Source organism: Enterobacter sp. GER_MD16_1505_Eko_090, from assembly GCF_003331015.1.
GTDB lineage: Bacteria > Pseudomonadota > Gammaproteobacteria > Enterobacterales > Enterobacteriaceae > Enterobacter > Enterobacter roggenkampii.
Genome location: NZ_PUQF01000023.1, coordinates 1 through 57,671, shown reverse-complemented (window position 1 = coordinate 57,671; position 57,671 = coordinate 1). Strand labels below are relative to the sequence as shown.

General features: G+C 56.7%; 51 protein-coding genes (1 of these 51 running past the window's edge). 31 read left to right on the top strand and 20 right to left on the bottom strand.

Annotated features, from left to right (window positions below):
* The 3 genes from C6A40_RS21355 to ghrB form a co-directional block, all read left to right on the top strand.
* On the top strand, window positions 1-625 hold the 3' portion of the coding sequence (locus C6A40_RS21355; protein ID WP_045337091.1) for a sugar kinase. It extends 314 nt beyond the left edge of the window; only the last 625 of its 939 coding nucleotides appear in the window; its start codon lies beyond the left edge, outside the window; it ends in the stop codon at window positions 623-625.
* Between the two features lie 116 nt (window positions 626-741).
* Window positions 742-2,022 carry an MFS transporter gene (locus C6A40_RS21350; RefSeq protein WP_114191390.1) on the top strand — a complete coding sequence of 427 codons (1,281 nt, stop codon included), beginning with the start codon at window positions 742-744 and terminating at the stop codon, window positions 2,020-2,022.
* Between the two features lie 27 nt (window positions 2,023-2,049).
* The gene (ghrB, locus tag C6A40_RS21345; protein ID WP_023345234.1) at window positions 2,050-3,024 is read left to right on the top strand and encodes a glyoxylate/hydroxypyruvate reductase GhrB; all 975 of its coding nucleotides are present in this window, start codon (window positions 2,050-2,052) and stop codon (window positions 3,022-3,024) included.
* Between the two features lie 58 nt (window positions 3,025-3,082).
* Here the strand turns inward: ghrB and cspE are convergent, their stop codons facing one another.
* Window positions 3,083-3,295, bottom strand: coding sequence for a transcription antiterminator/RNA stability regulator CspE (gene cspE / locus C6A40_RS21340; RefSeq protein WP_003860775.1), 213 nt, complete (start codon window positions 3,293-3,295; stop codon window positions 3,083-3,085).
* A 247-nt stretch (window positions 3,296-3,542) separates the two neighbouring features.
* Window positions 3,543-4,253, bottom strand: a complete 711-nt coding sequence (locus C6A40_RS21335) for a DUF3053 domain-containing protein (protein ID WP_008502756.1) — start codon at window positions 4,251-4,253, stop codon at window positions 3,543-3,545.
* Window positions 4,254-4,584: 331 nt separating this feature from the next.
* Between C6A40_RS21335 and C6A40_RS21330 the strand changes: the two genes are divergently transcribed.
* Entirely contained in the window at window positions 4,585-4,872 is a 288-nt protein-coding gene (locus C6A40_RS21330; RefSeq protein ID WP_008502755.1) for an HTH-type transcriptional regulator, read from the top strand.
* A gap of 39 nt (window positions 4,873-4,911) precedes the next feature.
* Here C6A40_RS21330 and C6A40_RS21325 read toward each other — a convergent pair whose 3' ends face one another.
* The 4 genes from C6A40_RS21325 to C6A40_RS21310 all read right to left on the bottom strand — a co-directional run bounded on the left by C6A40_RS21325 (window position 4,912) and on the right by C6A40_RS21310 (window position 10,218).
* Entirely contained in the window at window positions 4,912-6,531 is a 1,620-nt protein-coding gene (locus tag C6A40_RS21325) for an ABC-F family ATP-binding cassette domain-containing protein (protein WP_045337093.1), read from the bottom strand.
* A gap of 230 nt (window positions 6,532-6,761) precedes the next feature.
* A complete protein-coding gene (glyS, locus tag C6A40_RS21320; protein ID WP_045337095.1) occupies window positions 6,762-8,831 on the bottom strand; it encodes a glycine--tRNA ligase subunit beta in 2,070 nt (689 codons plus the stop codon).
* Between the two features lie 9 nt (window positions 8,832-8,840).
* A complete protein-coding gene (glyQ, locus tag C6A40_RS21315; protein ID WP_003860141.1) occupies window positions 8,841-9,752 on the bottom strand; it encodes a glycine--tRNA ligase subunit alpha in 912 nt (303 codons plus the stop codon).
* A gap of 160 nt (window positions 9,753-9,912) precedes the next feature.
* The gene (locus tag C6A40_RS21310; RefSeq protein WP_008502752.1) at window positions 9,913-10,218 is read right to left on the bottom strand and encodes a YsaB family lipoprotein; all 306 of its coding nucleotides are present in this window, start codon (window positions 10,216-10,218) and stop codon (window positions 9,913-9,915) included.
* Window positions 10,219-10,400: 182 nt separating this feature from the next.
* Between C6A40_RS21310 and C6A40_RS21305 the strand changes: the two genes are divergently transcribed.
* A complete protein-coding gene (locus C6A40_RS21305; RefSeq protein WP_008502751.1) occupies window positions 10,401-11,396 on the top strand; it encodes an acyltransferase in 996 nt (331 codons plus the stop codon).
* Here C6A40_RS21305 and C6A40_RS21300 read toward each other — a convergent pair.
* The 4 genes from C6A40_RS21300 to xylA form a co-directional block, all read right to left on the bottom strand.
* Entirely contained in the window at window positions 11,389-12,309 is a 921-nt protein-coding gene (locus tag C6A40_RS21300; RefSeq protein ID WP_045337097.1) for a GlxA family transcriptional regulator, read from the bottom strand. The genes C6A40_RS21305 and C6A40_RS21300 overlap by 8 nt on opposite strands.
* The gene (locus tag C6A40_RS21295; RefSeq protein ID WP_045337098.1) at window positions 12,309-12,848 is read right to left on the bottom strand and encodes an isochorismatase family protein; all 540 of its coding nucleotides are present in this window, start codon (window positions 12,846-12,848) and stop codon (window positions 12,309-12,311) included. The genes C6A40_RS21300 and C6A40_RS21295 overlap by 1 nt, the downstream gene beginning before the upstream one ends.
* Before the next feature lie 103 nt (window positions 12,849-12,951).
* Window positions 12,952-14,406, bottom strand: a complete 1,455-nt coding sequence (gene xylB, locus C6A40_RS21290; protein WP_045337099.1) for a xylulokinase — start codon at window positions 14,404-14,406, stop codon at window positions 12,952-12,954.
* A 67-nt stretch (window positions 14,407-14,473) separates the two neighbouring features.
* Window positions 14,474-15,796 carry a xylose isomerase gene (gene xylA, locus C6A40_RS21285; RefSeq protein WP_102135166.1) on the bottom strand — a complete coding sequence of 441 codons (1,323 nt, stop codon included), beginning with the start codon at window positions 15,794-15,796 and terminating at the stop codon, window positions 14,474-14,476.
* Window positions 15,797-16,167: 371 nt separating this feature from the next.
* On the opposite strand from xylA, the gene xylF reads away from it, so the two are divergent.
* The 4 genes from xylF (at window position 16,168) to xylR (ending at window position 21,145) form a co-directional block, all read left to right on the top strand.
* Window positions 16,168-17,160: a D-xylose ABC transporter substrate-binding protein gene (gene xylF, locus C6A40_RS21275; protein ID WP_008502746.1), complete on the top strand. Its 993-nt coding sequence runs from the start codon at window positions 16,168-16,170 to the stop codon at window positions 17,158-17,160.
* A 72-nt stretch (window positions 17,161-17,232) separates the two neighbouring features.
* Window positions 17,233-18,774, top strand: a complete 1,542-nt coding sequence (locus C6A40_RS21270) for a xylose ABC transporter ATP-binding protein (protein ID WP_045337100.1) — start codon at window positions 17,233-17,235, stop codon at window positions 18,772-18,774.
* Window positions 18,752-19,933, top strand: coding sequence for a xylose ABC transporter permease XylH (gene xylH, locus C6A40_RS21265; protein WP_008502744.1), 1,182 nt, complete (start codon window positions 18,752-18,754; stop codon window positions 19,931-19,933). Before C6A40_RS21270 ends, xylH begins: the two co-directional genes overlap by 23 nt.
* Window positions 19,934-19,966: 33 nt before the next feature.
* Entirely contained in the window at window positions 19,967-21,145 is a 1,179-nt protein-coding gene (gene xylR / locus C6A40_RS21260) for a D-xylose utilization transcriptional activator XylR (protein ID WP_021242460.1), read from the top strand.
* Window positions 21,146-21,184: 39 nt separating this feature from the next.
* Here xylR and C6A40_RS21255 read toward each other — a convergent pair whose 3' ends face one another.
* A complete protein-coding gene (locus tag C6A40_RS21255) occupies window positions 21,185-22,009 on the bottom strand; it encodes a protein bax (protein ID WP_021242459.1) in 825 nt (274 codons plus the stop codon).
* Window positions 22,010-22,323: 314 nt separating this feature from the next.
* On the opposite strand from C6A40_RS21255, the gene C6A40_RS21245 reads away from it, so the two are divergent.
* The 5 genes from C6A40_RS21245 (at window position 22,324) to C6A40_RS21225 (ending at window position 29,119) form a co-directional block, all read left to right on the top strand.
* On the top strand, window positions 22,324-24,354 hold the full coding sequence (locus C6A40_RS21245; protein WP_023326451.1) for an alpha-amylase: 2,031 nt from the start codon (window positions 22,324-22,326) through the stop codon (window positions 24,352-24,354).
* Window positions 24,355-24,537: 183 nt separating this feature from the next.
* Window positions 24,538-25,794 carry a valine--pyruvate transaminase gene (gene avtA / locus C6A40_RS21240; RefSeq protein ID WP_023326450.1) on the top strand — a complete coding sequence of 419 codons (1,257 nt, stop codon included), beginning with the start codon at window positions 24,538-24,540 and terminating at the stop codon, window positions 25,792-25,794.
* 317 nt (window positions 25,795-26,111) lie between these two features.
* Window positions 26,112-26,444 (top strand): hypothetical protein, encoded by a 333-nt coding sequence (locus C6A40_RS25040; RefSeq protein ID WP_161958637.1) that lies wholly within the window; start codon window positions 26,112-26,114, stop codon window positions 26,442-26,444.
* 29 nt (window positions 26,445-26,473) lie between these two features.
* Window positions 26,474-27,310, top strand: a complete 837-nt coding sequence (locus C6A40_RS21230; RefSeq protein ID WP_227463280.1) for a collagen-like triple helix repeat-containing protein — start codon at window positions 26,474-26,476, stop codon at window positions 27,308-27,310.
* Between the two features lie 90 nt (window positions 27,311-27,400).
* Window positions 27,401-29,119, top strand: coding sequence for a ShlB/FhaC/HecB family hemolysin secretion/activation protein (locus C6A40_RS21225; protein WP_023326448.1), 1,719 nt, complete (start codon window positions 27,401-27,403; stop codon window positions 29,117-29,119).
* Here C6A40_RS21225 and C6A40_RS21220 read toward each other — a convergent pair.
* A complete protein-coding gene (locus C6A40_RS21220; protein WP_045337102.1) occupies window positions 29,103-29,558 on the bottom strand; it encodes a 4Fe-4S dicluster domain-containing protein in 456 nt (151 codons plus the stop codon). The two genes, C6A40_RS21225 and C6A40_RS21220, sit on opposite strands and share 17 nt — an antisense overlap.
* 3 nt (window positions 29,559-29,561) lie before the next feature.
* On the bottom strand, window positions 29,562-30,380 hold the full coding sequence (gene yiaJ, locus C6A40_RS21215; RefSeq protein WP_021242452.1) for an IclR family transcriptional regulator YiaJ: 819 nt from the start codon (window positions 30,378-30,380) through the stop codon (window positions 29,562-29,564).
* 224 nt (window positions 30,381-30,604) lie between these two features.
* Between yiaJ and yiaK the strand changes: the two genes are divergently transcribed.
* The 8 genes from yiaK to araD all read left to right on the top strand — a co-directional run bounded on the left by yiaK (window position 30,605) and on the right by araD (window position 38,325).
* Window positions 30,605-31,603 (top strand): 3-dehydro-L-gulonate 2-dehydrogenase, encoded by a 999-nt coding sequence (gene yiaK / locus C6A40_RS21210; RefSeq protein ID WP_025910535.1) that lies wholly within the window; start codon window positions 30,605-30,607, stop codon window positions 31,601-31,603.
* A 10-nt stretch (window positions 31,604-31,613) separates the two neighbouring features.
* On the top strand, window positions 31,614-32,081 hold the full coding sequence (locus tag C6A40_RS21205) for a YhcH/YjgK/YiaL family protein (protein WP_045337104.1): 468 nt from the start codon (window positions 31,614-31,616) through the stop codon (window positions 32,079-32,081).
* Window positions 32,082-32,232: 151 nt separating this feature from the next.
* Window positions 32,233-33,159 carry a DUF4862 family protein gene (locus C6A40_RS21200; protein ID WP_045337106.1) on the top strand — a complete coding sequence of 309 codons (927 nt, stop codon included), beginning with the start codon at window positions 32,233-32,235 and terminating at the stop codon, window positions 33,157-33,159.
* A 43-nt stretch (window positions 33,160-33,202) separates the two neighbouring features.
* On the top strand, window positions 33,203-34,522 hold the full coding sequence (locus C6A40_RS21195; RefSeq protein WP_021242448.1) for an MFS transporter: 1,320 nt from the start codon (window positions 33,203-33,205) through the stop codon (window positions 34,520-34,522).
* A 95-nt stretch (window positions 34,523-34,617) separates the two neighbouring features.
* On the top strand, window positions 34,618-36,123 hold the full coding sequence (locus C6A40_RS21190; protein ID WP_032676066.1) for an FGGY-family carbohydrate kinase: 1,506 nt from the start codon (window positions 34,618-34,620) through the stop codon (window positions 36,121-36,123).
* Window positions 36,120-36,773 (top strand): 3-keto-L-gulonate-6-phosphate decarboxylase UlaD, encoded by a 654-nt coding sequence (gene ulaD / locus C6A40_RS21185; RefSeq protein ID WP_045337108.1) that lies wholly within the window; start codon window positions 36,120-36,122, stop codon window positions 36,771-36,773. Before C6A40_RS21190 ends, ulaD begins: the two co-directional genes overlap by 4 nt.
* Window positions 36,774-36,775: 2 nt before the next feature.
* The gene (locus C6A40_RS21180; protein ID WP_021242445.1) at window positions 36,776-37,636 is read left to right on the top strand and encodes an L-ribulose-5-phosphate 3-epimerase; all 861 of its coding nucleotides are present in this window, start codon (window positions 36,776-36,778) and stop codon (window positions 37,634-37,636) included.
* On the top strand, window positions 37,630-38,325 hold the full coding sequence (gene araD, locus C6A40_RS21175) for an L-ribulose-5-phosphate 4-epimerase (protein ID WP_021242444.1): 696 nt from the start codon (window positions 37,630-37,632) through the stop codon (window positions 38,323-38,325). The genes C6A40_RS21180 and araD overlap by 7 nt, the downstream gene beginning before the upstream one ends.
* 87 nt (window positions 38,326-38,412) lie before the next feature.
* On the opposite strand, the gene C6A40_RS21170 is transcribed toward araD, so the two are convergent.
* Window positions 38,413-39,153 (bottom strand): MipA/OmpV family protein, encoded by a 741-nt coding sequence (locus tag C6A40_RS21170; protein ID WP_045337110.1) that lies wholly within the window; start codon window positions 39,151-39,153, stop codon window positions 38,413-38,415.
* 120 nt (window positions 39,154-39,273) lie between these two features.
* Between C6A40_RS21170 and C6A40_RS21165 the strand changes: the two genes are divergently transcribed.
* Window positions 39,274-40,236, top strand: coding sequence for a LysR family transcriptional regulator (locus tag C6A40_RS21165; protein ID WP_008502735.1), 963 nt, complete (start codon window positions 39,274-39,276; stop codon window positions 40,234-40,236).
* Here C6A40_RS21165 and aldB read toward each other — a convergent pair.
* The 6 genes from aldB to C6A40_RS21135 form a co-directional block, all read right to left on the bottom strand.
* Window positions 40,233-41,771: an aldehyde dehydrogenase AldB gene (gene aldB / locus C6A40_RS21160; RefSeq protein ID WP_023345218.1), complete on the bottom strand. Its 1,539-nt coding sequence runs from the start codon at window positions 41,769-41,771 to the stop codon at window positions 40,233-40,235. The two genes, C6A40_RS21165 and aldB, sit on opposite strands and share 4 nt — an antisense overlap.
* Window positions 41,772-41,857: 86 nt before the next feature.
* Entirely contained in the window at window positions 41,858-43,705 is a 1,848-nt protein-coding gene (gene selB, locus C6A40_RS21155) for a selenocysteine-specific translation elongation factor (RefSeq protein ID WP_032664679.1), read from the bottom strand.
* The gene (selA, locus tag C6A40_RS21150; RefSeq protein ID WP_045337114.1) at window positions 43,702-45,087 is read right to left on the bottom strand and encodes an L-seryl-tRNA(Sec) selenium transferase; all 1,386 of its coding nucleotides are present in this window, start codon (window positions 45,085-45,087) and stop codon (window positions 43,702-43,704) included. The genes selB and selA overlap by 4 nt, the downstream gene beginning before the upstream one ends.
* A gap of 103 nt (window positions 45,088-45,190) precedes the next feature.
* Window positions 45,191-45,799 carry a glutathione S-transferase gene (locus C6A40_RS21145; RefSeq protein WP_045337116.1) on the bottom strand — a complete coding sequence of 203 codons (609 nt, stop codon included), beginning with the start codon at window positions 45,797-45,799 and terminating at the stop codon, window positions 45,191-45,193.
* 90 nt (window positions 45,800-45,889) lie between these two features.
* Window positions 45,890-47,026 carry an HlyD family secretion protein gene (locus tag C6A40_RS21140; protein ID WP_021242439.1) on the bottom strand — a complete coding sequence of 379 codons (1,137 nt, stop codon included), beginning with the start codon at window positions 47,024-47,026 and terminating at the stop codon, window positions 45,890-45,892.
* 2 nt (window positions 47,027-47,028) lie between these two features.
* Window positions 47,029-47,385 carry a DUF3302 domain-containing protein gene (locus C6A40_RS21135; RefSeq protein WP_008502729.1) on the bottom strand — a complete coding sequence of 119 codons (357 nt, stop codon included), beginning with the start codon at window positions 47,383-47,385 and terminating at the stop codon, window positions 47,029-47,031.
* 658 nt (window positions 47,386-48,043) lie between these two features.
* On the opposite strand from C6A40_RS21135, the gene C6A40_RS21130 reads away from it, so the two are divergent.
* The 8 genes from C6A40_RS21130 (at window position 48,044) to C6A40_RS21095 (ending at window position 57,661) form a co-directional block, all read left to right on the top strand.
* Window positions 48,044-49,951, top strand: a complete 1,908-nt coding sequence (locus C6A40_RS21130) for a PTS mannitol transporter subunit IICBA (RefSeq protein ID WP_045337118.1) — start codon at window positions 48,044-48,046, stop codon at window positions 49,949-49,951.
* A gap of 100 nt (window positions 49,952-50,051) precedes the next feature.
* Window positions 50,052-51,200 (top strand): mannitol-1-phosphate 5-dehydrogenase, encoded by a 1,149-nt coding sequence (gene mtlD / locus C6A40_RS21125; protein WP_023294816.1) that lies wholly within the window; start codon window positions 50,052-50,054, stop codon window positions 51,198-51,200.
* A complete protein-coding gene (gene mtlR, locus C6A40_RS21120; protein WP_008502725.1) occupies window positions 51,197-51,787 on the top strand; it encodes a mannitol operon repressor MtlR in 591 nt (196 codons plus the stop codon). Before mtlD ends, mtlR begins: the two co-directional genes overlap by 4 nt.
* A 58-nt stretch (window positions 51,788-51,845) precedes the next feature.
* The gene (locus tag C6A40_RS21115) at window positions 51,846-52,208 is read left to right on the top strand and encodes a YibL family ribosome-associated protein (RefSeq protein ID WP_008502724.1); all 363 of its coding nucleotides are present in this window, start codon (window positions 51,846-51,848) and stop codon (window positions 52,206-52,208) included.
* Window positions 52,209-52,479: 271 nt separating this feature from the next.
* Complete coding sequence (gene lldP / locus C6A40_RS21110) at window positions 52,480-54,135, top strand: L-lactate permease (protein WP_045337120.1); 1,656 nt, start codon at window positions 52,480-52,482, stop codon at window positions 54,133-54,135.
* The gene (gene lldR, locus C6A40_RS21105) at window positions 54,132-54,905 is read left to right on the top strand and encodes a transcriptional regulator LldR (RefSeq protein ID WP_045337122.1); all 774 of its coding nucleotides are present in this window, start codon (window positions 54,132-54,134) and stop codon (window positions 54,903-54,905) included. The genes lldP and lldR overlap by 4 nt, the downstream gene beginning before the upstream one ends.
* A complete protein-coding gene (lldD, locus tag C6A40_RS21100) occupies window positions 54,902-56,089 on the top strand; it encodes a quinone-dependent L-lactate dehydrogenase (RefSeq protein ID WP_008502721.1) in 1,188 nt (395 codons plus the stop codon). The genes lldR and lldD overlap by 4 nt, the downstream gene beginning before the upstream one ends.
* Before the next feature lie 180 nt (window positions 56,090-56,269).
* Window positions 56,270-57,661 carry an MFS transporter gene (locus tag C6A40_RS21095; protein WP_239991061.1) on the top strand — a complete coding sequence of 464 codons (1,392 nt, stop codon included), beginning with the start codon at window positions 56,270-56,272 and terminating at the stop codon, window positions 57,659-57,661.
* Window positions 57,662-57,671: the final 10 nt, after the last annotated feature.

Sequence of the window (57,671 nt, the reverse complement as noted above, 5' to 3'; positions counted from 1 at the left end):
CGTGGAGTATTTCCGCAAAGGCTCGGCTGCAAGCCACCTTTCTGTCGCGGATTACCACGCCGATTACTTTGCCTCCGCACGCCATCTGCACCTGAGCGGCGTAGCCGCGGCACTCTCTGCCAGCTCGTATGAGCTGCTGGATCATGCCGCGACCACCATGAAAGCCCAGGGGAAAACCCTATCGTTCGACCCCAACCTGCGTCCGGTGCTGTGGAAAAGCGAAGCGGAAATGGTGGAGAAACTGAACCGTCTGGCGTTCCGGGCGGACTGGGTTCTGCCAGGCCTGAAAGAAGGGATGATTCTGACCGGCGAAAGCACGCCGGAAGGCATCGCCGACTTCTACCTGAATAAAGGGGTAAAAGCGGTGGTGCTGAAGACCGGTGCCGATGGCGCGTGGTTTAAAACGGCCAACGGCGAGCAGGGCGCGGTCGCGGCAGTGAAGGTCGAGAACGTCGTCGACACCGTCGGCGCAGGTGACGGCTTTGCCGTGGGCGTGATTAGCGCCCTGCTGGAAGGTAAAACGCTGCCGCAGGCCGTCGCGCGAGGCAACAAGATTGGCTCGCTGGCCATTCAGGTGCAGGGCGACAGCGAAGGATTACCAACACGAGCACAGCTCGGCGTTTAAATTCCCTCTCCCTGTGGGAGAGGGCCAGGGTGAGGCAGCAAGCCGCACCAGATAATTAAGCCACCGTGTACCCTACAGACAACGGCGGTAACAACCTCAACAACAGAGGCAAGCCTATGAACAGTTCGACCAATGCAGTAAAACGCTGGTGGTACATCATGCCAATCGTGTTTATCACGTACAGCCTGGCGTACCTTGACCGTGCCAACTTCAGCTTCGCGTCCGCCGCAGGGATCACCGAGGACCTCGGGATCACCAAAGGGATCTCCTCCCTGCTGGGTGCCCTTTTCTTCCTGGGCTACTTCTTCTTCCAGATCCCCGGCGCGATCTATGCGGAACGCCGCAGCGTGCGTAAGCTGATCTTCATCTGTCTGATCCTTTGGGGCGCCTGCGCGTCGCTGACCGGCATGGTGAACAATATTCCTGCCCTGGCCGCCATTCGCTTTATCCTCGGCGTCGTTGAGGCGGCGGTTATGCCCGCGATGCTGATCTACATCAGCAACTGGTTTACCAAATCTGAGCGCTCGCGCTCGAATACCTTCCTGATCCTCGGTAACCCGGTCACGGTACTGTGGATGTCGGTGGTGTCCGGCTACCTGATCCAGGCCTTCGGCTGGCGCGAGATGTTTATCATTGAAGGGGTACCGGCAATTATCTGGGCCTTCTGCTGGTGGGTGCTGGTGAAAGATAAACCTGCCCAGGCGAAGTGGCTTTCCGAAGATGAAAAAGCAGCGCTGCAGGCGCAGCTGGACAAAGAACAGCAAGGTCTGAAGGCGGTGCGTAACTATGGTGAAGCCTTCCGCTCGCGTAACGTGATCCTGCTCTGCGCGCAGTACTTTACCTGGAGCATTGGTGTGTACGGCTTTGTGCTGTGGCTGCCGTCCATTATCCGCAGCGGCGGTGAAAACCTCGGTATGGTCGAAGTAGGCTGGCTGTCATCCGTACCGTATCTGGCGGCAACCATCGCGATGATTATCGTTTCCTGGGCGTCGGACAAGCTGCAGAACCGCAAGCTCTTTGTCTGGCCGCTGCTGCTGATTGCTGCCTTCGCCTTTATTGGCTCCTGGGCCGTGGGCGCAAACCACTTCTGGGTCTCTTATACGCTGCTGGTGGTTGCCGGTGCGGCCATGTACGCCCCTTACGGACCGTTCTTTGCCATCATCCCCGAGATGCTGCCGCGTAACGTGGCGGGGGGTGCGATGGCGCTGATTAACAGTATGGGTGCACTGGGTTCGTTCTGCGGCTCCTGGTTCGTCGGTTACCTGAACGGTGCCACCGGCAGCCCATCCGCATCGTACATCTTTATGGGGGTGGCGCTTTTCGCCTCGGTATGGCTTACTCTGATTGTTAAGCCTGCTAATAATCAACAACACCCTGTCGGCGCTCGCCACGCCTGAATCCTTAAAAAATCAACGGAGATTAGCATGAAGCCGTCCGTCATTTTGTATAAAACCCTGCCGGAAGATCTGCAGAAACGCCTTGAAGAGCACTTCACCGTCACGCAGGTGAAGAACCTGCGCCCGGAAACCGTGGCACAGCATGCCGACGCGTTCGCGAGCGCGGAAGGCCTGCTGGGTTCAAGCGAAAAAGTAGATGTCGCCCTGCTGGAGAAAATGCCGAAGCTTCGTGCTACCTCAACCGTTTCCGTGGGTTACGACAACTTCGACGTGGATGCGCTTAACGCCCGCAAAATCCTGCTGATGCATACCCCGCATGCTCTGACGGAAACCGTGGCCGATACGCTGATGGCGCTCATGCTCACCACGGCCCGTCGCGTGGTGGAAGTGGCTGAGCGCGTCAAAGCGGGCGAATGGACAAAAAGCATTGGTCCGGACTGGTTCGGCGTGGATGTTCACGGCAAAACGCTGGGCATTGTCGGTATGGGGCGTATCGGGCTGGCGCTGGCGCAGCGCGCCCATTTTGGTTTTAACATGCCGATTCTGTATAACGCGCGTCGCCATCACAGTGAAGCCGAAGAACGCTTCAACGCCCGTTACTGCGAGCTGGATGCCCTGCTGCAGGAAGCCGATTTTGTCTGCCTGGTGCTGCCGCTGACGGATGAAACCCGTCATCTGATCGGTAAAGAGGCGTTTGAAAAAATGAAGGCGTCCGCCATTTTCATCAACGCGGGTCGTGGCCCGGTGGTGGATGAGAAGGCGCTGATTGAGGCTCTGAAAAACGGTGAGATCCATGCAGCAGGTCTGGACGTGTTTGAGCAGGAGCCGCTGCCGGTGGACTCCCCGCTGCTGACAATGCCTAACGTGGTTGCCCTGCCCCACATCGGCTCAGCCACCCATGAGACGCGCTACAACATGGCGGCCACCGCGGTCGATAACCTTATTGCCGCCCTTAGCGGAAAGGTGGAGAGAAACTGCGTGAACCCGCAGGTGCAACGGTAGAAACGAAAAAACCCGCCAGAAGGCGGGTTTTTAAATTCTTTGCTACTGGGTTGGAAGCTTACAGGCTTACAACGTTACCAGCTGCTGGGCCTTTAGCGCCGCTTTCGATGGTGAAGGACACTTTCTGACCTTCGTCCAGAGATTTGTAGCCATCGTTCTGGATAGCAGAGAAGTGTACGAACACGTCTTTAGAGCCATCGTCAGGAGTGATGAAGCCGAAACCTTTATCAGCGTTGAACCATTTTACCAGACCAGTCATTTTAGCAGACATAGAAATTACCTTATTAACAAATATATTGTGCCTTCCGGCTTGATGGATTGCGTTACAGATTTTTAAGCGATGAAGGAAGGGTCACTACGAAGGGTATCTATGGATAACAATCTGGACTGCTTTACTAAACTGCTTTAGGTCTGTGTAACAAACCGACGGGAATAGTTATACCGATGTGGTAGAGGAATGACAAGCGTTATTTTCGCAACGCATAAAAAAACCCCGCCAGAAGCGGGGTTTTTTTGGTTTATTCTGTGGCAGCGACTGCGGCACTCCAGGCCTGGCTGAAGGCCTGATGCTGAGAGGCCAGCGGCCCAATCAGCGTATTGTACTGGCTTGCCTGCTGGGAGGTCGGGAACTGAATACCGTTGGCAACAAAGCTTACCTGCGTATTCTGCTGGGCGATAAAGTCACCCACCTGGACCAGCTGCTGCGTGAAGATTTGCGCGGCCGGAATCAACGGTTGCAGTGCTTCTGACGGTTTGGTCACCACTTTCTCATACACTTTGTCGAAGACCGGTTTGAGATCGTCGCCCTGCTTCAGCGCAGAACGTGACGCGTCAGCCTGCATTTTCGCATTCTGCAGCTGCTGGCTCAGCACGCCAAGCGCACCGTTGGACTGGCGCAATGGTTCACGCTGCGTCATGTAATCCTGTGGAACGCGGATGGCGTTCACGCTATCCACTACCGGGCGGATACCGGAATCCATCGCCTGGCTCACCTGCTGTGAATAACCATAAAGAATGGCGTAATCGGACACAAAGGGGCCAAACTGTTTTTTCTGATCCGCAGTCAGCGTTGGCAACCGCTCGCCGCTGCGCATCACTGTATTCTGCAGAAAATCGATAAACGCTTTGCGCTGATCGCCTTCTTTATCAAAACACCCACTCAGGCTAACAACCATCAACAACGCCGCAATAGGCGCAAACCAGCGAGAGCAGGACTTTCCTGTCGCCATTTTATTACTCCTTTCACCCAAAAAAGCGCACACCGGCACACGCGTGCCCGACGCTGACAAGGATAGTCCAGGTCAGCCTTGCAAGATACTCTTTTCATGCAAAACGGCTATTGCCGATTTATTTCTTACCATTTACAAAAAAATACCTGGCGAAGCCGACATATGACTAATCAGGGAATTAGCATAACTCTCCATATTGCTGAATCGGATACAGCGATCGTTACCGCACGATTAATCACACCCGTGACGATCCTGGGTTGGTATTAGGGACTATTCTTAACTGGCTCTCTGATGTTCTTGATCACGATGTGAGATTTAAGAGGAGTCCTCAATGGAATATAAAGATCCTGAGTTTGAGCTGCTGAGCAGCCTGGAACAGATCATTTTTAAAGATGTACCGCAGACGATTACCCTGCAACAAAAATCCAATCCCTTTACAGAATATGAGCAATTGCGCAAAGGGACAGGACTGAAAACCGAAGAATTCGCCAGAGCGATGGGTGTCAGCGTGGCTATGGTGCAGGAGTGGGAGTCAAAACGTGAGAAACCCACCCCAACCGAGTTACGGCTGATGCGCCTGATTCAGGCCAACCCTGCACTCAGCAAGCAGATCGCGTAGTGAAGATTGAATGCCCCCGCCTTTGCGGGGGCTTGTGTTTTACAGGCTATCACAACGCCACCCCGCCTCTTCCCACACCAGCTCATGCGTTAACGTTAAGCCGCTTAAAAACGCCTCATCGTGTGATACCACCAGCAGTGCCCCAGGGAAACCGGCCAGCGCCGCTTCAATGGCCTGGACTGAAGCCAGATCCAGATGGTTGGTCGGTTCATCCAGCAGCAGAAGCTGCGTGGCTTCCGCGCGCCACAGCACGCAGGCCAGGGCAGCCTTAAGACGCTCACCGCCGCTGAGCGCCGCCAATGGGAGCATCACTTTGTCAGCCCCCAGTTGAAGCTGCGCTAAACGGGTTCGCAATACCCCCTCTTCCAGAGGAGTATGACTCAAATTGAGATGCGTCATGACCGACTGCGAGAGATCGAGACGGGAGAGATGCTGGTCGAGATAAGCGCAGCTGACGGATACCTTACAGCCGCCCGAACGGGGGGCAACCTCGCCCAGAATGGTTTTTAACAGCGTCGATTTCCCGCAGCCGTTCGGTCCCTTTAACGCCACGCGCATCGGTCCGTCCATACGCCAGGCTATCGGTGGAACAGGCACATGCGCCAGCACCAGATCCTCCAGCACCAGTACCTGTTTGCCCTCCGGGACCTGACTCCCCCGCAGGGTGAACATCACCGGGTTATCGTCTTCAACGCGCTCACGCGCCCTGCTAACCGCGGCGTTCAGCGCTTCATTTTGCTCGCTGTGCTGTTTTTTCCAGGTGCCAATCCGCTCCTTTGCCGCGCCTTTATATTTGACCCGCTCGAACGATGCGATATTCAGGGTATCGACGGTGCGTAACGTCTTTGCCGACCGCCGCTGGCTGTCATCATGCTCTTTTTGCATGCGCGCGCGGGTGCGTTTGCGCTCGGTTGCCGCATGTTCCAGCGCCGCGCGGGCAGCCTGCTGTTCGGCATCGCGCTGGGCTTGATAATCCGCATAATTTCCGCCGTAGCTGCGCAGACCCGAGGCGCTCAGCTCAAGAATACGCGGCACCTGCTCCAGAAGTTCGCGGTCATGCGAGGCCACCAGCACGCCGCCCTGATACCGACTCAACTGGTCGTAGAACCACGCCCGGCCTTGTCGATCCAGATGGTTAGTCGGTTCGTCCAGCAGAAGAAAGTCCGCGCCCGCCGTAAACGCCCCGCACAGCAGGGCGCGGATGCGCTCGCCGCCGCTGAGTTCTATGGCGGGCTTATCAGGCTCAAACGGTGGGAGCGTCGCATTGATAAACGCTTCGCTCAGACGTTCGGCTATATCCCAGTGGCCGTCGAGTAACGCCAGATCGTCAGGCTGATAATCACCACTGTCAATGCGCTTACGCGCCGCAAAAATCGCGTCATACCCGAGAAGTTCAGCCAGCGTCGTCTGCGAAGAAATAACATGCTGCTGCGCCACCCAGGCATGCGAGCCAAAGCGTTCAATATGACCGGTAGCCGGTTCGTCCAGCCCCGCCAGCAAGCGCAGCAGACGCGTTTTTCCGCTGCCGTTGCGGCCAACCAGCGCGCACAGGGAGGGTTCCAGCGTGAGATTCAGCGGACCAAAAAGGGTATCGCCCGTCGGAAACTGACAGGTGACCTGATGCAAAATAAAAGAAGGGGACTGCGCAAAATGAGCCATAAGCACTCCTGAATGAAATCAAAACATCCCCTGCCGACGCGGTGGCGTTTTAGCAAGGATCGAAATTCATCAGTCGTGTTTGTTCATTTTTGGGGGGCACTCCAGCGCGAGAAAGTTAACGGGGGTAAGGATAGCGGTAATGGGTTGACCATTTCAAGGTTAAATTTTCAGCAACACACTATAAAAAAACCCGCCGAAGCGGGTTTTTAGCATTTGTCACAACGGGCGCATTACTGCAGCAGCGAAATATCCGCCACGCGCAGGAACAGCTCACGCAGTTTCTCGAGCATAGAGAGACGGTTAATACGCAGCTCTTTATCTTCTACGTTTACCATCACTTTCTCGAAGAAGGCGTCGATGACGTCACGCAGCTCGGCCAGCTCCACCAGCGCTTCCTGGTAGCGACCTTCCGCGAAGACCGGCTCGAGCTTGTCGCGCAGCACCACAACCTGCATCGCCAGGGCGATCTCTTCCGGCTCTTTCAGCGTCGCGGCGTTCACACGCTCGTTCAGCGTCTCGTCGGACTTCGCCAGGATGTTGGAGACACGCTTGTTGGCCGCCGCCAGAGCAGATGCCGCTTCCAGCGTACGGAAGTGGGAAACCGCCTTCATACGCGCATCGAAATCAGCCGGACGGGTCGGACGACGCGCCAGCACCGCCTGAATGGTGTCGACGGTGTAACCTTCATCCTGATACCAGGCGCGGAAACGACCGAGCATAAAGTCGATCACGTCATCCACAACGTTGGCGTTGGTCAGCTTGTCGCCGTACAGACGCACCGCTTCTTCGGTCAGGGTCTGCAGATCCAGGTTCAGGTTCTTCTCAACGATGATACGCAGCACGCCCAGCGCAGCACGACGCAGCGCAAACGGGTCTTTGTCGCCTTTCGGATGCTGGCCGATACCGAAGATACCCGCCAGGGTGTCCATCTTATCGGCAATTGCGACAGCACAAGCTACCGGGTTGGACGGCAGTTCATCACCCGCAAAGCGCGGCTGATACTGCTCGTTCAGGGCAACCGCCACGTCTTCCGCTTCGCCATCGTGACGCGCGTAGTGCATGCCCATCACGCCCTGGGTGTCGGTAAATTCGAACACCATGTTGGTCATCAGGTCACACTTGGAGAGCAGGCCTGCGCGGGTCGCGTGGTTAACGTCGGCACCGATTTCACGAGCGATCCAGCCGGACAGCTCCGCAATACGGTCGGTCTTGTCGCGCAGCGTACCCAGCTGCTGCTGGAACAGTACGGTCTGCAGGCGTGGAAGATGATCTTCCAGACGCTTTTTACGGTCGGTGTTGAAGAAGAACTCGGCATCCGCCAGACGTGGGCGCACGACCTTCTCGTTACCGGAGATAATCTGGCTCGGATCTTTCGATTCGATGTTCGCCACGAAAATGAAGTTTGGCAGCAGCTTGCCGTCGTTGGCATAGACCGGGAAGTACTTCTGGTCACCCTTCATGGTGTACACCAGCGCTTCAGCCGGAACGGCCAGGAATTTCTCTTCGAACTTCGCGGTCAGCACAACCGGCCATTCCACCAGCGAGGTCACTTCTTCCAGCAGGCTGTCGCTCAGATCGGCTTTACCGCCAATCTTACGCGCCGCGTCTTCCGCGTCCGCTTTGATTTTGGCTTTACGCTGTTCATAGTCAGCAATGACCTTGCCGCGCTCCAGCAGGATTTGCGGATACTCGTCGGCATTGTCGATGGTGAACTCAGGCTCGCCCATAAAGCGGTGGCCGCGAATCACGCGATCGGACGCCACGCCCAAAATGGTCGCCGGAATAACGGTGTCGCCCAGCAGCAGGGTCACGGTGTGAACCGGACGCACGAAGTGCACGTCGGACGCGCCCCAGCGCATCAGCTTAGGAATGGGCAGCTTCGCCAGAGACGTGGCAATCATGTCCGGCAGCAGCGCTTCCGCGCTTTCGCCTTTCACATGGGCACGATACAGCAGCCACTCACCTTTATCGGTGGTCAGACGCTCGGCCTGATCGACGGTGATGCCGCAGCCGCGTGCCCAGCCTTCCGCCGCTTTGCTCGGCTTGCCTTCCGCGTCAAACGCCTGGGCAATCGCCGGGCCACGTTTTTCGACTTCGCGATCCGGCTGAGACGCCGCCAGGTTTGCCACTTTCAGCGCCAGACGACGCGGAGCAGCAAACCACTCAATTTTACCGTGCGCCAGGCCAGCGTTATCCAGCTCGGCAGTCACGTTCGCAGCAAAAGATTCAGCCAGGCTGCGCAGGGCTTTTGGTGGCAGCTCTTCGGTGCCAATTTCCACCAGGAAAGTTTTCTCAGACATGGCCGCCTCTTATTTGTTTCGGTTGCACATCGGGAAGCCAAGGGCTTCACGGGACGCATAGTAAGCTTCTGCAACGGCTTTGGTCAGGGTACGAATACGCAGAATGTAGCGCTGACGTTCAGTCACGGAGATCGCTTTGCGGGCGTCCAGCAGGTTGAAGCTGTGGGCGGCCTTCAGAATACGCTCGTAGGCAGGCAGCGGCAGCGGAGTCTCCAGCGCCAGCAGCTGCTGCGCTTCTTTCTCATACTGCTCGAAGCAGGTGAACAGGAAGTCCACGTCCGCGTATTCGAAGTTATAAGTGGATTGTTCCACTTCGTTCTGATGGAACACGTCGCCGTAGGTGGTTTTACCCAGCGGGCCGTCGCTCCAGACCAGGTCGTAAACGCTGTCTACGCCCTGAATGTACATCGCCAGACGTTCCAGACCGTAGGTGATCTCACCGGTGATCGGCTTACATTCCAGACCGCCAACCTGCTGGAAGTAAGTGAACTGGGTCACTTCCATGCCGTTCAGCCACACTTCCCAACCCAGACCCCAGGCACCCAGCGTTGGGTTTTCCCAGTTATCTTCCACGAAACGAATGTCGTGAATGGTTGGATCCATACCCAGCTCTTTCAGCGACCCGAGGTACAGTTCCTGAATGTTGTCGGGTGATGGCTTAATCACCACCTGGAACTGATAGTAATGCTGCAGACGGTTCGGGTTCTCACCGTAACGACCATCGGTCGGACGACGGGAAGGCTGCACATATGCGGTCGCCATTGGCTCTGGCCCCAACGCGCGCAGGCTGGTCATCGGGTGTGAAGTGCCGGCGCCGACTTCCATGTCCAAAGGTTGAACAATGGTACAGCCCTGACGAGCCCAGTAATCCTGTAAGGTCAGGATCAGGCCCTGGAAGGTCTTGGTATCAAACTTTTGCATAGTATTTCGTGCTGGATACGTGTGGTTTTAAATGGAAGGGACCAGTATACCCGCTGGCTGCAAGATATACAGTACGAAACGGGGTTGTTTAGGGAAAATTGGGAAATAAGCATTCACGCCAGGGCGCTGCCGGCGTCTGGCTGTTGATTATGCGAGCAGGCTAGCGCATGGAGAGGTGTAAAAACTGGCCGTCCGCATCAAACGAGCAGACAAAGCCTTCTTTACGCGCCGTATAGCCCTTGAGCTCATAGCTGCCCTGAAAGCGCTCAAACCCAGTGACGTTGATTTTCTGCACGTCCGAGTTATAGCGGCGTGCGGCCTGGTCCTTGCAGAGTGACTCCATATTCAGTGAACGTTCCGGGCTCATTTTGCCCTGCTGGGCTTTTTGCACTGGTGATTCTTGTGGCGCACTGCATCCTGCCAGCATGAAAAGCAGAATGAGTGATGCCACACGCTTCATCATCATTTTTATTACCGTCCTGGTCAGTGGCTGTTATTTTTAGTATCAACACGTTTATAGATTATGGTCAGCCATTCTGCGAATCTCGCGGTCTCCCGGCAAGCCTGCGAATAAAACTCAGAATTTTCCAAACGAAGACTTTTGGACAATGGGAGTCACACTCACTTTACAGGGAATACGAGGAACTGATGCCGTCAAAAATTAACTGGATTGATAACCTGCGAGGAATAGCGTGTCTGATGGTGGTCATGATCCACACGACGACCTGGTACGTCACGAACGCCCACAGCATCAGCCCCGTTAACTGGGATATCGCCAATATTCTCAACTCTGCGTCGCGCGTCAGCGTGCCGCTGTTCTTTATGATTTCCGGCTTTCTCTTTTTTGGTGAACGCAGCGCGCAGCCGCGGCACTTCATCCGCATCGCGGCCTGCCTGGGGTTCTATAGCGCCGTTGCCCTGCTCTATATCACCCTGTTCACCTCCATTAACGCCGGGTTATCCCTCAAATATTTGCTGCAAAAACCGGTGTTCTACCACCTGTGGTTCTTCTTCGCCATTATCGTGATCTATCTGGTCTCTCCGCTCATTCAGGTGAAAAACGTCAGCGGGAAAATGCTTCTGGCCCTGATGGTGGTGATTGGCATTGTCGCCAACCCGAATACGGTCTCGCAGAAAATCGACGGATTTGAGTGGCTGCCGGTGAACCTCTATATCAACGGCGATACCTTCTATTACGTGCTTTACGGCATGCTGGGGCGCGCCATCGGGATGATGGACACGCAAAAACGCGGTCTGAACTGGCTCTGCGGGGCACTGTTTATCGCCGGCGTGGCGGTGATTTCACGCGGGACGCTGCATGAGCTTCAATGGCGCGGTAATTTTGCCGATACCTGGTATCTCTACTGCGGGCCGATGGTCTTTATCTGTGCCGTATCGCTGCTCACGCTCGTTAAAAACACCCTGAATGCGCGCCCCCTTCCCGTACTGAGCGTCATTTCACGACACTCTCTCGGGATTTACGGTTTTCACGCGCTGGTGATCCACGCGCTTCGGACAAGAGGGGTTGAACTAAAAACCTGGCCGGTGCTGGATATCATCTGGATTTTTGCCGCGACCCTGGCGATCAGCCTGCTGCTGTCGATGCTGCTGCAAAAAATAGACGTTCGCCGCTTCGTCAGCTAACGCTTCGCTGCCGGGCGCGATGGTACTGGCGCGGGGAGGAAAACCCTGCCGCCAGGGAAGCCTGCTCCACGCCGCGTCCCTGCAATAGCCACTGTTCCGCCACCGCCAGACGCAGCTGCTCCAGATAATCGCGGACGCTAATCCCTAAATGTGTCTGGAAAAGCCGGGTGAGATGGCGCGGGCTGACGTGCGCCAGCGCGGCGATATCAGGCAAGTTCCACGTTTTTTGCGGCTCGGCGGTGAGCGCATCCTGCGCCCGATGAATCGCCGGATGAAGATGATTGCGGTAGCGTAGCCACGGGGAGAGCTGGGGATCGTCACCAGAACGGCGGAACCAGACCACCATCTCGCGCGCCACATTCAGCGCCTTTTCGGGGCCGCACAGGCGGTTAATCATATGCAGCGCCAGGTCGATGCCCGACGTGATCCCCGCGCTGGTCCAGATGTTCTCGTCCTGCACAAAGATGCGGTTTTCTTTAATCGTCGCCGTAGGGGCCGCGGTGCGTAAACGGCTGATAACGTCATGGTGAGTTGTGCACTGTTTGTTATTCAGCAGGCCCGATTTCGCCGCCAGCAGCGCGCCAGAACAGACGCACATCACCGTGATATCCCGGCGCTGAATAATCGGCTGCAGGCGCATCAGCCAGTGCTGTATCCGTAACGCCTGCGGCGTCGAAAACTGAGAGCGGGAGTCGCTCACGCCAGGCAATACCAGCAGGCTCCCCTCTGGAAGACGTTCCGGCAGCGGCTGAATGCCGCTCATCGTCAGACCTATCGACGTCGGAACGTCAGGTTGCGGGCCAATGTAATGCAGACGAAACGCGTCGCCAGCCAGCACAAAGGTTTCTGCCGGGCCCGTCATATCTAATGACAGCACCCCGGGCAACATCACGAACCAGACGTCGATGGGCATTACAGTGACTCCAGCGTCTCCGCTACCGTTTTAATGTCGGCAAAACGCCCGGACAGTACCGTTTCGGTACGGTGGCGAATGTCCGCTGCGCTAAGGGTAATGCTCTTGTACGTCATGGGGAACGTCAGCGTTGCCTCGCTCACAAAGGTCACAGCATAACCCAGATCGGATGCCACCCGGGCGGTGGTTTCACAGCATTGCTCCGTGCGAATGCCGCAGATAATCACACTATTGATATCACGCTCGCGCAGCCAGCGATCGAGCCCGGTATCCGTGAAGGCATTATGGACGTGTTTCTGGAAAACCACATCCGGCTGATGACGCAAAAAGGCCATCGGTTTGACATAGCCGCTTTCCAGCGTAAATGGGCCGTCTTCATCCACATGAAAAATATCAACGACCGGAATACCGCGCGCCTGGCAGCCTTCAATCAGCCCCAGCATCGCCTGCTGAAACGCGGGAATGTCATCCTCCTGCCAGTAATTGCGGTGATGGAAGGACTGCTGAGTATCAATATTGATGAGTGCAATGCGTGACATGATGGTTCTCCTCGCCAGTGGGTGTGACACCATACTGGCAAGGAAAGGAAGGCACGCACAGACCAAAAAAGGACATCCTCGTGCCTCTCCCGGACAAGCGAATTTACGTCATCAGCGGCAGCAGCTGCTGGTAGATTTTGCGGAACACGTCGCGCCTTTCCGCGTACCGCGCATGGCGCGCCGCGTCAGGCAAATGTGCCTGTTCAAGCGTAAGCTGCGGCAGCAGTTGTGAAAGCGGTTTTTCCGGGTTCATAGCAATCTGCGCCAGACGCGCGGCGCCGAGCGCGGGGCCAACATCGCCACCGGTGCGGAAATCCAGCTGCAACCCGCTGATGTCCGACAGCATTTGTCGCCAGTAAGGGCTTCGCGCACCGCCGCCAATCAGGGTGACGCTTGCGGGTTTCAGGCCGCAGTCGTGAACCACGTCCATTCCGTCAGCCAGCGCATATCCGACGCCTTCGAGAACCGCACGCGCCAGTTCTGCCGGACCATGCTGATGGGTTAAGCCAAAGAACACCCCTTTCGCTTCAGGGTTGTTGTGTGGCGTACGCTCGCCGGACAGATACGGTAAAAACCAGACGGTACCGGCATTTTCATCCGCCTGCTGTGCTGCGGCAATCAACGCAGGAACATCGGCCATCCCGGTCAGCTTCGCCGCCCAGTCCAGGCAAGACGCTGCACTCAGCATCACCGACATCAAATGCCATTTTCCAGGCAGCGCATGACAGAAACTGTGCACCGCGCTTTCGGGATTGCTGCGATAGCCGTCGCTGACGGCAAAATAGACGCCAGAGGTTCCCAGCGACAGCATCGCCTGCCCTGCCTCAACCATGCCGACGCCCACGGCCCCTGCGGCATTGTCACCGCCCCCGGCAACCACCGGTACGGCAGGCATATTCCAGCGTTCCGCAACGTCTGGCAGCAGTGTGCCTGTTACCTCGCTACCTTCGAACAGCGCAGGCATGTGTTCACGGGTCAAATGGCAGGCATCCAGCATCGCCTCGCTCCAGTCGCGTTTCGCCACGTCGAGCCACATCGTGCCGGCGGCATCAGACATGTCGGAGGCAAAATCGCCCGTCATACAAAAACGCAGATAGTCTTTCGGCAGCAGGACTTTCGCCACCTGCCGGAAAATCTCCGGCTCGTGTCGCTGCACCCACAGAAGCTTAGGCGCGGTAAAGCCGGGCATCATCAGGTTGCCAGTGATCGCGCGGGAAGTGGGTACGCGTTCCTCAAGAAGCGCACACTCTTCTGCACAGCGGCCATCGTTCCAGAGAATGGCGGGTCGCAACACGCGATGCTGGCTATCGAGCAGCGTCGCGCCGTGCATTTGCCCGGCAATCCCCAGCGCTTTCACGTCACGCAGAGAATGCTGTTCACCTAACGCCTTGATTGCACGATCCGTTGCCTGCCACCACTGCTCCGGGTCCTGTTCCGACCACAGCGGATGCGGACGTGAAACCTGCAGCTTTTCAGTCTGCGTTGCTAACACGTCGCCCTGCTCGCTTAACAGGATGGCTTTCACACCCGATGTGCCCAGATCGATCCCGATATACATATAGTGGATTCCTTAAGTGAAAATGCCCGGTGGCGCTGCGCTTACCGGGCCTACAAGCTGGATGCCGTTATTTATCGAACAGGTAGTGATTGACCAGATTTTCCAGCAGCTCCTGGTGTCCGCTCTGGTGCTGCGGCGCCAGCTGATGGTGTTCAGCGTACTTCGCGATTTCCGCAAGCGATAACTGACCTTTCAAAATTTGCTGGCCCAGCTCACTGTTCCAGCCGCTGTAACGCTTCGCCACGCGTTTATCGAGCTCGCCGTCTTCAATCATACGTCCCGCCACCTTCAGCGCCAGCGCCATGGTGTCCATCGCGCCAATGTGGCCGTAGAACAGATCGTATTTGTCGGTGCTCTGGCGACGCACCTTGGCGTCAAAGTTCAGGCCGCCGGTAGTGAAGCCGCCCGCTTTGACGATCTCGTACATCACCAGCGCATTCTCTTCCACGCTGTTCGGGAACTGGTCGGTATCCCAGCCCAGCTGCGGGTCGCCGCGGTTCGCATCGACCGAGCCGAAGATACCCAGCGCAATCGCCGACGCGATCTCGTGGTGGAAAGAGTGGCCCGCCAGCGTGGCGTGGTTGGCCTCAATGTTCACTTTGATCTCTTTTTCCAGACCGAACTGCTTCAGGAAGCCATACACCGTCGCCACGTCGTAGTCATACTGGTGCTTCGTCGGCTCCTGCGGCTTCGGCTCAATCAACAGCGTGCCGCGGAAGCCGATTTTGTGCTTGTGGTCGACAACCATCTGCATAAAGCGGCCAATCTGCTCGCGCTCCTGACGCAGGTCGGTGTTGAGCAGGGTTTCATAGCCTTCACGGCCTCCCCACAGAACATAGTTTTCGCCGCCCAGCTGATGCGTGGCATTCATTGCCGTCACCACCTGCGTGGCCGCCCAGCTAAACACTTCCGGATCCGGGTTGGTTGCCGCACCTGCGCCGTAGCGTGGGTTAGTGAAGCAGTTTGCCGTGCCCCACAGCAGCTTCACGCCGCTTTCCTGCTGTTTTGCCGCCAGTACATCCACCATCTGCGCAAAGTTGTTCAGGTACTCTTTCAGCGACGCCCCTTCCGGCGACACGTCAACATCATGGAAGCAGTAGTACGGCACGTTCAGCTTGTGGAAGAACTCAAACGCTACATCGGCTTTGCGCTTTGCCAGTTCGATGGCCTCACCCGGCTGCTGCCACGGGCGGTCAAAGGAGCCCACGCCGAACATATCGGCGCCGTTCCAGCAGAAGGTATGCCAGTAACAGGCGGCAAAGCGCAGATGATCTTCCATGCGCTTACCCAGCACCAGCTCATCCGGGTTGTAGTGACGAAATGCTAAAGGATTGGTCGTTTTCGGGCCTTCGTAACGAACACGATCGAGTTGGTCGAAATAAGCTTGCATATTGAGCTCCATAATCAGGGTATGCGGCGAGTCGTTGATACAGGAGTAATAGTGAATAGACATTTTGGGTTGCTCAATTACGTTATTTCACACTGCTATTGAGAGAATGCACAACTGTGCGCTGGCTCGCAAAATAATGCGCAGGCAAACTATTTTTCGGCGCGGATTCCAGAATCAAATGTAATTAAGACGTTACGTATTTTAAAATCCGATCGCGGTCATAAATTCAGAAATAAACCAAATATCATAATGAGAAGATAAAAATCTGTAATTGCCAGCCTGCCTTTCCGCGTTAAAAATTTGCTGCGTCCCAGCAGTGAATGTTTCTTTTATCTCAGCAACACATACCCCTACAAAAAGGCCTAATAATTATGAAGATAAAGAACCTGACCCTAACGCTCTGCACTACGCTCCTCCTTGCAAGCTTTGCAGGGCATGCCAAGGAGGTCAAAATTGGCATGGCGATTGACGACCTGCGTCTGGAGCGCTGGCAAAAAGATCGCGATATTTTTGTGAAAAAAGCGGAATCACTCGGCGCAAACGTGTTTGTCCAGTCGGCTAACGGCAACGAAGAAACACAAATGTCGCAGATCGAGAATATGATTAACCGCGGCGTCGATGTGCTGGTCATTATCCCCTATAACGGCCAGGTATTAAGTAACGTAGTGAAAGAAGCCAAACAAGAAGGCATAAAAGTGCTGGCCTATGACCGCATGATTAATAATGCGGACATTGATTATTATATTTCGTTCGACAATGAAAAAGTCGGCGAATTACAGGCACAAAGCCTGATCGACAAAGTGCCTCAGGGCAATTATTTCCTGATGGGCGGTTCGCCGGTAGATAACAACGCCAAGCTGTTCCGCGAAGGGCAAATGAAGGTCCTTAAGCCGTACATCGACAACGGGAAAATAAAAGTGGTTGGCGATCAGTGGGCCGACGGATGGTTACCCGAAAACGCCCTGAAGATTATGGAAAACGCGCTGACGGCCAACAACAACAAAATTGACGCGGTTGTGGCCTCCAACGATGCCACCGCAGGCGGTGCGATTCAGGCCCTGAGCGCCCAGGGGCTGGCGGGTAAAGTCGCCATTTCAGGGCAAGATGCCGATCTGGCTGGCGTAAAACGTATTATCGCCGGCACCCAAACCATGACGGTCTACAAACCGATTACCGAGTTGGCCAATACGGCGGCGGAAATCGCCGTGGAACTGGGCAACGGTAAGCAACCAAAAGCAGACGCCACGCTGAATAACGGGCTGAAAGACGTTCCGGCTCGCCTGCTCACCCCTATTGAAGTCAATAAAGAGAACATTGACGCCACCGTCATTAAGGACGGTTTCCACAAGAAGAGCGAACTGTAATCCGGCGCGGCCCCTGCTCTGCGGGGGCGCATCACGTTGCACTGTTCTTTTCTCGGGTTATGTGGAGCAGTTATGCCTTATTTACTTGAAATGAAAAGCATCACCAAGCGCTTCGGCACGGTGAAAGCCGTCAACAACGTCAGTCTCCGGTTGAATCCCGGCGAAGTGGTTTCGCTGTGTGGCGAGAACGGTTCAGGCAAGTCAACGCTGATGAAAGTGCTGTGTGGGATCTACCCGCACGGCAGCTACGAAGGCGAAATCGTTTTTGCCGGCGAAGTGATCCAGGCAAATCACATTCGCGATACCGAACGCAAAGGTATCGCCATCATCCACCAGGAACTGGCGCTGGTGAAACATCTCACCGTGCTGGAGAACATTTTCCTCGGAGCCGAAATCTCCCGCCACGGCGTGCTGGATTACGACACCATGACGCTCCGTTGTGAAAAGCTGCTGGCGCAGGTGAGCCTCCACATTTCACCGGATACCCGCGTGGGCGATCTGGGCCTGGGGCAACAGCAGCTGGTTGAAATCGCTAAAGCGCTCAATAAGCAGGTCAGGCTGCTGATCCTCGATGAGCCAACGGCCTCGCTCACCGAACAGGAAACCGCGGTTCTGCTCAATATCATCCGCGATCTGCAGAACCACGGCATCGCCTGTATCTACATTTCGCACAAGCTTAACGAGGTCAAAGCCATTTCGGACACCATCTGCGTGATCCGCGACGGTCAGCACATCGGCACGCGTGAAGCCGCGGGCATGAGCGAAGATGACATCATCACCATGATGGTGGGGCGCGAGCTGACGGCGCTCTACCCGAATGAGCCTCACACCAAAGGTGATGAAGTGTTGCGCGTGGAAAATCTGACCGCGTGGCACCCCGTTAACCGCCACATCAAGCGCGTCAATAACGTCTCGTTTTCTCTGCACAGCGGCGAAATTCTCGGTATTGCCGGGTTAGTCGGCGCCGGGCGCACGGAGGCCGTACAGTGTCTGTTTGGCGTATGGCCGGGGCCCTGGGAGGGCACGATTTATATCGACGGCCAGCCGGTGAAAATCGACAACTGCCAGCAGGCGATTGCCCACGGCATTGCTATGGTGCCGGAAGACCGCAAAAAGGACGGCATCGTGCCGGTCATGGCCGTGGGGAAAAACATTACGCTTGCGGCACTCGATCGCTTCTCCGGCGCGCTGAGCAGCCTGGACGATGCCGCCGAGCAGCAGTGCATCCTCCAGTCGCTTGCCCGTCTGAAGGTCAAAACCTCCTCACCGGAACTGGCCATTGGCCGCCTGAGCGGCGGCAACCAGCAGAAGGCGATTCTGGCGCGCTGCCTGCTGCTCAATCCACGCATATTAATCCTTGATGAGCCGACGCGCGGGATTGATATCGGCGCCAAATATGAAATCTACAAACTGATTAATCAGCTTGTACAGCAAGGGATTGCCGTCATTGTTATTTCGTCTGAGTTACCCGAAGTGCTCGGCCTGAGCGACCGTGTGCTGGTTATGCACGAGGGAAAACTGAAAGCCAACCTGATTAACCAGAACCTGACGCAGGAGCAGGTGATGGAAGCCGCTTTAAGGAGCGAACGTCATGTCGAAAAGCAATCCGTCTGATATCAAAGTCGCCGTTCCGACGCCCGGTGCGTTCGCAGGGCTAAAAGCGCTGAACCTGCAGGTGTTCGTGATGATCGCGGCCATTATCGTCATCATGCTCTTCTTTACCTGGATGACCGATGGCTCATACCTGAGCGCGCGTAACGTCTCCAACCTGCTCCGCCAGACCGCCATCACCGGCATTCTGGCCGTGGGCATGGTGTTCGTGATTATCTCCGCGGAAATCGATCTGTCGGTCGGCTCGATGATGGGGCTCCTCGGCGGCGTGGCGGCCATTTTTGACGTCTGGCTCGGCTGGCCGCTGCCGCTGACCGTGGCGGTCACGCTGGTGCTGGGTCTGGTTCTGGGGGCCTGGAACGGCTGGTGGGTAGCCTACCGTAAAGTGCCGTCGTTCATTGTCACCCTGGCGGGGATGCTGGCCTTCCGCGGGATCTTAATCGGCATCACCAACGGTACCACCGTCTCCCCGACCAGCGCGGCCATGTCGCAGATTGGTCAAAGCTATCTCCCGGATGGCGTGGGCTTTACCATCGGCGTGGCGGGGCTGCTGGCGTTTGTCGCGTGGCAGTGGCGTGGACGCATGCGCCGTCAGGCGCTGGGGCTGGCGTCGCCAGCATCAACCTCGGTGGTGGGACGTCAGGCGCTGACGGCGGTCATTGTGCTGGGCGCCATCTGGCTTCTTAACGACTATCGCGGCGTTCCGACGCCGGTGCTGCTGCTGGCGCTTTTGCTGCTGGGCGGTATGTTTATGGCCACGCGCACCGCGTTTGGCCGCCGTATTTATGCCATCGGCGGCAACCTTGAGGCTGCCCGTTTGTCGGGGATTAACGTCGAACGCACTAAACTCGCGGTCTTCGCCATTAACGGCCTGATGGTCGCCATCGCCGGGCTGATCCTCAGCTCGCGCCTGGGGGCCGGTTCTCCCTCCGCGGGCAACATCGCCGAGCTGGATGCTATCGCCGCCTGCGTTATTGGCGGCACCAGCCTCGCAGGGGGTATCGGCAGCGTCGCGGGCGCGGTGATGGGGGCATTTATCATGGCGTCGTTGGATAACGGGATGAGTATGATGGACGTCCCGACGTTTTGGCAGTATATCGTCAAGGGAGCCATTCTTTTACTGGCAGTCTGGATGGACTCGGCCACCAAGCGACGGGCCTGATAACGGTATTGTGACTTAATTGGGAAGTGAGCCATGTTTGAAAAGCGTCACCGCATTACGTTGTTATTCAATGCCAACAAAGCCTATGACCGTCAGGTGGTAGAAGGCGTGGGTGAATATTTGCAGGCGTCGCAATCCGAATGGGATATTTTTATTGAAGAAGATTTCCGCACCCGTCTGGAGAACATTAAAGACTGGCTGGGCGATGGCGTCATCGCCGACTATGACGACCCCGTCATTGAGCAGCTGCTGACCGACGTCGACGTGCCGATCGTGGGCGTCGGCGGCTCCTACCACTCGCCCGAACACTATCCGCCGGTTCACTATATTGCCACCGATAACCATGCCCTGGTCGAAGCCGCGTTTCTCCATTTAAAAGAGAAAGGCGTCCACCGCTTCGCGTTTTATGGTTTACCCGCCACCAGCGGCAAGCGCTGGGCCGTTGAGCGTGAACACGCATTTTGCCAGCTGGTCGCGCAGGAGAAGTATCGCGGCGTGGTCTATCAGGGGCTGGAAACTGCCCCGGAAAACTGGCAGCACGCGCAGAACCGTCTCGCTGACTGGCTGCAAACGCTGCCGCCGCAAACCGGGATTATTGCCGTAACGGACGCCCGAGCCCGCCACGTGCTGCAGGTCTGCGAACACTTACACATTCCGGTGCCCGAAAAGCTGTGCGTGATTGGCATTGATAACGAAGAACTGACCCGCTATCTGTCTCGCGTGGCGCTCTCCTCCGTCGCCCAGGGCACGCGTCAGATGGGCTATCAGGCGGCGAAGCTGCTGCACCGTCTGCTGGATAAAGAATCTCTGCCGCTTCAGCGACTGCTGGTGCCTCCTGTTCGCGTCGTGGAACGTCGCTCGACCGATTATCGCTCCTTAAGCGACCCGGCCGTCATTCAGGCCATGCACTATATTCGCAACCACGCCTGCAAAGGGATTAAGGTCGATCAGGTGCTGGATTCGGTAGGCATTTCGCGTTCGAATCTGGAGAAGCGTTTTAAAGAAGAGGTGGGCGAAACCATTCATGCCGTCATCCATGCTGAAAAGCTGGAGAAAGCACGCAGCCTGCTCATCTCCACGTCGCTGTCGATCAACGAAATCTCGCAGATGTGCGGTTACCCGTCGCTGCAATATTTCTACTCGGTGTTCCGCAAAGAGTATGACACCACGCCCAAAGAGTACCGGGATCGCCACAGCGAGGTGCTGATTTAGAAAAGAAAACGCCTTCCAGTGGAAGGCGTTTTTTTGAGATTACATATGTGCGGCGATTAAGCGCTGGTTATCCTGGTACATGGCGAACAGATAGTTGTTATAGCTCTGTCCCTTCGTTGAATACCCTTTCAGCTTGTGGATCATCGTACTGGCCGTCACTTCCTGGTCCGCTTTACGCAGCTGAGCGCGTGATTTACGGAACGATGAGTAGGCCGGGTGCGTGTTCAGATTCACCACATAGGCGTTCACGGAATCTTTCACGGATTCAAACTGCGAATAGCCTTTCACCTTGCCAGGCGCATTCGTACAACGACCTTTCACGCATTTCATGCCGAAAAGGTTGTTGTTATTACGCGCAAGCTTAGACGTTCCCCAGCCGCTTTCGGCTGCAGCCATGGTCGCAACCATGCTGCCCGGGATGATATCCACACGCTCAAGGAGAGCATTCCACGGCACACGACGCGTGTTCCCGTTCCAGCTCAGCTTGTAGCGCTTCGTGATATCTTTCAGACGCGCGCGCTCGGATGGCGACCAGCGGCTATCGTACTGTTTGGAAATCAGCCAGTTACGATCCGCAGTAATCGCGGCATTTTGACTCGTGATGTAAGGCATTACCGTCCGGAGAAACGCTTTTTTCCTTGGTGTTCCGGAAGGGTATTTTCGCAAATCAGGAAGTGAACTACTCTTTGCACTATTGCGAGAATACTCTTGTTTACTGCTAACCTTACTACTTGTCGTCTTTATTACGTGGGCTTTCTTACTCGTTGTATCCGTGTGCGTCTTCGCAAGCACCCCACCCGAAAATGCCGTGGTGAGTAACATGAGTATCGCAGCCCCATATCGTCGAATGGGAGTCGATATCATTAGGTCTCCTGGTCGGATGTAATCATCCCAACACCTTATTTTTTTCACAAATTTGAGAGCGGAATCTCAAATCATATCAAAAATAGACTTCAAGAGCACGTATAGAAATAGTCCAATTCCGAAACTATGTCACCTGAAACTTGCTCATAAAAACATCATTTCTGGAAAAATGTGTGCGTTATCGCAGATAACTGCCTAATTTTGCGCAAGATCACTCATCCTCACGCATCCTCCTGGCAGAAAGCGACACGGGATGAGTTTTTCCCGCCCGCCTGCTGGCAAACTGGTCAAAAATGCCGCGACAGGAACCTGGAATGAAACGCACCGCAATAGCCTTTCTGATGTTACCCGCACTGGCACATGCCGACTGGTCATCGCCGGGGTTTGACGCATTTCGCGCCGAAGGCACCGGGATTTTCACCAGCCAGGCAAAGCTTGCGAAGGGTACGCGTCCTCTTACGCTCAGTTTTGACAAGACGTGCTGGCAGCCCACAGGCGCGATAAAACTCAATGAGATGCTGTCGCTCAAGCCCTGTGACGGCACACCGCCGCAGTGGCGCCTTTTCCGCGACGGTGAATACCAGATGCGGATTGATACCCGCTCCGGCACGCCCACCCTGCTGCTGGCGGTTCAGAGCGCGACAGAACAGCAGGTGGCCAACGTTATCCGCCAGTGCCCGAAGTGGGACGGTAAACCGCTGACGCTGGACGTCAGCCATACCTTCCCGGAAGGCTCCGTCGTGCGCGATTTCTACAGTAAACAGACGGTGACCGTACAAGGTGGAAAAATCACCCTGCAGCCAGCCGCCAACAGTAACGGCCTGCTGCTGCTTGAGCGCGCCGAAACCGACAAGCCTGCGCCGTTTAGCTGGCAAAACGCCACCGTCTATTTTGTACTGACTGACCGCTATGTGAATGGTGACCCGAGCAACGACAACAGTTACGGCCGCCACAAAGACGGCATGCAGGAGATTGGTACGTTCCACGGCGGGGATCTCAAGGGACTGGCCAGCAAGCTCGATTACCTGCAGCAGCTGGGGGTGAATGCGCTCTGGATAAGCTCCCCGCTTGAGCAGATCCACGGCTGGGTAGGCGGCGGCACCAAAGGTGATTTCCCGCATTATGCCTACCACGGCTACTACACCCAGGACTGGACAACGCTCGACGCCAACATGGGCACCGGGGATGACCTGCGTCAGCTTGTTGATGAAGCGCATAAGCGCGGCATTCGCATCCTGTTTGATATCGTCATGAACCACACGGGCTACGCGACGCTTGCGGACATGCAGGCGTATCAGTTTGGCGCCCTGTACCTGCAGGGTGATGATCTGAAAAAGACGCTGGGAGACCACTGGACGGACTGGAAGCCTGGCGCAGGCCAGACCTGGCATAGCTTCAACGACTACATCAACTTCAGCGACAAAGCCGCATGGGAAAAATGGTGGGGCAAGAAATGGATCCGCACCGACATCGGTGATTACGACAACCCCGGCTTCGACGATTTAACGATGTCGCTGGCGTTCCTGCCCGACCTGAAAACGGAATCCACCGCCCCTTCCGGGCTACCCAATTTCTACCAACACAAACCCGATACCCACGCGAAAGCTATTCCGGGCTATACCCCGCGCGATTACCTGACCCACTGGCTCAGCCAGTGGGTACGTGACTACGGCATCGACGGTTTCCGCGTGGATACCGCGAAGCACGTTGAGCTTGCGGCCTGGCAGCAGCTGAAAGACCAGGCAAGCCAGGCGCTGGCCGCCTGGAAAGGCGCTCACCCGGACAAAAAGCTCGACAACGCACCGTTCTGGATGACCGGCGAATCCTGGGGTCACGGAGTGATGCAGAGCGATTATTACCGCCACGGCTTCGACGCGATGATCAACTTTGATTATCAGGAGCAGGCGGCGAAAGCGGTAAATTGCCTGGCCGATATGGATCTCACCTGGCAGCAGATGGCGGAGAAGCTGCAAAGCTTCAATGTGCTGAGCTACCTCTCATCACACGATACGCGTCTGTTCCGCGAAGGGGGCCAGCGCGCGGCGGAGCTGCTCCTGCTGGCACCTGGCAGCGTGCAAATCTATTACGGGGATGAGTCCGAGCGTCCGTTCGGGCCGACAGGCTCCGACCCGCTGCAGGGCACCCGCTCGGATATGAACTGGCAGGACGTCACGGGCAAGCAGGCCTTAACCGTCGCCCACTGGCAAACGCTGGGTCAGTTCCGCGCCCGCCACCCGGCGATTGGTGAAGGCAAGCAAACCACGCTGTCGCTGAAAGAGGGGTATGGATTCGTGCGTGAACATGATGGCGATAAGGTGATGGTCGTCTGGGCGGGGAATCAGTAGATCATACCCCTCACCCTAACCCTCTCCCCATGGGGAGAGGGGAGAAGCTCCAGAACTATTCACTACACAAATCCACTCCCGCCCTATAAAACCACAAATCCGACCACACCACCCGATTTGCACCAACACGGTGCTAGCGTTATGGTTACCCACTTTCAAAATAAGCTCGACAGATCACCTGCTATGACGTTTTCACTTTTCGGCGACAAATTTACCCGCCATTCAGGCATTACTCGCCTGATGGAGGACCTCAACGACGGGCTGCGCACACCGGGCGCAATCATGCTCGGCGGCGGAAATCCGGCTCAAATCCCGGAGATGAATACCTATTTCCAGACCCTGCTCGCTCAGATGCTGGAAAGCGGCAAAGCAACCGATGCGCTTTGCAATTACGACGGCCCGCAGGGGAAAACCGAGCTGCTGGCACTCCTCGCCGAAATGCTGCGTGACGAGCTGGGCTGGGATATCGAACCACAGAATATTGCACTGACAAACGGCAGCCAGAGCGCGTTTTTCTACTTGTTTAACCTGTTCGCAGGACGTCGCGCGGACGGCACCACCAAAAAAGTGCTGTTCCCGCTGGCGCCGGAGTATATCGGCTATGCCGATTCCGGCCTGGAAGAGGATCTGTTCGTCTCTGCGCGCCCGAACATCGAGCTGCTGCCGGAAGGCCAGTTCAAATATCACGTCGATTTTGAACACCTGCATATTGGCGAAGAGACGGGCATGATCTGCGTATCGCGCCCGACTAACCCAACGGGCAACGTGATCACCGATGACGAACTGATGAAGCTGGATGCGCTGGCCAATCAGCACGGTATTCCGCTGGTGATCGATAACGCCTACGGCGTGCCGTTCCCGGGCATCATCTTCAGCGAAGCACGTCCGCTGTGGAACCCGAACATTGTCCTGTGCATGAGCCTCTCTAAGCTGGGTCTGCCGGGCAGCCGCTGCGGCATCATCATCGCCAATGAGAAAATCATCACCGCCATCACCAATATGAACGGCATTATCAGCCTTTCTCCGGGCGGCATTGGCCCGGCGATGATGTGCGAGATGATCAAACGCAAGGACCTGCTGCGTCTGTCGAATGACGTGATCAAGCCTTTCTACTACCAGCGCGTTCAGGAGACGATCGCGACACTTCGTCGCTATTTGCCGGAAGAACGCTGCCTTATCCACAAACCGGAAGGGGCGATTTTCCTGTGGCTGTGGTTTAAGGATTTACCTATCTCCACCGAACTGCTTTACCAGCGACTGAAAAAGCGCGGCGTACTGATGGTGCCGGGCGATTATTTCTTCCCGGGTCTGGATAAGCCATGGCCGCATACCCATCAGTGCATGCGCATGAACTACGTCCCCGCCCCGGAAAAAATCGAAGCGGGTGTTAAAATTCTCGCCGAAGAGATCGAAAAAGCCTGGCAAGAAGGCAATTGTTAAAAAATAAGGCTCTTCAAATGAAGAGCCTTATTTTTCCGTGATCTGAATCTTATATTAAGGATATATCCTGTAGCGCTTCATTTATCATTCCCATTGAGTTTTCTTAGGAATATTCCTTTAATTTAGGCTCGCTAACCACCCTCTCAATAATTAAGCAAAAATTAAATATGCTAACTTATTGTTATTTTAAATAACCCTCTTCAACGCAGCAAAATACCTTCCTGAGTCGCTTTCATGCATATTTAAAAATACTGCATATACTCACTAATACGCCGCTCGGCGTTCTTTTGCGTGGAGTATTCATATGCTACCTAATAATGTTAGTCGCATCAGCGCTATTGCTGTTGCGGTACTGCTCGCGTTCTCTCTTTCTGCCTGTAGTGGAAGCGGTGGCGGATCTCACTCAACGGCCAAAAATAACCCTGCGACGGGAAGCAGCAGCGGCTCAGATGATGGAAGTGGCACAACCGCGAGCAATGGCGGTTCGGGCAGCAACGGATCGGGCACCGGAACGGGTTCAGGTACCGGGACAGGCGCTGGCGGCGGAACGGGTTCTGGTTCAGGGTCGGGATCAGGTTCAGGTTCAGGCTCAGGCTCAGGCTCAGGCTCAGGCTCAGGAGGCAGTGGAGGAACCACTACCGCAGGCGTAAATACGATACTGGGTGATGCCGGTAAAACCGTGACCAGCGTCGGATCCACTGTGGATAGCCTCGGAAGCCAGCTTCCGACAAATAATCCCGTCACGTCAACCGTCTCAACCACCGTCAGCGGTGTTGGCAGTGCCGTGTCCACCGTGGGGACAGGCGTCACGACTGGCGTTGGCGATCCAAACAACCCGAACGGTGTGGGTGCCACGGTTAAAGGCGTGACCACGTCGGTCACCTCCCTCGGCAATACCGTTTCAACAGTAGGCACGGGCCTGGCGAGTTCCACTTCCGGAACCCCGGTCAGCGGCGTAACCGGCCTGACGGGCAGCGTGGTCAACAGCACCGGGCAACTGGTCAGTAACACCGGCACGGGTCTCACCAACACGGTAAGCAGCCCTGCTGTCACTCAGGTAACAACCGATACCACGACCCTGGCTAACAAGACGCTGGGCGGAGTACAAGGCGTGACGCAAACCGTAGGCACCACAACGGGTCTCGGCACACCGGTCAACGGTCTGCTGACTCAGGTGGGTGGCACCGTCAGCGGCGTGGGGACCAACATTAGCAGCAGCAATAGCGGGCTTAGCGGTGTCGGTCAGGTCGTTCAAAATGTCGGCCAGACGGTCACGGATAGCGGTACGCTAGTGAAACCCACATCAACCACCGGAGGCAGCGGCACAGGATCTCTGACGGCCGATGCCAATGTGACAGCCACAAACAATAGCCTGAGCACAACGGTCAATACCACCCTCAATACGCTGACTGCGGGTGTAACGGCCAATGCAGGCACAACCCAAAACACATCTACGACAAACCCGATTAACGGGCTCAACACGTTAACCTCGAGCCTACTGACGCCAAAACAGTAATCCTTTTACTGCCTGTCTGCGCCCCTGGTTCAGGGGCGCTTTATTCAGCGACATTTACCCCAACCGGGGATGACGAACAGGGATAGCGCGATGAAACACCACTTCCTTTTTTCGCTGACGGGGCTGGTTGTGCTGAGCATGGCCCGCGCCGATACTCTGCCCTCTATTATTAACCCCGATAACCCGGCGCAAGTTTCTCGTAACGTTGCCCCCGAACAGACTGAGGCCGCGCCACAGCCGAACGTCAAAATAGAAAAACCGAAGTCAACGCTGACGCCTGAAACGCCCATTACCATTCATCATATTCAGTTTATTGGCGGCACGCGTTATCCCTTGAAGGAATTACTTCAGCCCTTCAGGCCTTACGCTGGAAAAACCGTGCCGCTAAAAACGCTTACGGGGCTGGTAAATGATATTACGGAACGCTATAAGGCCGACGGTTTTCCACTCTCTTATGCCTGGCTGCCCGATAATAATTTCCAGCAGGGTAATATTAAAATTGTTCTGGTTGAAGGCTATGTCGCTCATAGCGACATCACCAGTAATAACCCGCACATCGCCGAACGTCTTAAACGTTTGTCCGAAAAAATCATGGCGGAAAAACCGCTGTCTCAGGATACGTTCGATCGCTACAGCCAGCTGATGACGCGCACCCCGAACGTTCCGGTTACGGCTAACGCGCAGCTGCCAACCAATATCTATGGCGCGGCGGCGATGCAAATCACCGGCAACCAGGAGCGGAGCTGGAATATCGCGTCGACGATTGATACCCGTAAAGGGCAAGATTTAATGATGCTGAACGGCACGCTCAGCAACATGACAAGCTATGGCGATCAGCTTGGCGTGGCCACGCTTGTGCCTTTAGATAGCAACACGCGAAAAAACTATGTCGGGCTCAACTGGCAGCAGTTTTTAAACGATGAAGGGCTGACGATGCAGCTCAAAGGCAGCTATTACCGTGAAGATCCGCGAGATTTTTCTCCCCTGCTCTCTTTGCCGAATAATATCAGCGTCGATTCGAAGCAAAAAACAACGCAATACAACGGCGGCGTGACGTTTGGCTACCCCCTGCTGCTGACGCAAAAATCACAAATTAATCTGACCGGCGGTTTTGATTACACCGACCGCCAGGATGATTATGCCCTGCAGGCCAGACTGCTGGGCAAAACCTATAGCCTGGACTCCGTCAACCAGCACGCGCGTTATCCCGCGCTGGAAGTGGGCATCAACGGTGCACATCAGTTCACAACCGCCAGCCTCAGCGGCCGACTCAACGTGCGTCAGGGTATTGATGCGATGGGAGCCGATATCGTCTCGGCCCCCAGGCCCGATATTAATTTTACGCTCACGAAAAGCTATCTGGACGCAGCCTGGATGTTTGCCGATAAGTGGCGGCTATCAACGTCCTGGGAGGGGGACTGGTCAAATAACACGTTGCCAGAACCCGAACGCGTTAGCTTCGGTGCCCAGCGGTTTGGCCGTGGATACCAGGACAGTGAAGCAAGCGGTGATTACGGCTATGGCGGGCAGGTAGAACTGCGCTATATCCAGATGCGAAAAGAGAGCACATGGCTTGCCACAATCCAGCCCTACATCCTGGCTGATACCGCGCAAACCTGGTTTAACACCTCCGGCTTGCCTCATCAGCGGCTCGGGTCAGTGGCGGCTGGCGTGATGGTAGGCGATACCCGCCACTATAGCATCACGGTTGAGGCGGCAAGACCCGTCGGGGATGTTCCGACAGACAGTCGCAACAGAGACTGGCGCTACAGTCTGACGTTTACGTGGAATTTCAATAAAATGCAGTAAGCCTTTCAGCCCGAATACTGGCAGGATCAACGCAGCGCAGCGCGTGGGTTGGACAGGCCTCCACGCAGGCCGGTCCGCCTTCGCGCTGCACACATAAATCACATTTCAGCGCTTGTGCCCTGCTTCCCACCAGCCGTACCTGCATCGCCCCAAACGGACAGGCGACCATGCAGCTTTTACAGCCAATACAGCGCGTCTGATCAACAAGCCAGGCGCCTGCCGTACGGCTGATGGCATGGGTTGGGCAGACGTTGGCACAGGGGGCGTCCTCGCACTGATGGCAACCCACCGCCGTAGTGTAGGCGTCCCCCTTCACCACCCGCAGGCGAGAGGTAAAAGCCTCTGCGGTGAAGTCATCCTGATGCGCGACCGCACAGGCCACTTCACAGGTGCGGCACCCGATGCATTTTTCCGCATCCGCCATGATAAATCGGTTCATCTGTTACGCCTCGCGTACGTTAAAACCCAGCTCTTTTGAGATAGCCTCTGCCGTTTCGCGCAGCGGCTTGAGCAGGTTCTTCTCGCCCACCTGCTTCATGCGCGACGTCGATAGCGAGATAGAGATCGCATACGGAACGCGGCCGTGAATATCAAACACCGGCACGGCAATACAGGAGACGCCCAGCTCGTTCTCTTCTTTGTCCATCGCCATGCTGCGATCGCGAATTTCCGCCAGCTCATCATACATGGCGCTCAGCTCAGTGATGGTGTTGCGCGTCAAAGGTTGGATCTGTTCCTGATGGCTCTCCCAGTAGCTCGCCACGTAATCCTGATGACCAAAAGCCATGTAGATCTTGCCCATTGCGGAGCAGTAGAGCGGCATATGCTGGCCGATATAGGCGCGCGTGCGCAGCATACCGGTTGTCGGTTCGAGCTTGTAAATCAGGATCGCGTGGTCGTCTTCCCGGCTGGAGAAGTTCACCGTCTCGCCGGTCGCAATGTTCAGCGCTTCGAGGTGCGGAGCGGCCACGTGAATGATATTCAGCGACGACAGCGCCTTTTGCCCGACGGCGATAAATTTGGTGGTCAGGCGATAGCTGCCCGCGGCGGGTGCCGGGGTCACGTACCCGCACGACTGTAGCCCCTGCAGCAAGCGGTGCACGGTGCTCTTATTCAGCCCCGCCAGTTCCGATAAATGTGCAAGCGGACACCCGTTCGGATAGTTGCTGAGGATCTCAATCAGCATCAGGCCGCGAAACAAGCTCTGGCTGCCTGCTGGCCTCTCTTTTTCTTGCGTCATTTCGCTCTCTTTCATGCTCATTACATGGCTCCTGTTTAGCGCGCCCTGATGGTAGCGCAAAGTGTGGGTCAGTTCACGATCTCAACAGAAAAAACACAACCAATTGATTTTAATCGATTTTGAAAAACATGAATGTCGTTGATCTGACAAAATTTGATCGCTATATTTGAAATCAGATTTCGCATAGTGGAATTTAGCGATAAAAAAGCACTCACACTTGCCCTTAAAAGAACAGGAGAACAGGGATGAAAGTGACCTTCGAAGAGTTGAAAGCGGCGTTCAATCGGGTTCTGCTCGACCGCGGCGTGAAAGCGGAAACCGCAGACGCCTGCGCCGAGATGTTTGCCCGCACCACGGAATCCGGCGTCTATTCGCATGGTGTAAACCGCTTCCCGCGTTTTATTCAGCAGCTTGATGCAGGGGATATCATTCCTGACGCCCAGCCCAAACGGGTGATGACATTAGGCGCCATCGAACAGTGGGATGCGCAGCGCTCCATTGGCAACCTGACGGCGAAGAAGATGATGGATCGCGCCACCGAGCTGGCGTCCGATCACGGCATTGGTCTGGTGGCACTGCGTAACGCGAACCACTGGATGCGCGGCGGCAGCTACGGCTGGCAGGCGGCGGAGAAGGGCTATATCGGCATTTGCTGGACCAACTCGATTGCCGTGATGCCCGCGTGGGGATCAAAAGAGTGCTGCATCGGCACAAACCCGCTGATCGTTGCCATTCCGTCGAACCCGATCACCATGGTCGACATGTCGATGTCGATGTTCTCCTACGGCATGCTGGAGGTGAACCGCCTGGCCGGGCGCGCGTTGCCGGTAGATGGCGGCTTTGACGACGAAGGTCACCTCACCAGAGAGCCGGGCGTGATCGAGAAAAACCGCCGTATTCTACCCATGGGCTACTGGAAAGGGTCCGGCTTATCCATCGTGCTCGATATGATCGCCACCCTGCTCTCAAACGGATCGTCCGTCGCGGAAGTGACCCAGGACAACAGCGACGAGTACGGCGTATCGCAGATCTTCATCGCCATTGAGGTGGATCGCCTGATCGATGGCCCAACCCGCGATGCCAAACTGCAGCGCATTATGGACTTCATCACCACCGCCGAACGCGCGGATGAAAATGTCGCCATCCGTCTGCCAGGGCATGAATTTACCCGTTTGCTTGAAGAGAACCGCAGCAACGGCATCACGGTTGACGACAGCGTGTGGGCGAAAATCCAGTCTCTGTAAGGAGTGGGCCATGATATTCGGACATATTTCCCAGCCAAATCCGTGTCGCCTGCCGCGGGCGATTGAAAAAGCCCTTCATTTTCTGCGCACGACGGATTTCACCACCCTGGAGCCAGGCGTAGTAGAAATTGAAGGTCGCAACATTTTTGCCCAGGTTCTCGACCTGACAACAAAGGATCTGCACGAGAATCGCCCGGAAGTGCATCGCCGCTATCTGGATATCCAATTCCTGGCCTGGGGTGAAGAGAAAATCGGTATCGCTATTGATACTGGTAATAACGAAATAAGCGAATCATTGCTGGAACAGCGCGATATTATTTTTTATCACAACAGTGACAATGAGTCGTTTATCGAAATGATACCCGGCAGCTATGCCATATTTTTTCCGCAGGATGTGCACCGTCCTGCCTGTATTAAAAACAAGGAAACCACAATTCGTAAGATTGTGGTGAAAGTGGCAATTAGCGAATTAGATTAATTTTCTGATATACCCTAAATAATTCGAGTTGCAGGAAGGCGGCAAGAGAGTGAATTCCCAAGAGCTTACATAAGTAAGTGACTGGGGTGAACGAGCGCAGCCAACGCACATGCAACTTGAAGTATGACGGGTATAAATACAGGAACGCGAAATGACCAACACCGGTTTTATTATTGGTGCGTACCCCTGCGCACCCTCGTTTCACCAGAAAGGGGAACAAGAAGAACAAACCTTCTGGCGGGAACTTTCCGACACGCCGAATATTCGCGGGCTGGAACAGCCTTGCCTTGAAAATCTTCACCCCCTTGGTGACGAATGGCTGTTCCGCCATACCCCAGAGGACTGGCAAATCGTGGTCACGGCAGTTATGGAAACCATGCGGCGCCGCGGCATCAACGGCGCGTTTGGCCTGGCCTCGGCTGACGACGCGCAGCGTAAAGCGTGCGTGGACTTTTACCGACATTTGCACAAAAAAATTAACGCCGTGAATACCCGCTTCCCGGGGAAAGTGATTGCTCTTGAGATGCAGGCGGCCCCGCAGGCGGGCAATGCCTCGGTCGAACAAGCCACCGACGCGTTTTCCCGCTCCGTCCGTGAAATAACAAGCTGGGACTGGGGCTGCGACCTGGTGCTGGAACACTGCGATGCCATGACCGGCGTCGCACCCCGTAAAGGCTTCCTGCCCTTAGAGCAGGTGCTGGAGGTGGTGAAAGACACGGATATCAGCGTCTGCATCAACTGGGCGCGGTCGGCCATCGAAGGCCGTAACACCACCCTTCCGCTTGACCACGTTCAGGCCGCGCTTAATGCCGGGAAACTGGGTGCGCTGATGTTTTCAGGCACCACCCCCGGCGGGGAGTACGGTGAATGGCAGGATCTGCATGCGCCATTTTCTTCGTTCTGCACTGACAGTTTGATGTCAACTGAACGTGCAAAAGCACTCTTTACTGCGGCGAGCGCCACAACGTTGAAATTCTCCGGTATTAAATTACTGGAAATAAATGCTAATGCTGATGTCAGCCATCGCATCGCCATTTTGCGCGACGGTATCAGCGCAATGAATAAAGCAACGCAATAACAATAAGAAAAGTTTATTCCGGTTACCTACTGAGAGATTAACTATGAATATTTCTACTCATGCTCTACATGCGGACATTCCGCGCCAGCGCTGGCTAAGAATCATTCCTCCTATTCTTATCGCCTGTATTATTTCATATATGGACCGCGTGAATATCGCGTTTGCAATGCCGGGAGGTATGGACGAAGAATTAGGTATTACCGCCACCATGGCAGGCCTCGCGGGCGGCATATTTTTTATCGGCTATCTGTTCCTGCAGGTACCCGGCGGCAAGATTGCGGTGCACGGTAGCGGCAAGAAATTTATCGGCTGGTCACTGGTCGCCTGGGCGGTGATCTCGGTGCTCACGGGTCTCGTGACGAATCAGTACCAGCTGCTGGTGCTGCGCTTCTTACTCGGCGTGGCGGAAGGCGGGATGCTACCCGTTGTGCTCACCATGATCAGCAACTGGTTCCCGGATGCCGAACGCGGTCGCGCCAACGCAATTGTGATCATGTTCGTACCCATCGCCGGGATAATTACCGCCCCGCTGTCGGGATGGATTATTACCGCACTTGACTGGCGCTGGCTGTTCATCATTGAAGGTCTGATGTCCGTCGTTGTGCTGGTGCTGTGGGCGTTCACCGTGTACGACCGTCCGCAGGAAGCCCGCTGGATCTCAGCGGCCGAGAAAAACTATCTGGTACAAACGCTGGCGGCTGAACAGCAGGCCATCGCCGGAAAAGAGGTGAAAAATGCCTCGCTCAGCGCGGTGCTGTCTGACAAAACCATGTGGCAGCTGATCGCCCTGAATTTCTTCTATCAGACCGGGATTTACGGTTACACCCTCTGGTTGCCGACCATTCTGAAGGAGCTGACGCACACCAGCATTGGTCAGGTGGGGATGCTCGCCATCCTGCCCTACATCGGCGCCATTGCGGGCATGTTCCTGTTCTCCTCGCTTTCTGACCGCACCGGCAAGCGCAAGCTGTTTGTCTCCCTGCCGTTGATTGGCTTCGCGCTCTGCATGTTCCTCTCCGTTGCCCTGAAAGCAAACATCTGGCTGGCCTATGCCGCACTGGTGGGCTGTGGTTTCTTCCTGCAATCCGCCGCGGGGGTGTTCTGGACGATACCGGCAAGACTGTTTAGCGCCGAAATGGCAGGTGGCGCGCGCGGCGTGATCAACGCCCTGGGTAACCTCGGTGGCTTCTGCGGCCCGTATGCCGTTGGCGTGCTGATCACCCTGTACAGCAAAGATGCAGGCGTCTACTGCCTGGCCGTTTCACTCGCGCTGGCGTCGCTGCTGGCCCTGCTGTTGCCGGCGAAATGCGATGCCGGGGCAGAGCCCAATCCCACGGTAAATCCCCATAAGCGTGCGGCCTGATGCCCTCACCACAGCCCTCTCCCACGGGGAGAGGGAGAAAACCGAACAGTAGGCCGGGTAAGCGAAGCGCCACCCGGCAATTAAGCGAGATGAAGATGAGTGAAAAAGAGCCCTTCTGGCTGGGTATCGATTGTGGCGGTACTTATCTAAAAGCCGGTTTATACACCCGCCAGGGCAAAGAAGTTTGTATCGAACGCCGCTCCGTTGCCACGCTCAGCCCGCGAGCGGGCTACGCCGAGCGGGATATGCATCAGCTCTGGCAGCACTGCCACGCCACCATCGCCGCGTTGCTCAAGAATGCAGGCGTAAACGGCAACCAGATCAATGGGGTCGGCATTTCTGCGCAGGGTAAGGGGCTGTTTCTGCTCGATAAACAAGACCAACCGTTGGGCAACGCCATCCTCTCCTCCGATCGCCGGGCACTGGAGATTGTGCAGCGCTGGCAGCAGGACGGCATTCCCGAAAAACTCTACCCGCATACGCGCCAGACGCTGTGGACCGGGCATCCGGCCTCGCTTCTGCGCTGGGTCAAAGAGAACGAGCCGCAGCGGTATCAGCAAATTGGCTGCGTGATGATGGCGCACGACTATCTGCGCTGGTGCCTGACCGGCGTGAAGGGCGGTGAAGAGAGCAACATCTCCGAGTCCAATCTCTACAACATGAATACCGGCCAGTACGACCCGCAGCTTACGCGCTGGCTCGGGATCAGCGAGATTGACGGCGCCCTACCGCCGATTGTCGGTTCAGCAGAAATCTGCGGGGAAATCACCGCTCAGGCAGCCGCCCTGACCGGTCTCGCGGCGGGCACGCCCGTCGTGGGGGGACTGTTTGATGTGGTTTCCACCGCGCTCTGCGCCGGACTGCAGGACGAGCATACGCTGAACGCCGTGATGGGCACCTGGGCCGTCACCAGCGGGATCGCCAGTGCGCTTCGCAGCAACGAACCCTTCCCCTACGTTTATGGCCGCTACGTGCATCCGCAGCAGTACATCGTTCACGAAGCCAGCCCGACCTCGTCCGGCAACCTTGAGTGGCTCACCGCGCAGTGGGGCGACATGTCGTTCAGCGAGATCAACCACGCCGTCGCCAGCCTGCCGAAAGCCGAAAGCGATGTGTATTTCCTGCCGTTCCTCTATGGCAGCAACGCCGGGCTGGAGATGACCAGCGGTTTCTACGGAATGCAGGCGCTACACACACGCGCGCACCTGCTACAGGCGGTTTATGAGGGCGTGGTGTTCTGCCACATGACCCACCTCAACCGCATGCTCGAGCGCTTTACCCACGTGCATGCCCTGCGCGTGACGGGTGGCCCAACCCATTCGGACGTATGGATGCAAATGCTCGCGGACGTCAGCGGACTGGCGATTGAACTGCCGCAATTGGAAGAGACCGGCTGTTCCGGCGCGGCGCTGGCCGCCCTGGTCGGCACCGGCGTGTATCCCGATTTCCATGCGGCGCAATGCGCCCTCCGACACGACATTCGTGTCATTGAGCCTGACATGCGCGCCCATGAGGCCTATCAGCGCAAGTATCAGCGCTATCAGCTACTGATTTCAGCACTACAGGGCTATCACGCCCGAGTTAAGGAGAACAACCTATGAGCCGACCATTACTGCAGCTGGCGCTCGACCATACCTCTCTTCAGGCCGCGCAGCGTGATGTCGCGTTGCTTGCCGATCACGTTGATATCGTCGAAGCGGGCACCATTTTGTGCCTGACCGAAGGGCTAAACGCCGTGTGCGCCCTGCGCGAGCAGTGCCCGGATAAAATCATCGTTGCGGACTGGAAAGTGGCCGATGCCGGAGAAACCCTGGCAGAGCAGGCATTTGGCGCGGGTGCAAACTGGATGACCATCATCTGCGCCGCCCCGCTGGCCACCGTTGAACGCGGCCACGAGGTGGCCCTGCGCCGCGGGGGAGAAATCCAGATGGAGCTCTTTGGTCACTGGACGCTGGACGATGCTCGCGCATGGCATCACATCGGCGTGAAGCAGGCCATTTATCACCGCGGACGTGACGCACAGGCGAGCGGCCAGCAGTGGGGTGAGGAGGATCTCGCAAAAATGAAAGCGCTCTCCGATATCGGTTTGCAGCTTTCTATTACCGGCGGTATCACCCCCGCCGACCTGCCGCTGTTTAAGCAAATCAACGTCAAAGCCTTCATTGCCGGGCGCGCGCTGGCAGGCGCCGCCAATCCGCCGCAGGTGGCACAGGCATTCCATTCGCACATTCGCGACATCTGGGGAGCGTAACCATGCGTCAGCATCCGTTGGGTATTTACGAAAAAGCGCTGCCAAAAGATCTCTCCTGGCCCGAGCGGCTGGTACTGGCGAAAAGCTGCGGGTTCGATTTTGTCGAGATGTCTGTCGATGAAACCGACGAGCGATTATCACGCCTCGACTGGAGCACCACGCAGCGCGCCTCTCTGGTGGAAGCGATGCTGGAAACCGGCGTGGCGATCCCCTCTATGTGCTTGTCTGCACACCGTCGCTTCCCGTTTGGCAGCCGCGATGAAACCGTGCGCGAACGCGCCCGTGAGATCATGAGCAAAGCCATCAGGCTGGCGCGTGATTTAGGCATTCGCACCATCCAGCTTGCCGGGTATGACGTCTATTACGAAGCGCATGACGAGGGGACGCAACAGCGCTTTGCCGATGGGCTGGCGTGGGCCGTGGATCAGGCCGCCGCCGCACAGGTGATGCTGGCGGTGGAAATCATGGACACCGCGTTTATGAACTCCATCAGCAAATGGAAAAAGTGGGACGACATGCTCGCCTCACCGTGGTTCAGCGTTTATCCGGACGTTGGCAACCTGAGCGCGTGGGGTAACGACGTCACCGCCGAGCTGACGCTGGGCATTGACCGCATTGCGGCTATTCACCTGAAAGATACCCAACCCGTCACCGCACAAAGCCCAGGACAGTTTCGCGACGTGCCGTTTGGCGAGGGCTGCGTCGATTTCGTTGGCGTGTTTAACACGCTGCATCAACTGAACTATCGCGGCGCATTTCTGATTGAAATGTGGACCGAAAAAGCAAAAGAGCCGGTGCTGGAGATTATCCAGGCGCGCCGCTGGATTGAAGCCCGTATGCAGGAAGGAGGCATGACATGCTAGACGAACTTAAAGCCGAGGTACTGGCAGCAAACCTGGCGTTGCCCGCCCACCAGCTGGTGACCTTTACCTGGGGCAACGTCAGCGCGGTTGACCGCGAAAGCGGCATGATGATCATTAAACCGTCCGGTGTGGAATACGACGTGATGACGGCGGAGGATATGGTGGTGGTGGATATCGCCACGGGCCAGGTCGTCGAGGGTAATAAAAAACCCTCTTCAGACACGCCTACCCATCTTGCGCTGTATCGTCGTTACCCGGAGATTGGCGGCATCGTGCATACCCATTCGCGCCACGCCACTATCTGGTCCCAGGCGGGGCTGGATTTACCGGCCTGGGGTACCACGCACGCGGACTATTTCTACGGAACCATTCCCTGCACGCGCCTGATGACCACGGCAGAGATTGCAGAGGAATACGAATACCAGACGGGTGAAGTGATCATCAAAACTTTCGAGGAGCGCGATCTCAGCCCGATGCAGATCCCGGCGGTGCTGGTCCACTCCCACGGCCCGTTCGCCTGGGGTAAAGATGCTGCCGATGCGGTCCACAATGCCGTTGTGCTGGAAGAGTGCGCGTACATGGGCCTGTTCTCACGCCAGCTCGCACCGCAGCTACCGGTTATGCAGCAGGAGCTGCTCGACAAGCATTATCTGCGTAAGCACGGGGCGAATGCCTACTACGGGCAGTGATCGGGCATTGAGATGGGCTTTAAGGAACAGCAGTGCAGGCACGATCGTAGGCCGGGTAAGGCAACGCCGCCACCCGGCTTTACCGCATCAGAAACGCCAGGTCAGGCCGGTCATCAGCACGAAGCTGTCGTCGCGGTCGATCATCGGGCTGTTCTTCACGTCGTCAGGCAACACGGTGTAGACCGCGCTGGCGTTGAGATACAGCTTCTGGGTTAACTGATATTTAGCCGCCAGACCAACGTATGGCGTCCAGCTGTCGCCGGCGGTGTATTGATCCAGTCCGGAGCGGCGAGACTCGCTGCCGGATACGCCGTAGTAGTAGTCGTTATAGCTTTCGTCGGTGTAGAACACACCTACGGAAGGCGTCAGGGTCAGGCGCTCCATTTTGATCGGACGGAAGTACGATACTTCGCCGATCACGCCGCCGCTTTCATCCGTGGCATCACCAGAGACCGCCACTTTCAGCGACCCCCAGCTTTCGTGGCGGTAGTACGCCCCACCGAGGAAGGCGGATGCTTTACGCTCATCAAGCTGCTTCATCTGATGATCGTCGTTATCGTCAGGGTCGAAATGCAGCGGCATCCACGTTGCGGTCAGGCTCAATTCATTTTTTGCATCTTTCCACAGGATCCATCCGCCCGTGGTCTGGCGAACGTAGAAACGATCGCCTTCGTAGCTAATCAACGGTACTGCGGTCGTATTTTCGTTATAGCCTTTGTAAGGAGACTCATTAAATACAGCCCCCGCACCAAGTGAAAATTCACCGGCCATGGCAGACGTTGATGCAAATAACGTGGCAGCGATCAGTAAATTGTATTTAATAGTCATTCCATGTAATCCATATATATGCCAAACAAGCGAGGCGCATAATAATGGTTACAAAATTGCCAATGCAACGCTGCGGTTTATATAATATTATATATAAAATCATATAGATGGGTGTGCATAATGAGTACATTACAGCTAAAACCACGCGAATTAAAAATTATCTCCGTCATTGCAGCCACCCACAGCATTGGTGATGCCGCCGCCCTGCTGGGTATGGCGCAGGCCAACGTCAGTAAATATCTGTCTGATTTTGAAACGCGGGTTGGGCTCAAGGTTTTTGAGCGCACCACGCGGCAGCTGGCCCTGACCCAGTTTGGTGAAGCGTTACTCCCCTACGTGAATGCCACGCTGGATAAGAACAGCCAGCTTGTTAATTTCATTGCTGATTATAAGCATGAAAAGCGCGGAAAAGTGACGATCTATGCCCCAACAGGTATCGTGACCTACCTCGCGCGACACGTGATCCATCAGATAGAAGACATCGGCGACATCCGCATCTCCCTGAAAACCTACAATCTGGACCGGAATGAATTTTCAGAAGGCGTTACCTTTCCGGATGACTGCGACATTTTAATTACCTATGCTCAGCCGAAAGACGAAAGCCTGGTTGCCAGCGTGTTGACACAATATTCCGTTACGGCCTTCGCAACCGTAGAATATTTAAATAAACATCCCTTAACCGGACCTGAAGATTTAATTAATCACTCCTGTATTCTCATTGACTCCATGCTGGTCGATGAAGCCAACATCTGGCGTTTCCGCGTGCACGGCAGCGATGACGTGCATGACTACCGGGTGACCGGTAATTATATTTGCGACAATACGCAGACGGCCCTGGAGCTGGCAAGAAATAATCTTGGGATTGTTTTTGCGCCAAAAGAGAGCCTGAAAAAAGAATTAACGAAAGGCATGCTCGTCCCCTGCTTCCCGCATCAGGAAGAGTGGTGGCTCGACCTGACCGCCATCTTCCGCAAACGCGAATACCAGCCCTGGCGCGTGCAATACGTTCTGGATGGCGTACTGAACTGCCTGCGCCAGCAAATCGCTCAGGCCGCCCACGGACGGCCTGAGCTGGGCGACTAGAACAGCCCCAGTGGCTTATCGGAATAGCTGACCAGCAGACATTTGGTCTGTTGGTAATGCTCCAGCATCATCTTGTGGGTTTCACGCCCGATGCCCGACTGCTTATAACCGCCAAATGCCGCGTGTGCCGGATAGGCGTGATAGCAGTTGGTCCAGACGCGCCCGGCCTGAATGCCGCGGCCCATTTTATAGGCCAGATTACCGTTGCGGCTCCAGACGCCTGCCCCCAGGCCATACGGCGTGTCGTTGGCAATCGCCAGCGCCTCCTCCATCGTTTTAAAGGTGGTCACGGCCAGCACCGGTCCGAAGATTTCCTCCTGGAAAACGCGCATGGTGTTCTGCCCGAACAGGATCGTCGGCTCAAGGTAATACCCGTCCTGCAGATCCCCTCCGAGCACCTTACGGCGTCCGCCGGTGAGAATATCCGCCCCCTCCTTCTTGCCGATGTCGATGTAGTTGAGGATCGTTTCCAGCTGTCCATGCGAGACCTGCGCCCCCATCTGGGTGACATTATCGAGCGGGTTACCGCTGCGGATAGACTCGACGCGGCGAATGGCCCGCTCCATAAAGCGCTCGTAGATGGATTCCTGCACCAGCGCGCGGCTTGGGCAGGTGCAGACTTCGCCCTGGTTAAACGCAAACAGCGCAAACCCTTCCAGGGCTTTATCGAAGAAGGCATCCTCTTCCTCCATCACGTCCTCGAAGAAGATGTTCGGGGATTTCCCGCCCAGCTCGAGGGTCACCGGAATGATGTTTTGCGTGGCGTACTGCATGATCTGCTGGCCCACCTCCGTCGACCCGGTAAACGCCACTTTGGCAATCCGTTTTGAGGTGGCCAGATATTCCCCTATCTCACCGCCCGCACCGTTGACCACGTTAATCACGCCCGGCGGCAGCAGATCGCCAACGATTTCCATCAGCAGCAGGACCGAGAGCGGGGTCAGACGCGCCGGTTTGAGCACAATACAGTTTCCGGCCGCCAGCGCGGGCGCCATTTTCCAGCTCGCCATCAGCAGCGGGAAGTTCCACGGAATAATTTGGCCTACTACCCCCAGCGGTTCGTGGAAGTGATACGCCACGGTGTCGCTGTCAACTTCGCTGATCCCGCCCTCCTGCGCGCGAATACAGGAGGCAAAATAGCGGAAGTGGTCGATAGCCAGCGGCACGTCAGCCGCCATCGTTTCCCGGATCGGCTTGCCGTTATCCCAGGTTTCCGCCGTCGCCAGCAGCTCCAGATTCTGCTCCATCCGGTCGGCGATTTTGAACAGGATCGCCGCCCGGTCCTGCACGGAGGTGTGAGCCCATTTCTCTTTCGCTTTGTGCGCCGCATCCAGCGCCAGGTCGATATCACGCTTACCGGAGCTGGCAATCTCGCACAGCGGCTGGCCGGTAACCGGGGTCAGGTTGGAATAGTATTCGCCGTCGACGGGAGCGACCCAGTCGCCGCCAATAAAGTTGTCATAACGGGGCTTCAGCTTGAGGGGAAAACCATACTCGCCGGGCTGGATACGCGATGAGGGAGGATTGTTTGTCATGTCCGTCTCCTTGCTGTTGGTGTACAACAAGGGTAGTTCCGGCTGGCGATTTTCTCGCCAGCCGGTAACGGTGTTTACGACGGAGGTCACGGAGTTTCAGGAAATAATAACGAATCGCGCAACAGATGATCGTTACCGCGACGGCGGGTAAAGCCGATGCGGTTGAAATACTCCAGGATCTGGATCGCCAGCTTACGGCCCACGTTCAACCGATCGCGGAAATCCGCTGCGCAGGTCGAGCCGCGCGCCTGATCCAGCTCGCGGATCAGGTTGGCAAACGCCACAATGCGATCGTTACGGTAGTAACGATCTTTCACGATCGCGACGATTAGCCCCTGCTGCGCCGCATGGCGCAATACCTGGCGCATCACCTGCTCGTCGGTGTTGGTTTCGCGAGCCAGATCCCGAACCCACCACGGCTCATCGCCAAACAGCGGGGCTACTTTTTGCCATATCGCCTCCTGATCTGCGGTGAACCCGGCCTTGTGATCCGGCAGGTGCAGCCAGCCGTGGTGGCTTTTAATCACCCCGCTTTCGCGCATGTTTTCGATCAGCAGCAGCACCAGCGCATCGTCTTCCATCGGCAGCGCCATGCGTCGCAGACGCTCACGGCCCGGGCCTGGCTCGTCCTGATGCTGTTCGTGGTAAGTCGCAAGCGTGTTCAGTATCTTACGCTGCCATTGCGCAGCAACCGGGGCATTGAGCAGGCTGTCTCCGGCCTGTATAAAGCCCGGCTCCTGGGTCAGCTGGCGTAAGCCTTCCCCGCTCAGCTGGCGTGCCCATGCAAAATCACGCAGACTCACCGCCCCGCGATCGAGGTGCACCCGCAGCGCGGCGTTATCCTCTTTGGCCTGCGCCAGCGCGGCCAGCCACTGCAGATATTCCGGCTTACGCTTGCCGCGTCGAGGTGGGTTAAGCGCCACCACGCGCGCCCCCGCCAGCGTTTCCCTTGCAGAAATGTCACGCAGTACCAGACGATCGTTGTCTGCCAGCCAGAGCGGCGAATCGAATACCAGCTCGGCAAGGTCGTTTTCCAGCAGCGACACGCGCCCGGTGATATGGCTGGCCGCGTGGTGAATATGCAGCGGCTGCCATTGGGTCAACGGTATGTGTGTCTGCAGGGAGACAATCACGCGTTCAGACGGTTCCGGTGGAGCATCGGCCAGCAGCCAGTCTCCGCGGTTCAGCTGCTCTTTTTCCGCATCCCCGGCAATGTTCAGCGCGATACGTTGTCCGGCGTGGGCACGGTCAGCGGGCTGGTTTTGTGCATGCAGTCCGCGCACGCGCATCGGTTTATTCACGCCCGTCAGCCAGAGGGTATCTCCCACGCTGACTTCACCGCTCAGCGCGGTGCCGGTTACGACCAGCCCCGCACCTTTTACGGTAAAGGCCCGGTCGATCGCCAGACGAAAGCGGTGATGGCTGGCGTGAGCGCGTGATGAAAGGTGCTGTAAATGGTGGCGAAGTTCGTCGATACCACGCCCTTCTGTCGCCACGGTGACAAAAAGCGATGCGTCGGCAAAGCCATACTCCCGCAGGGTCGCCTGGACCGTTTCGCGCACCTCGCTGACGCGCGCGTCATCCACGCGATCGGCTTTGGTCAGCGCCACGGTCAGCTGCGGGTTGCCGGTTAGCTGCAGGATCGCCAGGTGCTCGCGGGTTTGCGCCATCACGCCGTCATCGCAGGCCACCACCAGCAGGGCATGATCGATGCCGCCCACGCCCGCCAGCATGTTAGACAGAAACTTTTCATGCCCCGGCACATCAATAAAGCCCAGCACGCGGCCATCAGGCTGGGGCCAGTAGGCATAGCCCAGATCGATGGTCATGCCGCGCTTTTTCTCTTCCGGCAGGCGATCGGCATTTACGCCGGTAATCGCCTGCAGTAACGTGGTTTTTCCGTGGTCAACGTGACCGGCGGTGGCAATAATCATTTCAACAACATCTCCAGAAATCGCTCTTCATCTTCAAGGCAGCGCAGATCCAGCCACATTCGGCCGTCGTAAATCCGCCCGATAACCGGCGTCGGCAGGCCACGCCAGCGTGACGACAGGGCGTCAAGATGGCTACCGCGCCCGTCACGCGGCGTGAACGTCAGCGCCTCACTCGGCAGCCTGTCCACCGGCAGCGAACCGCTGCCAATCTGCGACTGGCAGGGCTCAATGCGAACGTCAAAATCGGGGTAGTGCGGGGCGACGCGCGGCAGCAGTAACTCGGCCTGGGCGCGAATCGAGGCGGCATCCCGGCTTAACAGGCGCAGCGTGGGCAGGCGCTCAGCCAGTTTTTCCGGATGGAGATAGAGCCGCAGCGTCGCCTCCAGCGCGGCAAGCGTCATTTTATCGGCGCGCAGGGCGCGCTTGAGCGGATGCTGCTGCAGCTGCGCAATCAGCTCGCGCTTGCCGACGATAATCCCGGCCTGCGGCCCGCCCAGCAGTTTGTCGCCGGAAAAGCTGACCAGGCTAACGCCCGCCGCAATCATCTCTTGCGGCATCGGCTCTTTTGGCAGCCCGTACAGGCTCAGATCCACCAGCGAACCGCTGCCGAGATCGGCAATCACCGGTATATTCAGTTCGCGCCCAATCGCCGCCAGCTCCGCCTCTTCAACCGTTTTGGTGAAGCCTTCAATATGGTAATTGCTGGTGTGGACCTTCATCAGCAGGGCGGTATTTTCATTCACCGCCGCGCGATAGTCTTTCGCATGGGTACGATTGGTGGTGCCCACCTCATGCAGCGTACAGCCCGCCTGGCGCATCACGTCCGGGATGCGAAATGCCCCGCCAATCTCCACCAGCTCGCCGCGGGACACCACCACCTCTTTGCCGCTGGCGGTGGCCGCCAGCATCAGCAGCACCGCTGCGGCGTTATTATTCACAATGCAGGCATCTTCCGCGCCGGTCAGCTGGCACAGCAGCTCCGCCAGCGCGCGGTCGCGGTGCCCGCGTCCGGCGCCGTCCAGATCGTACTCCAGCGTTACGGGCGCTTGCATGGCCTGCACGACCGCGGCAACGGCCTCTTCCGCCTGCTGCGCGCGCCCCAGGTTGGTATGAAGCACGGTTCCGGTCAGGTTTATCACCGGGCGTAATGCGCTTTGCGCCTTCTCATCCAGCCGCTGTTCAACTTCCTGCTCCCACGCGCTACACCAGGCGGGCAAGGCGTTTTCTGCCTGAATCGCGCAGCGGGCTTCGTCCTGAAGCAGGCGTAACATTTCCACCGTCGCGGTATGGCCGAAACGCTCAGCAACGGCATGAATGCGGGGTTCGCGAAGAAGACGGTCGGTAGCGGGGATCTGGCTGTACAGCGAATGATGAGTAGTCATGAAGGCGCCTGGCGAGTAAATATCTTCCCCCCTCCCGACGGGAGAGGGAGTTAACATGTGGGGGGATTGTACCGCCTCCGACGGCGAAGTGTTATAACCCGCGTCAAGCCTTTGGTGGTTCGGTACGGGCAAAGCTCTCGCGGCTAAACAGCGTGTCTGCAAGCTTCACCAGCAGCGGACGGTCGACGCACCAGCCCGGGGAGACGTGGCGGAAGTTGAGATAACCAATCGCGCAGACGATGGCGATGGTTCCCAGGTTCAGGCTGTCGGTGTCGATCTTTCCCTCCCGGATAAGCTGTTCACACCTGTCCAGGCTGCGGCTGATTTTTTCCCGCTGGCGTAACAGTTCCGTTTCCGACTGCTGGGCAGCGGGCCTTGCCTGTTCCCGTACGGAGGTTAATGCCGCATCCATAATACCGTCGGCCAGGGCTTCGACCTGCTTCACCGCCAGCGCCGCTTTTGGGTCAGCAGGCAGCATAGCCGGGGCAACGCCCAGCAGCTCAATGTACTCGGCAATTATTGGGGAATCGAACCAGTACTCGCCCTCGTCCGTAACCAGCGCCGGGACTTTTCCCAGCGGGTTGTACTGCGCAACGCCGTTTTCCGCGTTGTAAGGCTGTTCATTCACAAATTCAAATTCAATCCCCTTCTCCAGCAGGAGAATCGAGATTTTTCGCACGAAGGGACTGGTGTAGCTGCCGATGAGTTTCATTGCCTGATCCTTAATGCCGGAAAAAAGTCAGTATGGATCAAGCGATGAAAAAAGGGCAGGTCTGCATGTCGCATTCCTGCCCTGGAAGGATTAGTGATCGAGGTAGAGGTAGTGCATCCAGCTGGTCATACGCAGCAGTACTTTACGCATGACCGAGACGTGGGCGAAGTGGTCCGAATAGACCGCCACCTGGGCATAGATACCGTCCGGCAGGGCATCGACTTCAGCGTCAGGGCTCAGCTCGATGATGGCCTGCACGCCATCCGTGCCCGGCGTGACCGTCAGCGACTGGAGCGCACCCTGCGCCTGATAGGTTCCCCCCGGCACCACCGGCAGAATTGCGGTGAGCTTCCCGGAGAATACCTGGCCCGGCAGGGCGTTAAACACCACTTCCGCTTCATCGCCCGGTTTCAGACGCAGCAGCGAGTTCTGGCGGAACTGGGCCACAATCTGACGCTTCTGTTCAGGAATGAAGACCATTACCGGACGCAGAGGCAGCGCGGCGGCATAGGTCCCCGGACGGATCAGCACCTGGGTGATGTAACCATCGCTCGGCGCACGCACTACGGTCTGGTCCAGGTTATATTTGGCTTCGGCAAGCTGGGCACGTAACGAAGCAATCTGTGACTGCTCGCCGTTCACCATGCTGTCTAACTGGCTTTGAATCTGCACCTGCTCAGCCACGGAGCCTTTCACCATGGCATCCTGTGCCAGATAGTTTTGCCGCGCGTTATCAATATCGCTTTCAGAGAAAGGATTCACCTTCGCCTGGCTGCCTTTCAGGTAGCGCTGATAATCTTTATAGAGGCGATCGCGCTCAGCGGAGACGCGTGTGGTATTGGCAACCGCTTCCGACAGCTGCGCTTTCAGGTTATCGATATTGTGCGTCGCGGTTACCAGGTCGGCCTGGAGTCTGTCGACGCGCGCCTGGTAGCGGCCAGGATCCAGTTTAAATAACACTTCGCCTTTTTTAATAAGCTGGTTATTTTTATCCGTGACTTCACTGACCACACCGGTCACCTGCGGCGTGATTGGAATAGAAATAACCGCTTTTTGCGCCGTAAAGGTATACGGATGGTTATAGTTCATTAACAGAATAAGACCGGCAACAATAAATACGCCGCCTAATGTTGCGGTGGCAAGCGTCCACTGGTTGACCGGAATTCGGAATATTTTAAAAATGGCCCAGGCAAATGCCACGTAGGTCAAAATAATCAACAGATCCATGATTAGCGCTCCAGCGTGTTCTTATCAGCAGTGGGCTGTACTGCAGCCAGCTTTTGTTCGAGTTCCGCCACGCGTTTGGCCAGCGCATCCATGCCCGGAACTTCATCAGGCTTTGTGATGTGGTTTTGCATGCCCCAGCCGCGATCTTCGCGGTACAGCGTGGCCCAAATCCACAGGAATGGCCAGATGGCATGGAGTGTAAACAGGCTAATCCAGCCTGCCGTATGAATGGCATCGGCATGCGGATGGTTACGCTTTTTGGCCATATTATAAGGAATATCATGGATGGCGATGATTCCGTAAAAGAGAACCAGAAATACAAAAATCAATACGCCCAGCGCAAAATAGTTGAGAAACATATTCTCCTCACTTAAACAACGTCAACTCATTAAATTAATAAAACGGTACGCAACCTAATTAATTTTTTTATAAACACGGGGATGTGCTTACTATTTCCGAGCCGGGGAGTATGAGTTTTTATAATATCTCCATGCAAGTTTATAAGCGTGTCAAAATATATCCTGAATAATAATAGACTTAACCTTACAATATGAGCGTAATCCACGTTTTAACTTTTCGCCATACCACACATCAAAAGTGGTTTTTTAGCTTATCGTGTCGTGCCATATCATCCTGGCGCTGAAACGCGAAGCAGAGTTTGCCGCCGATCACAGCCGGAGAAATCTGCATAAAAATATTTTGTGAAATCAGTCACAATCCAGAAACAAACACGCCATAACAAAACGTGACGGTAATCACACAAAGGGGTGGATTTTGCTTTTTTTATCGCCATCGTATTTTTTTTGCCCACTTATTTTGTGATTGAGATCACTTCATTGACATCCCTACCCCCTGCCTTTACGTGACACGCATCACATAAATTTTCCCTGTCTGGACAGTTGAACGATTCAGTGCCAGATTTCACAGCATCAGAACAGGGCCCGGCTACCTCTGCCGCCTCATTAACAATAAACCTCGGGCCATAAGCCTAAGCGTAAACAGAAGAAGGGGTGTTTTATGTCATCCGATTTCAAGATCAAAGTTCAAAGCTTTGGTCGTTTCCTCAGCAACATGGTGATGCCAAATATCGGCGCGTTTATCGCGTGGGGTATCATCACTGCATTGTTCATTCCGACAGGGTGGTTGCCTAACGAAACGCTGGCGAAACTTGTTGGCCCAATGATTACCTATCTCCTGCCGCTGCTCATCGGTTTCACCGGGGGTCGTCTGGTGGGCGGTGACCGTGGTGGCGTCGTGGGTGCCATCACAACCATGGGTGTTATCGTCGGTGCGGATATGCCGATGTTCCTCGGTGCGATGATTGCCGGTCCTCTGGGCGGCTGGGCGATTAAGAAGTTCGACGTCTGGGTTGATGGTAAGATCAAATCCGGCTTCGAAATGCTGGTGAACAACTTCTCTGCGGGCATCATCGGGATGATCCTCGCCATTCTGGCGTTCCTCGGCATTGGCCCTGCGGTTGAAGTGCTGTCTAAAATTCTGGCGGCAGGCGTTAACTTCATGGTGGCGCACGAGATGCTGCCGCTGGCGTCTATCTTTGTTGAACCGGCGAAAATCCTGTTCCTTAACAACGCCATCAACCACGGCATCTTCTCGCCGCTGGGTATCCAGCAGTCTCACGATCTCGGCAAGTCCATCTTCTTCCTGATTGAAGCCAACCCGGGTCCAGGTATGGGCGTTCTGCTGGCGTACATTTTCTTTGGCCGTGGCAGCGCAAAACAGTCTGCTGGCGGTGCGGCGATCATCCACTTCCTGGGCGGTATCCACGAAATTTACTTCCCTTACGTGCTGATGAACCCACGTCTGATCCTGGCCGTTATCCTCGGCGGTATGACCGGCGTGTTCACGCTGAGCGTGCTGGGCGGCGGTCTGGTTTCTCCGGCCTCTCCGGGTTCTATCCTGGCGGTACTGGCGATGACGCCAAAAGGCGCTTACTTCGCGAACCTCGCGGCTATCTTTGCGGCAATGGCCGTCTCCTTCGTGGTCTCTTCTATCCTGCTGAAAACCAGCAAGGTGAAAGAAGATGATGACATCGAAGCCGCAACCCGTCGTATGCACGACATGAAAGCCGAATCCAAAGGCGCGACGCCACTGGCAGCCGGTGATGTCTCTAACGACCTGAGCCACGTGCGTAAAATCATCGTTGCCTGCGACGCCGGTATGGGTTCCAGCGCAATGGGTGCAGGCGTGCTGCGTAAGAAAGTGCAGGATGCGGGCCTGACCAACATCTCCGTGACCAACAGCGCCATTAACAGCCTGCCGCCGGATGTTGACCTGGTTATCACGCACCGCGATCTGACCGAACGCGCCATGCGTCAGGTACCACAGGCACAGCACATTTCGCTGACCAACTTCCTCGACAGCGGCCTGTATACCAGCCTGACCGAACGTCTGGTTGCCGCGCAGCGTCACGAAGACAACGAAGTGAAAGTGCGCTCCAGCCTGCAGGACAGCTTTGACGAGAGCAACGCCCACCTGTTTAAGCTGGGTGCGGAAAACATCTTCCTCGGTCGTACCGCGGCCACTAAAGAAGACGCGATTCGCTTTGCCGGTGAGCAGCTGGTGAAAGGCGGCTACGTTCAGCCTGAATATGTCGACGCGATGCTGGAACGCGAAAAACTGACCCCGACCTATCTGGGCGAATCCATCGCGGTGCCGCACGGTACGGTTGAAGCGAAAGATCGCGTCCTGAAAACCGGCGTCGTATTCTGTCAGTACCCGCAGGGCGTTCGCTTCGGTGAAGAAGAAGACGACATCGCCCGTCTGGTGATTGGTATCGCCGCTCGCAACAACGAGCACATTCAGGTGATTACCAGCCTGACCAACGCGCTGGATGATGAGTCCGTCATTGAGCGTCTGGCCAACACCACCAGCGTTGAAGAAGTTCTGGCTCTGCTTAACAAATAACGGTACTCCTCCCTCTCCCCCCGGGGAGAGGGCTAGGGTGAGGGGAAAACGTTCCTCACCCCAGCCCTCTCGGGTAAAAACATTGATGAAGGTTAACACTATGAAAGCATTACATTTTGGCGCAGGTAATATCGGTCGTGGTTTTATCGGTAAACTGCTGGCAGACGCGGGCATTACCCTGACATTCGCCGATGTGAATCAGGTCGTCCTGGATGCCCTGAATGCCCGTCATAGCTATCAGGTCCATGTGGTGGGCGAAAACGAGCAGGTTGAGACAGTATCTGGCGTCAACGCGGTCAGCAGCATCGGCGACGACGTTATTGATCTTATCGCCAGCGTCGATCTGGTCACCACCGCCGTGGGCCCGGTTGTGCTTGAGCGCATCGCCCCTGCGGTCGCGAAAGGCCTGGCAAAACGTAAAGCTCAGGGTATCGACACCCCGCTGAACATCATCGCCTGTGAAAACATGGTGCGCGGCACCACGCAGCTGAAAGGCCACGTTCTCAACGCTGTGGCAGATGAAGACAAAGCCTGGGTGGAAGCGCACGTCGGGTTTGTGGATTCCGCCGTGGACCGTATCGTTCCGCCTTCCGAATCCGCGACCAACGACCCGCTGGAAGTGACCGTGGAAACCTTCAGCGAGTGGATCGTTGATAAAACCCAGTTTAAAGGCGACTTGCCTACTATTCCGGGAATGGAATTAACCGATAACCTGATGGCATTTGTCGAACGCAAACTCTTCACGCTGAACACCGGGCATGCTATAACCGCGTACCTCGGAAAATTGGCCGGTCATCAGACCATTCGTGATGCGATCCTCGATGAGAAGATCCGCGCGGTGGTAAAAGGGGCAATGGAAGAGAGCGGCGCGGTGCTGATCAAACGCTACGGTTTTGATGCTGAGAAACACGCAGCATACATCCAGAAAATCCTCGGTCGCTTTGAAAACCCGTATCTGAAAGATGACGTTGAGCGCGTGGGCCGTCAGCCGCTGCGTAAGCTGAGCGCGGGCGACCGCCTGATTAAGCCGCTGCTGGGCACGCTGGAATACGGTCTGCCGCACGCCAACCTGGTGAAAGGGATTGCCGCCGCGATGCACTACCGCAGCGAGCAGGATCCACAGGCGCAGGAACTGGCTCAGCTGATTGATAACAAAGGCGCGCAGGCTGCGCTGGCGCAGATTTCCGGTCTGGACGCCAACAGCGACGTGGTTGTGGAGGCGGTTAACGCATACAACGCAACCAAATGATGCAGAATGCGGCGCAGGTAATCCTGCGCCCTGATTACAGATTGTCAGATATGCAGGCAATAATGGAACAAACCCAGGCCTTTGAAAATCGTGTGCTTGAGCGTCTGAATGCTGGCAAAACCGTACGAAGTTTCCTGATTGCCGCCGTCGAGCTGTTAACCGAGGCGGTGAATATCCTGGTGCTTCAGGTGTTTCGCAAAGACGACTACGCGGTAAAATATGCTGTAGAACCGTTACTGGACGGAGACGGACCGCTGGGCGATTTATCCGTGCGTCTGAAGCTGATTTATGGTCTTGGCGTGCTGAACCGACAAGAGTATGAAGATGCGGAGCTGTTAATGGCGCTGCGCGAAGAGCTCAACCATGACGGTAACGAATACACCTTTACCGACGATGAGATCCTGGGGCCGTTCGGCGAGCTGCACTGCGTCACCGCGCTCCCTCCGGCACCGCAGTTTGATAACAGCGACCCGGAACTCTACGCGATGCAAAAGCTGCGTTATCAACAGGTTGTCCGTTCTACGATGGTCCTTTCCCTGACTGAGCTGATTTCCCGAATCAGCTTAAAAAAAGCGTTTCAGAAGTAAGCCTGCTCACATTGGTGTATCCTTCCCTGTAAATTCCCCGTTTTCAGAGTTATTTGTCATGAAAGAAGTCGAAAAGAACGAAATTAAACGCCTGAGCGACCGCCTGGATCTGATCCGCCACCAGATGGCGGGCCTGTCGCTGGTCGATTCCGCCGAGAAATATGCCGAGCTTGAAAAAGAGACCGCAAAGCTGGAAGCGGAGATTGAGCGCCTGCGCGAGGTCAAAGGCCAGAAGCTGAGCAAAGAAGCGCAGAAGCTGATGAACATGCCGCACCGCCGTGCGATCACCAAAAAAGAGCAGGCCGACATGGGCAAGCTGAAGAAAAGCGTCCGTGGTCTGGTGGTGGTTCACCCGATGACCGAGCTTGGCCGCGAAATGGGCCTGAAAGAGATGACGGGTTTTTGTAAGACGGCGTTCTGATTTCATGCCGGGTGGCGCTGCGCTTACCCGGCCTACTCTTTTCCCCTTCGCGTGAATTGGTCCAACCAATAGCGCAATCAATCCTCCCCCGGTTCACAATTCCATTATTTCCGCTCACAAAACCATTGCCAGCTCATAACATCTGGTTAACCATTCATTGTCATTAACCCTACAACACAACATTGGCAGGACCACTTTTACACAGACTGTGACGCAGAGATGAGCGGAGACTCACCCGCAGCGCAGGCTGTCCGGTCCCCAGGAGACCTGCATGAGCCTCTGGCAACAAAACTACGACCCGGCCGGAAATATCTGGCTATCGAGCCTGATCGCATCGCTGCCGATCCTGTTCTTCTTCTTTGCGCTGATTAAGCTCAAGCTGAAGGGCTACCTTGCCGCGACGTACACCGTCGCCATCGCCCTGCTGGTGGCGCTGTTCTTCTACAAGATGCCGGTCGATCGCGCGTTGGCCTCCGTCGTTTACGGTTTCTTCTACGGCCTGTGGCCGATTGCGTGGATCATCATCGCGGCGGTCTTCGTCTATAAAATCTCGGTGAAAACCGGGCAGTTCGACATCATCCGCTCGTCGATTCTCTCCATCACGCCGGACCAGCGCCTGCAGATGCTGATTGTCGGCTTCTCCTTTGGGGCGTTTCTGGAAGGCGCGGCAGGCTTTGGCGCACCGGTGGCGATCACCGCCGCGCTGCTGGTGGGGCTGGGCTTTAACCCGCTGTATGCCGCGGGCCTGTGCCTGATTGTGAACACCGCGCCGGTGGCGTTTGGCGCGATGGGTATTCCGATTCTGGTCGCGGGCCAGGTGACCGGTCTGGACAGCTTTGAGATTGGCCAGATGGTTGGCCGCCAGCTGCCGTTCCTGACCATTATCGTCCTCTTCTGGATCATGGCGATTATGGACGGCTGGCGCGGCGTGAAGGAGACCTGGCCTGCGGTGATGGTGGCGGGCGGTTCGTTCGCGATTGCCCAGTACCTCAGCTCGAACTTCCTTGGCCCGGAGCTGCCGGACATCATCTCTTCGCTGGTGTCGCTGGTCTGCCTGACGCTGTTCCTGAAACGCTGGCAGCCGATCCGTATTTTCCGCTTCGCCGACATGGGCGCTTCGCAGGTCGATCAAACGCTGGCCCGCACCGGCTACACCGCAGGCCAGGTGATCCGCGCCTGGTCGCCGTTCCTGTTCCTGACCGCCACGGTTACGCTGTGGAGCATCCCGCCGTTTAAAGCCCTGTTCGCCCCGGGCGGCGCGCTGTACGACATGGTCATTAACGTTTCGGTGCCGTTCCTCGACAAGATGGTCGCCCGTATGCCGCCGGTGGTGCACGCCGCCACGCCGTATGCCGCGGTCTATAAATTCGACTGGTTCTCCGCCACCGGGACCGCCATCCTGTTTGCCGCTATTCTTTCCGTGGTGTGGCTGCGCATGAAGCCTGCGGCGGCGGTACAGACCTTTGCGGCGACCGTTAAAGAGCTGATGCTGCCGATTTACTCCATCGGCATGGTGCTGGCGTTCGCGTTTATCTCGAACTACTCCGGCCTGTCGTCGACGCTGGCACTGGCGCTGGCCCATACCAGCCACGCCTTCACCTTCTTCTCGCCGTTCCTCGGCTGGCTGGGGGTGTTCCTGACCGGTTCCGATACCTCGTCTAACGCCCTGTTTGCCGCACTGCAGGCCACGGCGGCCCAGCAGATTGGCGTGTCGGACGTCCTGCTGGTGGCCGCAAACACGACGGGCGGCGTGACCGGGAAAATGATCTCCCCGCAGTCCATCGCCATTGCCTGTGCGGCGGTGGGACTGGTCGGTAAAGAGTCGGATCTGTTCCGCTTTACCGTGAAACACAGCCTGATATTCACCTGCATGGTCGGGGTGATCACCACCCTGCAGGCCTATGTCTTAACCTGGATGATCCCATGATAGTGATGCCCAGACGCCTGTCCGACGAGATTGCCTCTCGCGTGCGGGCGCTGATTGAAGAACAACAGCTGGAAGCGGGCATGAAGTTGCCCGCCGAACGCCAGCTCGCCGCCCAGCTTGGCGTGTCGCGCAATTCACTGCGCGAGGCGCTGGCAACGCTGGTCAGCGAAGGGGTGCTGGTAAGCCGTCGCGGCGGCGGCACCTTTGTACGCTGGCAGCATGACGACTGGTCCGAGCAAAACATCGTTCAGCCGCTGAAAACGCTGATGGAGAACGACCCGGACTACAGCTTCGACATCCTTGAAGCGCGTCACGCCATCGAAACCAGTTCCGCCTGGCACGCGGCCATGCGGGCAACCGACGCCGACAAAGAGAAACTCATCGCCTGCTTTGAGGCCACGCAAAGCCGCGACCCGGATATCGCCTCCCAGGCGGACGTGCGCTTTCACCTGGCGATTGCCGAGGCGTCGCACAACGTGGTGCTGCTCCAGACCATGCGCGGGTTCTTCGACCTGCTGCAATCCTCCGTGAAGCAGAGCCGCCAGCGGATGTATCTGGTTCCGCCGGTGTTTGCCCAGCTGACCGAACAACACGAGGCGGTGCTCAACGCCATTCTGGCCGGTGATGCCGAGGCCGCACGCAAAGCGATGATGGCGCATCTCGGTTTCGTGCACACCACGATTAAACGATTCGATGAAGACCAGGCCCGACAGGCGCGTATTACCCGTCTGCCTGGCGACAGTGATATTTCCAGGGAGAACAAAGCATGATTATTTCAGCAGCCAGTGACTATCGCGCCGCGGCGCAGCGCATTTTGCCCCCGTTCCTGTTCCACTACATTGACGGAGGGGCGTATGCCGAATACACCCTGCGCCGCAACGTGGAAGACCTGTCGGAGGTGGCGCTGCGCCAGCGCGTGCTGAAGAATATGTCTGACCTCAGCCTTGAGACGAAACTGTTCAACGAAACGCTCTCCATGCCGGTCGCGCTCGCGCCTGTCGGCTTATGCGGCATGTACGCCCGCCGTGGTGAAGTGCAGGCCGCCGCCGCGGCGGATGCTAAAGGCATCCCGTTTACCCTCTCTACCGTCTCGGTTTGTCCGATTGAAGAGGTCGCCCCGACCATCAAGCGGCCAATGTGGTTCCAGCTGTACGTCCTGCGCGATCGCGGCTTTATGCGTAACGCGCTGGAGCGCGCCAAAGCGGCGGGCTGCTCCACGCTGGTCTTTACCGTTGATATGCCGACCCCCGGCGCGCGCTACCGCGATGCGCACTCCGGCATGAGCGGCCCAAATGCGGCGCTCCGCCGCTACTGGCAGGCGGTAACGCATCCACAGTGGGCGTGGGACGTCGGCCTGAACGGTCGTCCACACGATCTGGGGAATATCTCGGCGTATCTGGGTAAACCCACCGGGCTGGAGGATTACATCGGCTGGCTGGCGAACAACTTCGATCCGTCCATCTCCTGGAAAGACCTGGAGTGGATCCGCGAATTCTGGGACGGCCCGATGGTGATCAAGGGGATCCTCGACCCGGAAGATGCCCGCGATGCGGTCCGCTTTGGCGCAGACGGGATTGTGGTTTCTAACCACGGCGGCCGCCAGCTCGACGGGGTGCTCTCCTCCGCCCGCGCCCTGCCGGCCATTGCCGATGCGGTGAAAGGCGATATTGCCATCCTGGCCGACAGCGGGATCCGCAACGGGCTGGACGTGGTGCGCATGATTGCACTGGGTGCCGACAGCGTGCTGCTGGGGCGCGCGTATCTGTACGCCCTGGCGACCGCGGGCCAGGCGGGCGTGGCGAATCTGCTTAACCTGATCGAAAAAGAGATGAAGGTAGCGATGACGCTGACCGGTGCAAAAACGATTAGCGAAATCAGCAGGGATTCTCTGGTTCAGGAGTTAAGCAAATTACCGGCCGCGCTGGCTCCGCTTGCTCAGGGAAACGCGGCCTGAATTATCCCTCGTTAACACCTCTTCTCACGCGTCCGATCTCCCCCTCGGGCGCTTTTTTATGCCAAAAATAACATCCAGATAACATATTGGATAAGAAAATTTGACATCTACCTGTCGCCCGCAATTGTATAGACAAGCAAAGACAAGAACACAAAAACAACACACATCAGAGGGGAGCGTATGACCTATTCAGGTAAGGTGGATATTCAGCAGGTGATCGACGACAGCCGCTTTTCAGGGTTTCACTGGCTGCTCATTGTGCTGGGCTTTCTGGTTCTGGCGATCGATGGCTTTGATACGGCGGCGATGGGCTACATCGCGCCTACGCTGTCGGCAGAATGGGGGATACACAAACAGGATCTGGGGCCGGTGCTGAGCGCCGCGCTGCTGGGGCTGTCGCTGGGCGCGCTGATTGCCGGTCCGGTATCGGACCGGATGGGGCGCAAGCGCGTGCTGGTCTTTTCGTGCCTGTTCTTCGGCCTTGCGAGCCTGGGGACGGCCTGGGCGCAAAGTCTGAATACCCTGACGCTGTGGCGCTTCCTGACCGGCCTGGGGCTCGGTGCCGCCATGCCGAACGCCATTACGCTGATCTCCGAGTTTGCCCCCCAGCGCTGTCGCGCGATGGCGATCAATACCATGTACTGCGGCTTCCCGCTGGGTGCGGCGGGCGGCGGCGCGATCTCGTCCTGGCTGATTCCCCACCACGGCTGGCGAAGCGTGCTGCTGACCGGGGCAATTGCGCCGCTGATTTTAACGCTGCTGCTGGCGCTGGTTTTACCGGAGTCGGTGAAGTTTCTGGTGCAGCGCGGGAAAGACATCATGCAGGTCCGCCGTATCGCCAGCCGGTTCTCGCGCAGCACGCTGGAGGGCGTCACGGGCTTTTTCCTGGCGGAGGAGAAGGTCGCCTCTAAAAAAGGGAGCGTGTCGCAGCTGTTTTCCATGCCCTGGCTACCCGGCACCCTGATGCTGTGGGTGACCTATTTTATGGGGCTGGTGATTTACTACGTCCTGCTGAGCTGGATGCCGACGCTGATGCAGGGGATGGGCTATGCGCTGGCGGAATCCGCATGGCTGACTTCGCTGTTCACCTTCGGCGGTACCGCAGGCATTCTGCTCGCAGGCTGGATGATGGACCGCTGGGAAGCGCACAGGGTGGTCGCGGGCGGGTTTATCCTGACGATGGGCCTTATTCTGTTACTGGGCATTGAGCATAACCATATCGCCCTGTTTGGCGGGCTGATCTTCCTGATGGGGATCGCGATGAACGGTGCGCAGTCGGGCATGCAGACCCTGGCCGCCACCTTTTACCCTACCGAGTGCCGCGCGACGGGCATCGCCTGGATGCAGGGCATCGGCCGCTTTGGCGGCGTGGCGGGAACCATGACCAGCGCCCAGCTTCTTTCCATGCAGTGGCAGGCAGACAGTATTTTAATGATCCTCAGCGTGCCCGCTCTGCTAGCCGCGGCGGCAACTGTCTACAAAATGCGGCATAAGGGGTCCGCTTGGAAAACGGAATCTATGGTCACTCCCGTTTTTGCAACACCGATTTTGACGACAAGTTGGCTTGCTTGAATCTATCCGG

Bases quoted from the DNA above. Each gene is read 5' to 3' on its own strand.
- C6A40_RS21350 (WP_114191390.1), top strand. From the start codon at position 742: ATGAACAGTTCGACCAATGCAGTAAAACGCTGGTGGTACATCATGCCA.
- ghrB (WP_023345234.1), top strand. From the start codon at position 2,050: ATGAAGCCGTCCGTCATTTTGTATAAAACCCTGCCGGAAGATCTGCAG.
- cspE (WP_003860775.1), bottom strand. From the start codon at position 3,295: ATGTCTGCTAAAATGACTGGTCTGGTAAAATGGTTCAACGCTGATAAA.
- C6A40_RS21335 (WP_008502756.1), bottom strand. From the start codon at position 4,253: ATGGCGACAGGAAAGTCCTGCTCTCGCTGGTTTGCGCCTATTGCGGCG.
- C6A40_RS21330 (WP_008502755.1), top strand. From the start codon at position 4,585: ATGGAATATAAAGATCCTGAGTTTGAGCTGCTGAGCAGCCTGGAACAG.
- C6A40_RS21325 (WP_045337093.1), bottom strand. From the start codon at position 6,531: ATGGCTCATTTTGCGCAGTCCCCTTCTTTTATTTTGCATCAGGTCACC.
- glyS (WP_045337095.1), bottom strand. From the start codon at position 8,831: ATGTCTGAGAAAACTTTCCTGGTGGAAATTGGCACCGAAGAGCTGCCA.
- glyQ (WP_003860141.1), bottom strand. From the start codon at position 9,752: ATGCAAAAGTTTGATACCAAGACCTTCCAGGGCCTGATCCTGACCTTA.
- C6A40_RS21310 (WP_008502752.1), bottom strand. From the start codon at position 10,218: ATGATGATGAAGCGTGTGGCATCACTCATTCTGCTTTTCATGCTGGCA.
- C6A40_RS21305 (WP_008502751.1), top strand. From the start codon at position 10,401: ATGCCGTCAAAAATTAACTGGATTGATAACCTGCGAGGAATAGCGTGT.
- C6A40_RS21300 (WP_045337097.1), bottom strand. From the start codon at position 12,309: ATGCCCATCGACGTCTGGTTCGTGATGTTGCCCGGGGTGCTGTCATTA.
- C6A40_RS21295 (WP_045337098.1), bottom strand. From the start codon at position 12,848: ATGTCACGCATTGCACTCATCAATATTGATACTCAGCAGTCCTTCCAT.
- xylB (WP_045337099.1), bottom strand. From the start codon at position 14,406: ATGTATATCGGGATCGATCTGGGCACATCGGGTGTGAAAGCCATCCTG.
- xylA (WP_102135166.1), bottom strand. From the start codon at position 15,796: ATGCAAGCTTATTTCGACCAACTCGATCGTGTTCGTTACGAAGGCCCG.
- xylF (WP_008502746.1), top strand. From the start codon at position 16,168: ATGAAGATAAAGAACCTGACCCTAACGCTCTGCACTACGCTCCTCCTT.
- C6A40_RS21270 (WP_045337100.1), top strand. From the start codon at position 17,233: ATGCCTTATTTACTTGAAATGAAAAGCATCACCAAGCGCTTCGGCACG.
- xylH (WP_008502744.1), top strand. From the start codon at position 18,752: ATGTCGAAAAGCAATCCGTCTGATATCAAAGTCGCCGTTCCGACGCCC.
- xylR (WP_021242460.1), top strand. From the start codon at position 19,967: ATGTTTGAAAAGCGTCACCGCATTACGTTGTTATTCAATGCCAACAAA.
- C6A40_RS21255 (WP_021242459.1), bottom strand. From the start codon at position 22,009: ATGATATCGACTCCCATTCGACGATATGGGGCTGCGATACTCATGTTA.
- C6A40_RS21245 (WP_023326451.1), top strand. From the start codon at position 22,324: ATGAAACGCACCGCAATAGCCTTTCTGATGTTACCCGCACTGGCACAT.
- avtA (WP_023326450.1), top strand. From the start codon at position 24,538: ATGACGTTTTCACTTTTCGGCGACAAATTTACCCGCCATTCAGGCATT.
- C6A40_RS25040 (WP_161958637.1), top strand. From the start codon at position 26,112: ATGTTAGTCGCATCAGCGCTATTGCTGTTGCGGTACTGCTCGCGTTCT.
- C6A40_RS21225 (WP_023326448.1), top strand. From the start codon at position 27,401: ATGAAACACCACTTCCTTTTTTCGCTGACGGGGCTGGTTGTGCTGAGC.
- C6A40_RS21220 (WP_045337102.1), bottom strand. From the start codon at position 29,558: ATGAACCGATTTATCATGGCGGATGCGGAAAAATGCATCGGGTGCCGC.
- yiaJ (WP_021242452.1), bottom strand. From the start codon at position 30,380: ATGAGCATGAAAGAGAGCGAAATGACGCAAGAAAAAGAGAGGCCAGCA.
- yiaK (WP_025910535.1), top strand. From the start codon at position 30,605: ATGAAAGTGACCTTCGAAGAGTTGAAAGCGGCGTTCAATCGGGTTCTG.
- C6A40_RS21205 (WP_045337104.1), top strand. From the start codon at position 31,614: ATGATATTCGGACATATTTCCCAGCCAAATCCGTGTCGCCTGCCGCGG.
- C6A40_RS21200 (WP_045337106.1), top strand. From the start codon at position 32,233: ATGACCAACACCGGTTTTATTATTGGTGCGTACCCCTGCGCACCCTCG.
- C6A40_RS21195 (WP_021242448.1), top strand. From the start codon at position 33,203: ATGAATATTTCTACTCATGCTCTACATGCGGACATTCCGCGCCAGCGC.
- C6A40_RS21190 (WP_032676066.1), top strand. From the start codon at position 34,618: ATGAGTGAAAAAGAGCCCTTCTGGCTGGGTATCGATTGTGGCGGTACT.
- ulaD (WP_045337108.1), top strand. From the start codon at position 36,120: ATGAGCCGACCATTACTGCAGCTGGCGCTCGACCATACCTCTCTTCAG.
- C6A40_RS21180 (WP_021242445.1), top strand. From the start codon at position 36,776: ATGCGTCAGCATCCGTTGGGTATTTACGAAAAAGCGCTGCCAAAAGAT.
- araD (WP_021242444.1), top strand. From the start codon at position 37,630: ATGCTAGACGAACTTAAAGCCGAGGTACTGGCAGCAAACCTGGCGTTG.
- C6A40_RS21170 (WP_045337110.1), bottom strand. From the start codon at position 39,153: ATGACTATTAAATACAATTTACTGATCGCTGCCACGTTATTTGCATCA.
- C6A40_RS21165 (WP_008502735.1), top strand. From the start codon at position 39,274: ATGAGTACATTACAGCTAAAACCACGCGAATTAAAAATTATCTCCGTC.
- aldB (WP_023345218.1), bottom strand. From the start codon at position 41,771: ATGACAAACAATCCTCCCTCATCGCGTATCCAGCCCGGCGAGTATGGT.
- selB (WP_032664679.1), bottom strand. From the start codon at position 43,705: ATGATTATTGCCACCGCCGGTCACGTTGACCACGGAAAAACCACGTTA.
- selA (WP_045337114.1), bottom strand. From the start codon at position 45,087: ATGACTACTCATCATTCGCTGTACAGCCAGATCCCCGCTACCGACCGT.
- C6A40_RS21145 (WP_045337116.1), bottom strand. From the start codon at position 45,799: ATGAAACTCATCGGCAGCTACACCAGTCCCTTCGTGCGAAAAATCTCG.
- C6A40_RS21140 (WP_021242439.1), bottom strand. From the start codon at position 47,026: ATGGATCTGTTGATTATTTTGACCTACGTGGCATTTGCCTGGGCCATT.
- C6A40_RS21135 (WP_008502729.1), bottom strand. From the start codon at position 47,385: ATGTTTCTCAACTATTTTGCGCTGGGCGTATTGATTTTTGTATTTCTG.
- C6A40_RS21130 (WP_045337118.1), top strand. From the start codon at position 48,044: ATGTCATCCGATTTCAAGATCAAAGTTCAAAGCTTTGGTCGTTTCCTC.
- mtlD (WP_023294816.1), top strand. From the start codon at position 50,052: ATGAAAGCATTACATTTTGGCGCAGGTAATATCGGTCGTGGTTTTATC.
- mtlR (WP_008502725.1), top strand. From the start codon at position 51,197: ATGATGCAGAATGCGGCGCAGGTAATCCTGCGCCCTGATTACAGATTG.
- C6A40_RS21115 (WP_008502724.1), top strand. From the start codon at position 51,846: ATGAAAGAAGTCGAAAAGAACGAAATTAAACGCCTGAGCGACCGCCTG.
- lldP (WP_045337120.1), top strand. From the start codon at position 52,480: ATGAGCCTCTGGCAACAAAACTACGACCCGGCCGGAAATATCTGGCTA.
- lldR (WP_045337122.1), top strand. From the start codon at position 54,132: ATGATAGTGATGCCCAGACGCCTGTCCGACGAGATTGCCTCTCGCGTG.
- lldD (WP_008502721.1), top strand. From the start codon at position 54,902: ATGATTATTTCAGCAGCCAGTGACTATCGCGCCGCGGCGCAGCGCATT.
- C6A40_RS21095 (WP_239991061.1), top strand. From the start codon at position 56,270: ATGACCTATTCAGGTAAGGTGGATATTCAGCAGGTGATCGACGACAGC.